Origin of the sequence: Hungatella sp. SB206 (assembly GCF_051132295.1) — a bacterium.
Taxonomy (GTDB): Bacteria; Bacillota; Clostridia; order Lachnospirales; family Lachnospiraceae; genus Hungatella; species Hungatella effluvii.
This window is the reverse complement of sequence record NZ_CP096603.1, coordinates 1,927,006-1,984,676: the sequence shown is the minus strand read 5'-3', so window position 1 is coordinate 1,984,676 and position 57,671 is coordinate 1,927,006. Positions and strand designations below refer to the sequence as shown.

The 57,671-nt window shown below is 49.8% G+C and carries 40 protein-coding genes (2 of these 40 only partly in view); 7 read left to right on the top strand and 33 right to left on the bottom strand.

The window, feature by feature from the left end:
• The 3 genes in view from dapA to M1L66_RS08590 are tightly spaced (at most 34 nt apart) and all read right to left on the bottom strand, a layout consistent with a single transcriptional unit that may run on beyond the window.
• Positions 1–753, bottom strand: partial view of a 4-hydroxy-tetrahydrodipicolinate synthase gene (dapA, locus tag M1L66_RS08600; protein ID WP_434692244.1) — the 5' portion only. 141 nt of this gene lie to the left of the window's left edge; the window shows 753 of its 894 coding nt (coding positions 1–753); it begins with the start codon at positions 751–753; its stop codon lies off the left edge, out of view.
• Between the two features lie 34 nt (positions 754–787).
• Positions 788–1,948, bottom strand: a complete 1,161-nt coding sequence (locus tag M1L66_RS08595) for an iron-containing alcohol dehydrogenase (protein WP_434692241.1) — start codon at positions 1,946–1,948, stop codon at positions 788–790.
• Entirely contained in the window at positions 1,884–3,218 is a 1,335-nt protein-coding gene (locus M1L66_RS08590; protein ID WP_434692238.1) for a four-carbon acid sugar kinase family protein, read from the bottom strand. Before M1L66_RS08590 ends, M1L66_RS08595 begins: the two co-directional genes overlap by 65 nt.
• Positions 3,219–3,477: 259 nt before the next feature.
• Between M1L66_RS08590 and M1L66_RS08585 the strand changes: the two genes are divergently transcribed.
• A complete protein-coding gene (locus M1L66_RS08585; protein WP_434692235.1) occupies positions 3,478–5,256 on the top strand; it encodes a PrpR N-terminal domain-containing protein in 1,779 nt (592 codons plus the stop codon).
• A gap of 341 nt (positions 5,257–5,597) precedes the next feature.
• On the top strand, positions 5,598–10,181 hold the full coding sequence (locus M1L66_RS08580) for a polysaccharide lyase family 8 super-sandwich domain-containing protein (protein ID WP_434692232.1): 4,584 nt from the start codon (positions 5,598–5,600) through the stop codon (positions 10,179–10,181).
• A gap of 56 nt (positions 10,182–10,237) precedes the next feature.
• Here the strand turns inward: M1L66_RS08580 and M1L66_RS08575 are convergent, their stop codons facing one another.
• The 5 genes from M1L66_RS08575 to M1L66_RS08555 all read right to left on the bottom strand — a co-directional run bounded on the left by M1L66_RS08575 (position 10,238) and on the right by M1L66_RS08555 (position 19,446).
• Complete coding sequence (locus tag M1L66_RS08575) at positions 10,238–12,007, bottom strand: glycoside hydrolase family 2 protein (RefSeq protein WP_187022813.1); 1,770 nt, start codon at positions 12,005–12,007, stop codon at positions 10,238–10,240.
• Positions 12,008–12,317: 310 nt separating this feature from the next.
• Positions 12,318–16,163, bottom strand: a complete 3,846-nt coding sequence (locus M1L66_RS08570) for a glycoside hydrolase family 2 TIM barrel-domain containing protein (RefSeq protein WP_434692229.1) — start codon at positions 16,161–16,163, stop codon at positions 12,318–12,320.
• A 34-nt stretch (positions 16,164–16,197) separates the two neighbouring features.
• A complete protein-coding gene (locus M1L66_RS08565; RefSeq protein ID WP_434692228.1) occupies positions 16,198–17,649 on the bottom strand; it encodes an ABC transporter substrate-binding protein in 1,452 nt (483 codons plus the stop codon).
• Between the two features lie 51 nt (positions 17,650–17,700).
• Complete coding sequence (locus M1L66_RS08560; protein WP_187022816.1) at positions 17,701–18,534, bottom strand: carbohydrate ABC transporter permease; 834 nt, start codon at positions 18,532–18,534, stop codon at positions 17,701–17,703.
• Between the two features lie 12 nt (positions 18,535–18,546).
• A complete protein-coding gene (locus tag M1L66_RS08555) occupies positions 18,547–19,446 on the bottom strand; it encodes a carbohydrate ABC transporter permease (RefSeq protein WP_181988589.1) in 900 nt (299 codons plus the stop codon).
• Positions 19,447–19,678: 232 nt separating this feature from the next.
• Here M1L66_RS08555 and M1L66_RS08550 point away from each other — a divergent pair, with 232 nt between their 5' ends.
• Positions 19,679–20,761: a GntR family transcriptional regulator gene (locus M1L66_RS08550; RefSeq protein WP_187022817.1), complete on the top strand. Its 1,083-nt coding sequence runs from the start codon at positions 19,679–19,681 to the stop codon at positions 20,759–20,761.
• Positions 20,762–21,917: 1,156 nt separating this feature from the next.
• Positions 21,918–22,328, top strand: coding sequence for an ester cyclase (locus M1L66_RS08545; protein ID WP_434692224.1), 411 nt, complete (start codon positions 21,918–21,920; stop codon positions 22,326–22,328).
• A gap of 54 nt (positions 22,329–22,382) precedes the next feature.
• Here the strand turns inward: M1L66_RS08545 and M1L66_RS08540 are convergent, their stop codons facing one another.
• Together M1L66_RS08540 and gnpA are read right to left on the bottom strand one after the other, a co-directional pair.
• Complete coding sequence (locus M1L66_RS08540; protein WP_434692221.1) at positions 22,383–23,717, bottom strand: MATE family efflux transporter; 1,335 nt, start codon at positions 23,715–23,717, stop codon at positions 22,383–22,385.
• Between the two features lie 94 nt (positions 23,718–23,811).
• Complete coding sequence (gene gnpA, locus M1L66_RS08535) at positions 23,812–25,989, bottom strand: 1,3-beta-galactosyl-N-acetylhexosamine phosphorylase (RefSeq protein WP_434692219.1); 2,178 nt, start codon at positions 25,987–25,989, stop codon at positions 23,812–23,814.
• Positions 25,990–26,125: 136 nt separating this feature from the next.
• On the opposite strand from gnpA, the gene M1L66_RS08530 reads away from it, so the two are divergent.
• On the top strand, positions 26,126–27,097 hold the full coding sequence (locus tag M1L66_RS08530) for a helix-turn-helix domain-containing protein (protein WP_434692217.1): 972 nt from the start codon (positions 26,126–26,128) through the stop codon (positions 27,095–27,097).
• Positions 27,098–27,264: 167 nt separating this feature from the next.
• Here the strand turns inward: M1L66_RS08530 and ftsH are convergent, their stop codons facing one another.
• The 13 genes from ftsH to M1L66_RS08465 all read right to left on the bottom strand — a co-directional run bounded on the left by ftsH (position 27,265) and on the right by M1L66_RS08465 (position 43,602).
• Positions 27,265–29,142, bottom strand: coding sequence for an ATP-dependent zinc metalloprotease FtsH (gene ftsH, locus M1L66_RS08525; RefSeq protein WP_187022822.1), 1,878 nt, complete (start codon positions 29,140–29,142; stop codon positions 27,265–27,267).
• A gap of 23 nt (positions 29,143–29,165) precedes the next feature.
• Entirely contained in the window at positions 29,166–29,669 is a 504-nt protein-coding gene (bilS, locus tag M1L66_RS08520) for a flavodoxin family protein BilS (RefSeq protein WP_187022823.1), read from the bottom strand.
• Between the two features lie 309 nt (positions 29,670–29,978).
• Entirely contained in the window at positions 29,979–31,499 is a 1,521-nt protein-coding gene (cobA, locus tag M1L66_RS08515) for a uroporphyrinogen-III C-methyltransferase (RefSeq protein WP_434692213.1), read from the bottom strand.
• A 2-nt stretch (positions 31,500–31,501) separates the two neighbouring features.
• On the bottom strand, positions 31,502–32,437 hold the full coding sequence (hemC, locus tag M1L66_RS08510; RefSeq protein ID WP_187022825.1) for a hydroxymethylbilane synthase: 936 nt from the start codon (positions 32,435–32,437) through the stop codon (positions 31,502–31,504).
• Positions 32,430–33,080: a precorrin-2 dehydrogenase/sirohydrochlorin ferrochelatase family protein gene (locus M1L66_RS08505; protein ID WP_434692210.1), complete on the bottom strand. Its 651-nt coding sequence runs from the start codon at positions 33,078–33,080 to the stop codon at positions 32,430–32,432. The genes hemC and M1L66_RS08505 overlap by 8 nt, the downstream gene beginning before the upstream one ends.
• A 704-nt stretch (positions 33,081–33,784) precedes the next feature.
• Positions 33,785–34,849, bottom strand: coding sequence for a sulfite reductase subunit C (asrC, locus tag M1L66_RS08500; protein ID WP_055656294.1), 1,065 nt, complete (start codon positions 34,847–34,849; stop codon positions 33,785–33,787).
• A gap of 19 nt (positions 34,850–34,868) precedes the next feature.
• Positions 34,869–35,660 (bottom strand): anaerobic sulfite reductase subunit AsrB, encoded by a 792-nt coding sequence (gene asrB, locus M1L66_RS08495; protein ID WP_002600905.1) that lies wholly within the window; start codon positions 35,658–35,660, stop codon positions 34,869–34,871.
• Positions 35,661–35,678: 18 nt separating this feature from the next.
• Positions 35,679–36,713: an anaerobic sulfite reductase subunit AsrA gene (gene asrA / locus M1L66_RS08490; RefSeq protein ID WP_434692205.1), complete on the bottom strand. Its 1,035-nt coding sequence runs from the start codon at positions 36,711–36,713 to the stop codon at positions 35,679–35,681.
• 58 nt (positions 36,714–36,771) lie between these two features.
• Complete coding sequence (locus tag M1L66_RS08485) at positions 36,772–38,649, bottom strand: aryl-sulfate sulfotransferase (protein ID WP_434692203.1); 1,878 nt, start codon at positions 38,647–38,649, stop codon at positions 36,772–36,774.
• 106 nt (positions 38,650–38,755) lie between these two features.
• Positions 38,756–40,618 carry an aryl-sulfate sulfotransferase gene (locus M1L66_RS08480; RefSeq protein WP_187022829.1) on the bottom strand — a complete coding sequence of 621 codons (1,863 nt, stop codon included), beginning with the start codon at positions 40,616–40,618 and terminating at the stop codon, positions 38,756–38,758.
• Between the two features lie 51 nt (positions 40,619–40,669).
• Positions 40,670–40,981: a thioredoxin family protein gene (locus M1L66_RS08475; RefSeq protein WP_187022830.1), complete on the bottom strand. Its 312-nt coding sequence runs from the start codon at positions 40,979–40,981 to the stop codon at positions 40,670–40,672.
• A gap of 196 nt (positions 40,982–41,177) precedes the next feature.
• Positions 41,178–42,104, bottom strand: a complete 927-nt coding sequence (locus M1L66_RS08470) for an FAD-dependent oxidoreductase (RefSeq protein ID WP_187022831.1) — start codon at positions 42,102–42,104, stop codon at positions 41,178–41,180.
• 22 nt (positions 42,105–42,126) lie between these two features.
• Positions 42,127–43,602 (bottom strand): SLC13 family permease, encoded by a 1,476-nt coding sequence (locus M1L66_RS08465; protein ID WP_243270310.1) that lies wholly within the window; start codon positions 43,600–43,602, stop codon positions 42,127–42,129.
• 235 nt (positions 43,603–43,837) lie between these two features.
• On the opposite strand from M1L66_RS08465, the gene M1L66_RS08460 reads away from it, so the two are divergent.
• Complete coding sequence (locus tag M1L66_RS08460; protein ID WP_187022833.1) at positions 43,838–44,506, top strand: Crp/Fnr family transcriptional regulator; 669 nt, start codon at positions 43,838–43,840, stop codon at positions 44,504–44,506.
• A gap of 88 nt (positions 44,507–44,594) precedes the next feature.
• On the opposite strand, the gene M1L66_RS08455 is transcribed toward M1L66_RS08460, so the two are convergent.
• From M1L66_RS08455 to M1L66_RS08410, 10 genes are all read right to left on the bottom strand, one after another.
• Positions 44,595–45,278, bottom strand: coding sequence for an amino acid ABC transporter ATP-binding protein (locus tag M1L66_RS08455; protein ID WP_278245164.1), 684 nt, complete (start codon positions 45,276–45,278; stop codon positions 44,595–44,597).
• Between the two features lie 61 nt (positions 45,279–45,339).
• On the bottom strand, positions 45,340–46,032 hold the full coding sequence (locus tag M1L66_RS08450; RefSeq protein ID WP_002600914.1) for an amino acid ABC transporter permease: 693 nt from the start codon (positions 46,030–46,032) through the stop codon (positions 45,340–45,342).
• A 17-nt stretch (positions 46,033–46,049) separates the two neighbouring features.
• Positions 46,050–46,901 carry a basic amino acid ABC transporter substrate-binding protein gene (locus M1L66_RS08445; RefSeq protein WP_187022834.1) on the bottom strand — a complete coding sequence of 284 codons (852 nt, stop codon included), beginning with the start codon at positions 46,899–46,901 and terminating at the stop codon, positions 46,050–46,052.
• Between the two features lie 342 nt (positions 46,902–47,243).
• The gene (locus M1L66_RS08440) at positions 47,244–49,547 is read right to left on the bottom strand and encodes a hypothetical protein (protein ID WP_434692197.1); all 2,304 of its coding nucleotides are present in this window, start codon (positions 49,545–49,547) and stop codon (positions 47,244–47,246) included.
• 50 nt (positions 49,548–49,597) lie between these two features.
• On the bottom strand, positions 49,598–50,443 hold the full coding sequence (locus M1L66_RS08435; RefSeq protein ID WP_187022836.1) for a carbohydrate ABC transporter permease: 846 nt from the start codon (positions 50,441–50,443) through the stop codon (positions 49,598–49,600).
• The gene (locus tag M1L66_RS08430) at positions 50,440–51,345 is read right to left on the bottom strand and encodes a carbohydrate ABC transporter permease (RefSeq protein ID WP_187022837.1); all 906 of its coding nucleotides are present in this window, start codon (positions 51,343–51,345) and stop codon (positions 50,440–50,442) included. Before M1L66_RS08430 ends, M1L66_RS08435 begins: the two co-directional genes overlap by 4 nt.
• 127 nt (positions 51,346–51,472) lie before the next feature.
• Positions 51,473–52,903 carry an ABC transporter substrate-binding protein gene (locus tag M1L66_RS08425; RefSeq protein WP_434692192.1) on the bottom strand — a complete coding sequence of 477 codons (1,431 nt, stop codon included), beginning with the start codon at positions 52,901–52,903 and terminating at the stop codon, positions 51,473–51,475.
• Positions 52,904–53,047: 144 nt separating this feature from the next.
• The gene (locus M1L66_RS08420) at positions 53,048–54,871 is read right to left on the bottom strand and encodes a cache domain-containing sensor histidine kinase (protein WP_434692190.1); all 1,824 of its coding nucleotides are present in this window, start codon (positions 54,869–54,871) and stop codon (positions 53,048–53,050) included.
• Between the two features lie 6 nt (positions 54,872–54,877).
• Positions 54,878–56,446: a response regulator transcription factor gene (locus M1L66_RS08415; RefSeq protein WP_434692187.1), complete on the bottom strand. Its 1,569-nt coding sequence runs from the start codon at positions 56,444–56,446 to the stop codon at positions 54,878–54,880.
• Positions 56,447–56,463: 17 nt separating this feature from the next.
• Complete coding sequence (locus tag M1L66_RS08410; RefSeq protein WP_187022841.1) at positions 56,464–56,874, bottom strand: VOC family protein; 411 nt, start codon at positions 56,872–56,874, stop codon at positions 56,464–56,466.
• Between the two features lie 172 nt (positions 56,875–57,046).
• Between M1L66_RS08410 and M1L66_RS08405 the strand changes: the two genes are divergently transcribed.
• On the top strand, positions 57,047–57,671 hold the 5' portion of the coding sequence (locus M1L66_RS08405; RefSeq protein WP_434692185.1) for a TMEM164 family acyltransferase. 146 nt of this gene lie beyond the right edge of the window; the window shows 625 of its 771 coding nt (coding positions 1–625); the start codon lies at positions 57,047–57,049; the stop codon falls past the right edge of the window.

The following is a 57,671-nucleotide window of genomic DNA, read 5'->3' as shown; positions in this document are numbered from 1 at the left end:
TGGATTCCCGTATTTGAAACAATCCCGGAAGGAACGAATAGAGTCCTGAGCCTCTCTCGCTCCCTCTAAATCTCCCTGCATGAACCGCTCATAGATCGCCGTCATCGTCCCCGGATAGACATTGGCACAGCCTGCGATGCCTCCGCCGCCGCCTGCAAGCAGGTTCCAGTATATCAGGGAATCGTTGCCGGAAAGCACCGTGAAGTCCTTCCCCCTCGTTCGCTCCAGATACTGGAGCATATTGTCAAAGCTGCCGCTGGAATCCTTGGCTCCTGCAATGTTGTCGACCTCGGACAGCCGCTCTACCAGCGCCGGAGAAAGGCTGTTGCCCGTTCTTGCCGGAATGTTATAGAGGACCACCGGGATTTTTACAGCCTTTGCCACCGCGCAGTAATGTTCATACAGTTCTTCATCGGACGCTTTGGCAAACCACGGCGTGATCACAGACAGGACATCCGCCCCCAGCGACTCCGCCATCCGGCACATCCGGATCGTATCCTTCGTTCCGATGCATCCGCTTCCCGCATAGACAGGAACCCGTCCGTCCGTTTCCTCTATTACAATGGACAGAACCCGCTCTTTTTCCTTTTCAGTCAATATGTAGCCTTCTCCGTTTGTTCCGAACGGAAACAGTCCGTGTACCCCGGCCTCGATCAGGAGGTTCACCTGCCGTCTCAGTTCCGGTTCATTGATGGATTCATCCTCATTCATCGGAGTGATGATGGGAGGAATAATACCTTTCAGGACAGTCATAAAATTTCCCCTCTCTCGTATCCAGTGCCCCATTCTATCCATACATTACTTCTAAATACAGTCTGCGGGCATCCTCGTGTGTTATCTCTCTCTTATTATTATTCAGCAGCCGTTTTACATCCATTCCGGCATTCACCAGCTCTTCCAAGGCGTCTGTCCCAATCCCAAATGCCGACAGAGAGGACGGTATTTCCAGCCGCCGGATAATCTCCTCCATGCGTTCCAGGAGCCTGTCCGCTTTTTCCTCGTCTGTTATTTGCAGCTCTTTTCCAACAACCGTATCATACAGTTCTGCCAATTCCTTCAGACAAGCCGTTTTGTTAAACCGCATAACCGGGAGCAGCAGCATGGCATTGGAAACGCCGTGGGGGATATGATACTTTCCTCCCAGCGGATAGGACAGGGCATGTACCGCGGTGGTCCCCGAGGAAGAAATCGCAGCGCCCGCGTAAAATGCGGCAATTAACATATTTGTCTTCGCTTCTTCCGCCTCCGGATCTTCACACGCCGCCTCGATATTGTCAAAAATCAGTTTTGCGGCCTCCTTCGCAAACAGGTTGCTGAAAGTGTTCGCTTTATTCGAAGTAAAGCATTCCACCGCATGCGCCATTGCGTCGACTCCCGTAGCTGCCGCGATCTTCCTGGGAAGATTCTTTAAAAGGCTGCCATCCAGAATCACGTAATCCGGGATCATCTCCGGGTTCACGATACCGACCTTCAACTGCTTTTCCGGCACTGCCACAATGCTGTTCATCGTAGCCTCAGAACCGGTTCCTGCTGTCGTTGGAATCATGAGCGTTGGAACACACTTTCTTCCAAGCCCCGGATCTTCCAGCAGCTGTCTGACTGTCAGAGAACCGCCAGCCGTAATGGAAGCCAGTTTTGCCACATCCATGACGCTTCCTCCGCCTGCGGCCACGATTAAATCGGCGCCTGTCCGGCGAAAGCGTTCCATTACCTGCTCTGCCTCGTCACAATTCGGTTCGGCGGGCAGATCTGTGATCACCACCGTCTCTACCCCGGCCTCATTTAAAATTTCCAGCGGAATCTTTAACAGACCGGCCTGTTCCACTCCCTGATCTGTAAACAGGGCGGCTTTCTTAAATCTTCCTTCCGTAATTTCTCTGATCTTACGGAGCGCTCCCCGGCCGCTGTAGACAACTCCCGGCATTGTAATTGAATATTGATCCGGCATTTTTTCTTCCTCCCCCTAAAAAACTGTTTTTCACCAGCTGTTCCACTTCCATTAAAAGCTCCCGATCACCAAAACCGCCCGACTTCGAGATGATCCACTGCTCTTTTCCTTCCGTCCGTATCGAGGACAGGACCGTTCCCTGCTCCAGTTCCTGGTAAATAGTGATCTCGCCGCAGCGCATCTCAGTGATAAATCCCGCCAGCGTGTCTCCGCCAATAATCATGAAGGTGGCGTCCAGCCCCATTTCCAGAAGCTGCTTCAATATCTCTCCCAGCGTCTTTGAGATGGTCACACGCGCTTTCTCCAGCGGAATGTGGTTCTCCCTCCGGTATTCCGTCACCTTTTTCGTATCGGAAATCCCCGTTTCGATCACACAGGTGATTCCTGCTTCACAATCCTGCTTCAGACCGTACAGCCATCTCTTTCCTTCCTCAGAGCTTAAGTATCCTGGAGTAAACTGCTGGACCGGAGTCATGGTAATGCGCTTCATTCCATTCTGTTCCGCATATTCAATCTGTCTCTTTGTAATTTCATTTATGCTGCCGCAGATAATGATCATCCTGTCTGTTATAGCAGGAATTTCCATCTCGTGTACTTCCAATTTCAGGAAATCACCCAGCACCGATGCAAAACCAGCGCAGCCAGCCATGACCCCCAGACACTTCTGCTTCATCAAATCCTCTGCGATCTTTTTTATCTGCGCTTCACTCGACGCGTCAAAGATTCCAATTTCTTTACCTCTGCCTCTCTCGTAGTGTTCGCTTTCCTGATACAATGCAGTTTTTACTGATACACCGCAAAACAATGCTTCCACGCTGGGCGATACCACAGGTTCAAAAGGATCGCGTCCGAAGACGCTCTCATGAATAGGGACCCCTTCCACATAATGGACTCCGCCGACTGTGATCCGGTCCATGGCCGGCAGCGCCGGGATAAACGTAAGATACTGTTCTCCGCTGGCCAGGAGTGCTGCCTCCAGCTCTTTTCCGATGTTTCCTCTGAGCCCGGAATCCGTTTTCTTATAAATATAAGGAACTCCCGCTTCTCCCGCCCTCTTCACCACATCGAAAACCTTCCGGTACGCCTCCTGGCCCTCCAGATGTCTTGTCTGTGCATCGATCACCAGCACTTCCGCCTGTAGCCGTTTCAGTGTCTCCTCGTCCTCAGGAAAATAATTCAGGACTTTCGTCGTCATTCCTTTCCCGGCAAACTGCACTCCGGTATCAAGGGCTCCTGTAAAATCGTCTGCAATTACAAGAAGTTTTATCATTTTGTCTACCCACCTATTATTGTTTCATTTTTAAACACTATATTTTCCATGGTTTCTTTCTTTTCCCTCTGTTTGTTTAATAATACCAATTAAAGCCGGAATATTCAAGAATTATACCGCTATTTTTTCAATAAATATCGTTTTATTTTGAAACACTATAGTTATATATTGTTTTTTATCATTCACTATGTTATATTTGTTTTAAATAGAAACACTTCAAACAGAAACACTTCATTTTGGGGAAAGGCAGGAGTTCTTAATGGATAAAAAAACAAAGATACTGGGAATCGCACCGTATGAAGGTATGAAAGCGCTGATGATGCGTCTGGCCGGTCAGCGGGATGATATAGATCTGACTGTGTACGTCGGCGATCTGGAGGCCGGGGCCGAGATTGCCTCCAGGCACACCTTTCAGGATTACGATGTCATCTTATCCCGAGGCGGCACCGCCGAAATGATTTCTTCCATTTCTCCGATTCCCGTAGTGGAGATTCAGCTTTCAGTATACGATATTCTCCGCGCCATCAAACTGGCGGAAAACAACAACGACCGCTATGCAATCGTCGGCTTCCCCGGAATCACCAAAAATGCCCGTTTTCTATGTGATTTATTGCAGTATACCATTGACATCTACACCATCCATAATCCGGAAGAAGTAAAGGACACACTCACCCGCCTGACCACAGCCGGATACCGCATGGTTTTATGTGATGTTGTAACGAACTCCCATGCCCAGAGACTGGGGATGCGCTCGATCCTCTTTACTTCCGGTTCGGAAAGTATCGAGGCGGCATTCGATCAGGCCGTCAAGACAGCCGGTACGTACCAGGCACTGATCTCCAAGGCTGAATTTTTCCGGACGCTTCTGGAGGATTATCCGTATTACGTGTTTGTCTACAGTGAAAAGGAGGAGCTGATTTATACCTCAAAAGAACATAATTTTTCACCAGCCGTGATGACTGCCATGAAAAACTATGTGTCGGAGATTCTTACCGAAAACAGCAAGAAATTTTACAGAGATGAAGGCGATCTGCTGGTTGCCATCAAGGGGGTCAGAAAACTGATTTACAAGCAGACTTACGTTGTCTATTACGTCAACACACGGAAAGTCCCTCTGTCTCTCATCAAAAATGGAGTTCGCTATATCGACAGGAGCCAGGCTCTGGAACAGTTTTATTCCAGCTTCTACGGCCTCACCAACCCGTCCGGAACCTATACGCCTTCTCTGGATCAGATGAATCAGACCGGTGCTCCCGTCATGATTCTCGGGGAAGACGGTACGGGGAAAGAGGAGATGGCTGCTTTTATCTATTCCCAAAGCAAATTTCAAAATAAGCCAATGGCGATTATCGACTGTTCCCGTATTACGGAAAAGAGCTGGCAGTTTCTTACCGGGCACACCAACTCTCCGTTCAGCGATACGGATACCACCATCTATATCCGCGAGCTGGAGTTTCTGTCTGACCAGCAGTTTAAAGAGCTGTTTTCCATTATTCGGGATTTGAATCTGCACCGTCAGAACCACATGATCTTTTCCTGTACCACCCGGGAAGGCGAGGAGCTGAATCAGAATTCCCAGCTTCTCATGAATCATTTTAACTGCCTGTCCTTCACCCTCCGGCCGCTCCGGGCTAACAAGGATGAGATCCCGGACCTTGCCAACTTATATATCAGTAATTTAAATATGCAGCTGGCCCGGGAAATCGTCGGTCTGGAACCGGAAGCCGTCTCCCTTTTGAAAGAATACGGCTGGCCCGGCAATTATAATCAGTTCAAACGAATCATGACGGAGCTGTTTGCCATAACAGATACGTCCTACATCAGAGCTGCCTCCGTTTCCAGACTTCTGCTCAGAGAACAGCCCGCCATCCTCTCCGGCGACGGCATTCCTCTCGATTTAAACCGGACCCTGGAAGAAATAAATCTGGATATCGTGCGCCACGTTCTCTCCGAAGAAAAAGGCAACCAGAGCCAGGCCGCCAAACGGCTGGGAATCAGCAGAACCACGTTGTGGCGGATGCTGCAGAATATTGTGTGAAATTATTAAACAAAGGGTAAAATCATTGCTTTTTACTCTTTGTTTTTTATTTGGCTAAAGCAGTAAGTGTAAACCGGAATGTATTTCTTGTCAAATTGCCTCTGAATCTGTGGTTTCAAAACCGTCAAAACCATTCACCAGCCATCATCTTTTGTAATACCTCACAAATTTACGGTACAAATCAAACACAAAGGATAAATATTGACTATAAAAGCAAAATTCCAAATATATCCCCCTGGTACATTTTCCCTTATACTGATTAAACAAAGATATCACTCCTCCAATTCCGCCAAATACCGGACCAGAGGAAATCAAATTACACGATCAAAGGGAGGCTATTTATGAGAAAGAACACAAAAGTCAACCGGCATACGGCCAGAGCCGCCGCGGTAGTTTTGGCGGCAGTCATGGCTGTACAGCCCACTGCACCGGCTATGGCGTCGCTGCAGTACGGGAAAATGGTATCCGCCGCATCCACCAGATATTCCGGCAGAACTGCAAGTCCGTCGGACGCAGACACGGGGCGCGGCTCGGGAAAATCAACGCCGTCAAACGCAACACCTTCGAATCCGCACAAGCCGGAGGCATCGGAGAAGGCCACGCTCAGCAATGCGCCGCGCAGGGAAGCCACAAACATTCATCCCAACGGCAGCTTTGAGACCACATCAAAAACAACAAATGCAGAGTATCAAAAAATATGGGTAAATGAAATAATGCCAACCGGCTGGGGCATGTGGCCAAAGCCAACCGGGTCAGAAAAAATGTCATTTGAAATTGCAGAAGCCCCAGCTGAGGCCCCGGAAGGCAGCAACTATTTACGTATTCGCTCCGAAACGAAATCTTCCCGGCTCGGTATCAGCTATCCCATAAAAGGCATCGCTGACACTAAATCAACCTATCTCTGTACCTTTTATGTGAAAACCGAGAATGTGCTGGGCACCGGTTTTTATGCCAGATTAACATGGCTGCTGCCAGGCGGATCCGGAGAATACATTGAGACTGCAAGAATCACAGGCACCACCGACGGCTGGATCCAGTACGGTTTTCTATCTCAAAATCCTCCTGCCAGCGCGACAGGCATTCAAATCGAATTTTATGCGGATCAAATGGCTGGAGAAGTATGTCTGGATGACGTTCAGATTTTACCAACCTACTCTCTGCGTTTAAACAAAACAGAAGCCAGTATGTTCACCGGAGATACGCTTGAATTAAAAGCAGCCTGCAGCGACGGATACGAGAGTCAAATCGAATGGTATTCCAAAAATCCAGAGATTGCAGATGTCGATGAAAACGGTATCGTTACCGCCTATTCCATGGGCGCTGCAGAGATCACCGCTAAAACCGATGATTATCATGAGGCCGTATGCAGAATATCCGTAGAAGATGGCAATCTGCGCCCATACTATCAGACAATCCGTGAAAACTGGAAAAACCGTCTGACCGGCAACAACATCGAAGATCCTTCCGATGAAGTCTACGCGGCCATGATGGAAGACCTGACAGAGACTGCGGCCACATACTGGGAAACCATGAAAAAAGGCGGCAGCGACAGACGCATATTATGGGATGATATTGATTTTACGTATCAAAAACAGGACACCACTGCCAATGTAACAGAAGGTCTCGGAACCGGTTTTTCCAGGATAGAGCAGATGGCCACAGCCTACAGTGCCAAAGGAAGCAGTTTATACCAAAAGGAGGAACTGAAGGAAGACATCATCGGTGCTCTTGAGTGGGTATACGCGACCATGTACAACGATACAATGAATGTAAAAAAAGATCTGTACGGGAACTGGTGGCACTGGTTTATCGGAATGCCGCAGAGCTTATGCAATACCGTGATCCTGATGTACGACGATCTGCCCCCGGAATTAATAGAACAGGAAGCCCGGACACTGGAGAACTTTAACGAAGATCCCAATAAACGGTATCATACCACCAGCGGCAGCGAGATCAAAAATACTGCGGCCAATTTAATCGACGCATCACTCGTATCTGCACTCCGTTCCTCGATCGGCGAGACCTCCAGGCCGCTCAACATGGCAAAAGAGGCTCTGGATAAATCCATCGGTTTTGTATCCGACGGCAACGGCTATTATGAAGACGGTTCCTATATCGATCACGGCAATCTGGCTTACACCGGAGGCTACGGCTCCACGCTGTTAGGCGGAATTGAGAAACTTCTTTTTATCGTCGACGGCAGCCCATGGGAAGTGGCAGACGATAAGCTGACCAGCATCTTCCAGTGGATCTGGACAGGAATCCGCCCTCTCTATGCAGACGGCGCCATGATGGATATGACCACCGGGCGAGGCATTGCAAGGCCATCGACCAATGACCAGACCGTCGGCCGCGGACTGCTAAAGCCTGTCTCCCATCTGGCAGATATGGCTCCGGCGGATGAAAGGGAAGCCTTCCGCGCTTTTGCAAAAACGGAAATCCAGGCAGGGCTCGAATATAATGAAGACTTCTTTTTAGGTATGACCGTGGCCGATATGACTGCGATGAAAAACCTGCTGGCAGACAGTTCTTTAGATGAAGACCATGAAATCTACCACAAAAATTTTGGTGTTATGGATAAAGCCGTCTACCACGGAGAAAATTTCGATCTGGGAATCAGTATGTACTCCAGGCGAACCGGCAATTTCGAATACGGCAACAACGAGAACCGGAAAGGCTGGCATATGAGCGACGGCGCCCTCTATTTATACAACGGGGATCAGTCCCAATATGCAGATGTTTACTGGCCTACGGTAGACCCCCACCGGCTGGCCGGCATCACCACCGACCATACCGAGGGCTTTATACCGACTGACGGCACCTGGAATCCCCACGTCAGCTCCAAAGACTGGGTAGGCGGTTCTTCCGTCTTAAGCCAGTACGGAACCGTAGGCATGGATTTTGAAGGGGAAACAAAGAGCGGCGCCATCTCTTCCCTGAAAGCAAAGAAATCCTGGTTCACCTTCCCTGACGCAGTCGCCGCACTGGGCACCGGAATCAGCTCCAGTGAAGGGAAGTCCACAGAAACGATCGTGGACAACCGCAAAGCCATGGAAAATGCAGAAAATACCGTATGGATAGACGGCCTGGAAGCGGATCTGACGACAGGCGAGCCTGCATCTGCCTCCATGAACTGGGCGCTTCTGGAAGGAAACAACGGCGAATCGCAGAATATCGGATACTATTTCCCGGAAGAAACTGAAGTAACCGTTTTAAAAGAAACCAGAACCGGGAACTGGAGGGATATCAACACAGCCGTAGCCGCAGGTAGTGCAAATGATAAAGAAATCATCAGAAGCTACATCAGTTTTGCCGTGGACCACGGAACCGATCCGCAGAACGATACGTACAGCTACGTCCTTCTGCCCGGCAGAACTCCGGACGATATGGCGGAGTTTTCCGAAAATCCGGAAGTAATAATTCTCGCCAACACCCCGGAGGTACAGGCTGTAGGGAATACGAAATACGGAGTCAGCGGCTATAATTTCTGGACCGCCTGTGACCCGGAAGACCTTCCGGTTTCCGCGAAGACGCCCGCCTCTGTTACTCTCGCAGAAGAAAATGGCCTCATCACCGCCGGAATCTCCAATCCGACCCAGAACGGCAAAGATACCATCATCGTCCTGAACAGCCTCTATGAAGCGGTTGAGGCAGAAGAAGGCGTGACCGCAGCCCTGCAAAACGGTAAAACCATTATCACCGTAGAAGGCACAAAAGATTTTGGAAAAACGTATACCATCGTTCTGGAAAGCCTGGACGAAAAACTGGCCCGCTGGCAAAATGAGATTGAAAATGCCACTAGGGCAGAAAAGTCAAATGTAGAAATGATATTAAAGGAAGTACAGGCTCTCGACACCACACACTTTAACGAGGAACAGACTCTGCTCATCACCGCAGTCATCGAAGCTGCAAAAGAAAAGCTGGCGCTGATGGATTCTGCCGATGAAATTATGGCTCCAATCACTGGTATTGACGAGGTGACTTATGAAAATGCCGACGCGGTCGAAGAACTTCTGAAGAAATACGAGAATCTGACCGAAGAAGAAAAATCCGTCTTAAGCGAATCTGATCAGGCAAAAATCAAGGAACTCCTGGCAGGCTTCCAAAAGGATGAGATTCACACAACGGCTGACGGTATAACGGTAAAGGCCGCAAACGGCACAATGGATGTGCGTACCGCCTTCCTCCTGACCGACGAATCCGATTCCATCGGAATTTTCCAGGAATCACTGTCCGGGACCGCGGCGCTCCTGACCTTATTCAGACCGGAACTCCTTTTAAAAGGCAAAAACTTAAGCCTGAATGACCATCCGGTGCGCGTCACCGCAAAAGCCCCCGCCATAGAATCCGGTCAGAAAGGGACCCTGAAACTGTACCGCTTCGTTCCAGCCGCAAAAGCACGGGCTGCGGCCGCTCCGGAGGAGGTTACCTATACCGCAAACCATGACGGCACGATTACTTTTGAAATAAACCGTGATGCCATCTATGGATTTGCGCTGTACAAAGAGACGGCTCCTGAACCGGAACCAGATCCAGATCCACAACCGGATCCTGCTCCTGATTCCAAACCATCAAATGACCGGAATACTTCTACTTCTGATGTATCCGACGGTACATGGGTTCTGGATATAAACGGCTGGTGGTTCAAACAATACAACGGCACCTGGCCGTCGTCTCAGTGGAAATGGATCAAGGGCTGCTGGTACCGTTTCAACGAATCCGGCTACATGCAGACCGGCTGGATTCTGGATCAGAACCTCTGGTACTATCTGAAGCCCGACGGCAGCATGGCCGCCGATGAATGGATTTTTTACAGGGACCGGTGGTACTATTTAAACCGCAACGGCGAAATGGCGGCAAACACCTCCGTGACATGGAAAAACGTCGTTTACCATCTGGGAGCAGATGGTGCAATGGCAGAATAAAAACAATCTAAAAATCCCCTGGAGCAAAATAACCCGCTCCAGGGGATTCTTCTCAGCTATCTTCCTCCGCCGTCTTCCCCAGTTATACAAGCCGCAATCCTGTCCACTTCCATCTTCGGCGTCCTGTCCGCATACAGCAGTCCGTTCGTCTCCTGTTCCACGTCGGTCAGCTGGGTATAGCAGAAACCGGCCAGACCTCCGATCCGGTTCACCGCGCCGGCCAGTTTCGACAAGCGCTCCGCAAACGCTTCCGGCCCTGCCGCCTTCTCGTTATATCCCCAGGATTCCGTCTTCCCATCTTCCATGGCGATCCCGCCGAACTCCGATAAAAATACCGGCTCACCGCCATAGCTACGGCCTTCACTCAACACCATTTTTCCAACCGCAGTCCATCCCATCAGTGCTTCCATGTCGCGGAACTTCTCTGCCAGGACTTCTCCGTCGCTCTCATAATCATGGATCCCCACAAAATCAGCCTTCACAGCTTCCCACCCATCATTGGTGCTGACGAGCCGGTATGGATCCAGGGCCTTCGTATAGTGGTAGAAGGTCTCCGCAAAATGCTGCTGTTCCTGATCGAACAGGACGTTTCTGATTCCCCAGCTCTCATTGAACGGAACCCACGTAATGATGCAGGGATGATTGCAGTCTCGCGCAATCACCTCTCCATACTCATGCAGCAGCGCGTCCATGCCTTCCTGGCAGAACTCATAATTGGACGGCATCTCCTCCCACACGAGAATTCCCATATGGTCCGCCAGATACAGGAAAACCGGATCCTCGATTTTCTGGTGCTTCCGTACGCCGTTAAAGCCCATGGCGCGGACCATCTCCAGATCCTTAAGAAACGCCTCGCCATCCGGCGGCGTCATGAGGCTGTCCGGCCAGTATCCCTGGTCGAGAACCAGGCGCTGGTACAGAGGAAAGTGATTAAGTAAAACGTGATTCTCCTTTACCTCGATGGTACGCATCCCAAAATACGTCTCCACCCGGTCACAGGCAGATGCCCCTTCCAGATATTCAAGCTCCAGATCATAAAGCACCGGCTTTTCCGGACTCCAGAGATGAACGGTATTGTCGATGGGATCTTCCTGACGCACGGCTATAATAAATTCAGGGCGCTTTCCCTTTACCGCTACGGCGCCCGTTCCAATTTCCCCGCCTTCAAACTTTAATTTCCATCGCACCTCTCCGCAGACATCAGGTTCCGCAAAGCTGATTTTCACTCTCACCTCACCCTGATCCGGCAGCGGAATCAGCCGGACATGTTCCATACGGCGCGGTCCCGTAATCTCCATCCAGACATTCTGCCATATTCCGCTGGTCGCCGTATACCAGCAGCGGTCTGTCTCGATATTCCAGTGCTGTTTTCCCCGGGGCTGGGCTGTATCATAGCTGTCACGGCACATAACTGTAACTCTCGCCGTTTTGTCCGCCCGGCTTACAAACGGTGTCATTTCCACAGAAAACGGCGTGTGTCCGCCCCTATGGCTTCCTGCCCACCGGCCATTGATCCATACAACCGCTTCATAATCCACGGCCCCGAAATTCAGCCACAGCCTGGCATCCTCCGCCTGCTCATCCCATGTAAATTCCCGCTCATACCACAGGCATGGGTGGCCTTCCGTTTCCCCGATACCGCTTTTCCGGCTCTGGTAGCAGAAAGGCACCGTAATTTCCCGCTCATAGGCATGGCCGTTCTGCCATCCTTCCCGTATACCGATGTTTTCATCGTCAAATGCAAATTTCCAGGCTCCATTCAGGCTCTTCCAGCCCCTCCGGTAAAAGTCCGGCCTTGGGCTGGCCATTTTTTCTCTGTCAATCATTGTGATTCTCCTCTATCTCATTTTCGTAACAGTTCAGCCTCCGCTTCCGGCTGCTGCCGTCTGGCCCGGCGCTCTTGTTTCCCGGATCTTTCCTGTGACTTTGCAGGGTATTAGCAGTTCTTAACGCGCAGAATTTTTCGTTCAGGGGAAATCCCCACCTGTCTGAGCGCAGCGAGTTTGGGGATTTTCACTGGCTTTTAGAAAAATCCTGCACGATTAGAAATGCTTATGCCCGAAACCGGAACTGGAAAGATCCGGGAAACAGGAGCGCCGGGTCAGACGGCAGCAGCCGGAAGCGGAGGCTGAACTGTTACTCATTTTCCCCGTCCAAAAACATGGGATCACACCCATACCGGCCCATCCGGTTTCCATAGATGATGCATCCGCCGTCATCCGTCTCTATCGACACTACCGTGTTTTCTTCCACTTCCACCGGTATATCATACCGGAAGCCATAACCATACGTCCCCGTACGGCGGTACGAGGCAATCCCGTCTTCCGCCGCCCCCGCATTGGAAAACAGAGCCCTCTTATCCCAGGGCTGATCCGGAATTACCAGTTCTCCGCACAGCTCTCCCTGTACGTAAATCCGAACTTTCGACGGATACTTCCTCTCATCCGTCAGCCTCGTTCCTTCCAGACATTCGCAGGAGGAAAGCTCAAGCCGCAGTATCTTATTTCCACAGTATCCCTTCGGCACAGGAATATGCCAGGAAGCACGGCCGCTGCCAGCCGCCCACCATACGCGGCGTTTCTCCATGCTTCCCCTGCCGGTAAAGCCAGAAAATACTTCTCTGTCCGTGTTCTCCGGATTCCAGTAAAACGCCTCCGGTCCCGCCTCTTCTTCCGTCACAACTTCAAACTGTACATCGTGCTCACACAGAGTGGCGCCGCGGTCTGTGATCCAGGCAAACAGCCAGGCGCCCTTGATTCCCCCCGGTATCCTCACTTCAATTTCACCCGGTTTTCCTGTTTCCAGCCACGGAATGCCCATATTAACCTCACCGCCGTCCATCTCCCGGTTCCACTGTCCCAGAAAATCAACACCAGCCAGGCTCCAGCGCACCCGAATATCACTGTCTTCCGGTTCCCTTCCTCTGATCCCGGCGTAAACCGGCGCCTTTACCACATCTCCCGTTTTCACCCCGGTCAGCCAGGGTCTCGCCAGAAAGATAAAGTCCGCCTGATTGGCCTGCTCGTATCCGGCCGGCGTCATATCCTGATGCATCAGGCCGAAATCTCTTCTGACACGCAGAGAGGTAAACGGGCTGGTGTCCTCATTCTCCTGAGAGGCCAGATTCATCCGCACGTATCCAGCAAACCGGCAGATGCGGACAAGGCGTTCAATCTCATTGGTGTGTACAAACTCACTGATGATGACCGGCTGCCCTTTCTGACAGTCCTTTCCTGTAAATACCGTCTCCTTCAACGGGTTCCTGCAATTTCTCTGAAGAAGATCAGCCACCGCTTCATCCTTCATCAATTGCCGGTTTTCCTCGTTATAGCAGTTAAACGCCGATCCCGGGTAATTCTGCTTATCCAGCCTCTCAAAAAAGTCCATTGCATCCGCAAATTCGGTCGGATAGCTGTGATAGTCCAGAATATCCGTCTCCCCCGTCTTTCCATACCCCGAATTATCCACCACCAGAATTCCTGGCGCCAGCCGTCTATATGTCTGTGCCGAAGTACGAATCCAGTTCTGAGCCTCATCGTTATCCCACGGGCTTCGCTCGTGATCCCCGAGAATTCCCCATGATTCATTAAATACAGAACACATAACCACACTGGAATGATAGTTCTGCTTCCTGGCCATAGCCTTCAGCCGCCGCAGATGCAGCCCGCGCCACAACGGATCCTTCCACGTCCCATAGAAGCAGGAAGGAACCTCGTCCCATACCAGAACCCCCTCCCGGTCACAGGCGGCGTACCATTCCGGCTCATTGTCCTTGATGTGCATCCGGATCATATTGTATCCGCATTCACCGGCCGCCTTTACATCAAAGGAAACGCTTCCCGGTCCCTCTCCTGTCAAAGAAGGATACGTATAGATCCCCCAGGGATTATACCCCTGGTCCAGAACGCCGCGGAGATAGACCGGACTTCCGTTCACTGTCACATACGCAGTCCCGTCCTTGACCGTCTTCTGCCCCACACTGCGAAAGGAAACCCAGCGTTCATACGTTCCCTCAAAGCCGCTCTCCCCACCAACCGACGCGGAGAGTATATACCGGTTCGGTGCTCCGGGTTCCCACTGCATAAGCCCTTTTCCAAAGATTTGAAATGCAGCCTCCGGTATGCCGCGGCTATTAATCGTTAAAGGCTCCAGCGCTTCGATCCTTACGTCTTCTCCCGGTATTTCAAGATTCACTTCTAAACGGCAATTAAAATCAACTGGTCCGGCCAGAACACGAAGAATCTCCAGATATCCTGCTTCCGTTTTAAACTGAGCCTCTTCTTTCCGGCCACAGTCCCTTACATAGACAGTCATGCAGTCATACGCCTTGCCGTATGTCGCATCGAAATCCACAGGAAGCCGTGTCTCTCCAAACTCGAGCACTGCCTCCGCGTGCCCCTCCGGTGCGCGGTAAAGGAAATCCAGGCGGTATACAGTATCTTTCTCTGTGTCCCACTTAAGAGTCCCGGAATCCACGCTCACCTCCGACATGGTCTCCGGATTCCCCTCGGCTTCTATTCTTCCGCCAAAACGGATTCCGCCATCCTCTTTTCGGTAATCATCCACCAGAATTTCGCTGATCCGGACTCCCTTCTCTTCCTCCAGCCAGACATTCTGCCAGATTCCGGGGCTGTCTGTAAACCAGAATCCCTGCTTTCCAAAGCAGCATTGATCCCCTTCAAACGGATACAGAACCTCCATGGTCAGCGTATACCTTCTGCCTGCCTTAAGCCGCCCCAGGCGGATACGGCAGGGCGCATAAAAGTCCACCGTACAGCCAATTTCCTTCTCATCCAGCCATATCTTCGCAATTCCCGATACAGCTCCCAATACCAGCTGAACCCTCGTTTCCTTTTCCACGGAAATCTCCGTCTGCATCCAGGCTGTCCGTCCCTGTTCTCTCCAGTTACATCGAAACGAAGAGGCCTGATGCAGAGAATTGTCATCGGCCAGAAATTCTTCCCCAAAAGCCCGCAGAGACTGCCAGGAACCGGGGATCCGGATTCTCTGGTCAAAGGTATGCCTGCCGGGAAGATACCATTTCTCCTCTTCCCCTGTTTCCAGCGGATCCATGGTGAATTTCCACACGCCGTTTAAGGAAGCTAAGAAACAGTCATTTTTTAATTCTCCCTGCGGAATCATTTCGCGGCTGTCCTGCTGCCAGTACGGCTCCAGGCACCATCGGTATTCGCTGCCGCCATGTTCCACCGGAAAATGGCAGAATCCCCGTCCTTCTGCCCCGCCAATCACCTGATAAGCCCCAGGAGGCAGATATCCCAGATCGAAACGGCCCCCTTCATCGGTAAGCCCGCTGTGTCCTGAAATCCCGGCCACGTGGAGCCATACCTGAGGCAGCGGCCGGCCCTCTCCGTCTACGCAGACTCCGGCCATCCGCTCCCCATTTTCCCTGCCACTCATCCGGTATTTTCCCAGCACGGCCCCTGACTTCGGAGATGCATCGCTGTCATTCACGGCCATCACCGCCAGCCTTGCATACGGCTTTCTCCATGGAACGGCAATCGCCGTGCTGTCGATCAGCACTTCACCGTCGCAGACCACGGAAAAACCTTTCTCCGCGGCCTGAAATCCCAGCCGGAACGGGGGCTCTCTCGTAAACGGTACGGACGCTGCCGAATACCACCGCCTGGGTCCGTCATAGCGAAACGTATCTCCCAGCGGCACGCCGTTGGGGATCCGCACCTCCAGCCGTCCATTTCCCACGACGGCCAGAATATAACGGTCAAAACAGCCGTCCCCAAAGTAAAGGCCGATTCCCGCTCCATCCTGGATATCCAGGATCTCTGCCTCAAACCCGCAGGAAGCCGCGTCCACAAAAAACGAGGATAGAAGCAGGTGGCCGTTTCTGCATCTGTCATATTCCTCCAGATAAATTGTGCCGTCCTCCCGATAATGGCAGAATAAGTCCGCCGGGCTGTTCATATTAATAAAATTCCACTCGACATGATTGAAGTATTCTTCCATGCTTCTATCCCCGTTCATTTAATTATTATTTGTCTTAATTCTCCACTTTCGCCATCTCATCGATGAATTCCTGTTCCATATTGGCGAGCGCCTCCTCCGGAGTCACCTTCCCGGCCATGGCTTCCTGAATATGGAATTCCATCACATCGTTTAATTTAGAAGAAATGTATGGCACGTCCACGTCGGCCAGCGTCTTTGCATACTGGAAGGATTCCATCAGCGCACCATACAGCAGACTGGACTGTGCGACTCCCGGCACCTCGTATGTGGAGGTACGGCACGGGTCCATGGTATTTTCAATTTTTAACAGCTCTCCATCCTTTGAGGTCATAAATTCAATCAGTTTCCAGGCCAGTTCCTTGTTCTGGCTTCCGGCCGATATTCCAACTCCCCATCCTCCGAGAACAGGAGTTTTACCAGGAGCGACTGCTACGCCGATCTTATCCTTAACTGCCGAGGTATCCGACTGGCATGTCAGCCACAGGCCAGGCCACTGCTCCATCATCGCGGCATTGCCGTTTGCAAAGAACTGATTGGCCTCGTCCCATCCCATCTGCATCCATTCCTTCGGAGCATACTCCTGAAGCTTCAACACGCGGTTTAAAGCATTAATACCTGCTTCATTGTTCATGTTAGGCTTTAAATTCTCATCCACATCGTCGCCGCCGCGGTTAATCCACAGCAGTCTGGTACAGCCCTTCAGCATGTTCGTGGAATAACCATAGTCCACAGGAGATTCCGGATTGACGCTCTTGGTGAAAAATTCCGCAACCTGCATCATTTCCTCATTCGTTTCCGGAACCTTCAGCTCAGTCTCATACTTTTCCTGATACGCCTTCTTCAAAGACTCATCCTCAAACAAATCCTTCCGGTAGAACAAAAGCTCCACATCCGGCTTATAAGGAATCGCACAGAGCTTGCCGTCATAGTTTCCATATGTATCGAACAGACCCGGCAGGAAATCCGAAGTATCGTAGGATTCGCCTGCATACTGGCTGATCATGGTATCAAGCGGCTCTATCTTGTCCGCCTTTGCGAAGCTGTGCAGGAAAGCGATGGGCGCCAGCACCACGTCATACCGCTTCGTATTGTTTAAATCCAGCTGCAGCTTATCGGTAAACTGCTCGCCGGGAATTGATTCCACCACTACCTTGGCCCCTGACAGCTCTTCAAACAGCGGAACCACATCGCTGACCGCCTTTTCAAAATCTCCGGACATCACCGGAACGGTAAGCGTCTGACCTGCATACTGGCCGTGAAGCGTCCCATCCAGGTTCAGATTGTCCAGCGTTTTGCCAAACTTTTCAATCGTTTTCTTTTCAGAGGCTTCCGTCCCCCCAGCCGCTTCTGTAACAGCCGCCGTCTCCGCGGTCGTCTGCATTTCCTCCGACACAGCCACCTTACAGCCGGTCAGACCTGCTGCTGCAACCGCCATACAGGCCGCTGCCGTTGCCACTCGTTTCCATAATCCGTTCCTTCTCATCATTACTTTCCTCCTCGATTTATACTTCTATTTAAAATTTCATGTATTGCTCTTTTATCCTTTTACGGCGCCTGCCATCGTGCCCTTCACAATATATTTCTGTGTCGTCATGGATAATATCACAGCCGGTATCATAGCGATCACACCCGCAGCAGCCAGTGAGCCGGAAGGGGTATCCTTATGAGTCTGTACCATGCTGGCAATTCCTATGGGCAGCGTCTTCTTTGCATCGGAAGACTGGAGCACCAGTGCCAGACCGAATTCATTCCATGCGCCGATAAACACCAGAATCGCAATTACCACCAGCCCCGCCTTTACTAACGGCAACGCGATTTTCGTATACATTCCGTATTCCGTACATCCATCGATCTCGGCCGCTTCATACAGCTCGTCCGGTATTTCATAGAAGAAGCTGATGGACAGCCAGATCGCCAGAGGCAACGCAAATGATATGTAAGCCATAATGAGTCCTGTCATCGTATCCAGCAGATGGATCTTGCTGTAAATGATGTAATACGGGATCGTGTAAACCAGAGCCGGAATCATCCGGACTGCAATTACACTGTTCTTGATGACTTTATTTCCCTTGAAATGGTACCTGGACAGCCCGAAGCCTGCCATCGTAGCCAGGGCCAGGGAAATAACCGTCGTGCTCACCGCCACCAGCATACTGTTGGAAAAGAAGGTGGCGACGTAGGATTTCCGGAATATCTCTATGTAATTATCGAGATAGAGTGTATCGATCCACAGGATCGGCCGTTCCACGAACACCTGCGCCTTTGTCTTAAACGACGTGATGATCGTCCAGTAAACCGGAAAGAAAAACAGCACGCCCAGCAAAAGCAGAATGATGAGAAGTCCTGCAGACTTTAATATTTTCTTCTTCATGCTCATTCCCTCCTATTCTTCTTTGCCGGTAAGCTTCATAATCAGCAGGGAAAACAGCACAATCAGCACGAAGAAGATAAACGCGCCTGCCGATCCCTCGCCCACGTTATAATACCGGAATGCCATTTTGTAAATGGTGGACGCCAGCGTTTCTGTCGAAGTCCCGGGTCCGCCGTTCGTCAAGTTGTAGACAATATCGAACATTCGAATCGCGTCCATAAAGCGCATGGTCAGCACCAGGACGGTAAAGTTACGAATCAGCGGCATGGTCACCTGGAAGAATTTCTGTCTCCAGTTTGCTCCGTCGATGGTCGCGGCCTCTAAAAGCTCCTCCGGGACGGTTTTAAGCGCCGCCATAAAGATAAGCATACACAGCGGTGTGGTGGCCCAGACCTCTACGATGACAAGCGCGATTCTGGCCGGAACCACTGCGGACAGCCATTCCACCCGGTCAAGCCCCATGGAAACCAGCAGTCCGTTAAGTACACCGTAAATGGGTGAAAACATCAGCTTCCAAATGGTAGCAATCACGATAGGAGCGATCATCATGGGGATCGTAAACACGGTCTTCATCACTTTGGATATTCTGGGGAGAAAATTCGTCGTGAGGACCACTGCCAGCGTCATGCCAAACAGGAGATTCAGCGCCACAGCGGATACGGTAAATATAAAAGTCCAGCAGGCGGAATCCAGAAACTGCTTATTCGTCAGTACACTCACGTAGTTTTTCAGTCCGATAAACCGTATGGTATCCGCATTCATGGATGTGTTATAGTGAAAAAAACTGATCCCAAACGAATACAGCATTGGTATAACGGAAAATACAACTAAAAATAATACCGCCGGAGAGATAAATACAAAAGCCGCTACCCGTTTCGGCTTATTCAGTCTCCTGCCCTTTCCTTCATGCATTTGCAACACCTTCCCTTCATCTGGACTCATTATACTATTTGAGCAGGTTAATTAATATACTAACCTTAGTATAAAATAGATTGCCTTCTAATTTTTCTCGATATTTCCGCTCCTATTTGGATATTTTTTACAATAGACTTGCTTTATTTTCTCAATGTAACTATAATAATGGTATGCATTGCCCTTCAACCCCTTATCCATAATTAGTATACTAAGTAAGGAGTAACCTCTTATGAACAGCATTCCACTCTACAAACAGATCATAGAAGACATTCTGTCCAGAATCCACGATGGAAGCCTGCAGCCCGGAGACCGTATCCCTTCAGAGCGGGAACTGGCGGAGCAGTATTTAGTGAGCCATATCACCTCCAAGAACGCGCTGGCCGAGCTCGCGGATAAGGGATATATCACCCGGCAGAAGGGCAAGGGCTCCTTTGTAAGCCCCATGGAACAGCTCCAGATGATCGCAGAGTTTAACAGTACCGTCAACCACCGGACAATCTTAAAGTCAAAAACCATCGGTCTGATCATGCCTTCCATGAAGACAAGCATCGACCAGCAGCTTCTCAATTGTATCGAGGAGGAGTTAAACGCCACCGATTACATTCTGGCCGTCACCATCACCCGGGAGAATCAGGAGCTGGAGTCGGCCGCCATCCATAAGCTTAAGGAGCGGGGGGCCAGCGGTCTCATCATCTTCCCGACCGAGCATGAGATGTACAATGAGGATATCTTAAAGCTGAATCTCACCGATTTCCCCTTTGTGCTCATCGACCGGTATTTAAAGGGAATACGGTGCAGCTGCGTGTATACGGATAATGAAGAAATCACCTGGACAGCCGTCCGCCATCTCCTCTCTCAGGGAATCGCACATCCGGCCTTCCTGTCTCCCGACAGCCATAACACGGTAACCAGCGACCGGCTGTCAGGTTTTAAGGCGGCGCTGGAGGAGGGCGGCTGTCTTCTTCCTCCGGAGCATCAGTGCCTGATTCCGCTGTCCGTCACGGACCCTGCTGAAAAAGAAGCGCTTCTGGCAAGGTTCCTCGACAGCCATCCGGAGATTGACGGCCTGTTCTGTGTCAACCGCGAGTTTACAAAATACATTTCCCATATCCTGGACCGCCGCGGCTGGTGGGACCGTTACCGAATTACAGCCTTCGATTATCCAGACGATCACCGCATCTCCTATATCAGGCAGGACATTCCCCAGATCGCCAGCTCGTGTGTAACCAGGCTGATCGAGTTAATTCAGGGAAAGAGGGAATATAGCCATGTAGTCGTGCCGGCATCGTTTGTTCCTCAGAATCCCGTATAAACATAAAGAGTCCGGCCCGCCGGACTCTCGCGCCGGAGCGCGGTCGCTTCTGCGGCCATACTTCCTTAGCGCGAAGTGTGCATCCTGCTTCCTTAGCTCGAAGTGCGCATCCTGCCCGGAGGGCTTTTTATGTAATAGGAGCACTTTCATATTACATAAAAAAGATCCTTATTCCGACTGCCGGCTTTCTCACCGGCCATCGGAAAAAGGATCTTTATTCATTTTCTTTTACACAAAAAGACAGATAGAAACGGGTACCGATTGATTTGACATTCATTCGATACCCGTTTCTACACTATCTCATCCATTGGACTTGATACCTCTTTTCTCTCATGTTTTTTTTGTACCTGGTACTTTCTCTAACATGATCTATATGAAATTTTCCCTCTCTCCGTTGCTCTTCTTCCTCATCTATGTTTTTCGTTTATTCTCTTACTTTTCATTCTTACTATCTGTTCATCTTTTCGTATTTCAAAATTTTCTTTCATTCCTCATTATACTTTCTCGTCATATAACAAAGATGATTATTCTTTTGTTCTACTTCTTGAAACAATCATAGTTCTTTAAACATTCCATAGATTTTATCTTATTTTTTTGATATCAGCTCTTTGATGTTCCTCTTTTGCTTTTATCTTATAAGATTGGTTTTTTAGCATCGGCAGATCGGTTTTTCCTTTTGCCTAATTTATAATTTTTATTATAAATTAAGCTAAATTACTGCTTCTGGTGGACTGTACCTCCTTCTTCTATATTTTTGATACTTAAGAGTTTGTTTCTTCTCCTTTTTCTTTAGGAGTTTTTGTTTTCTTATCTCTTATCTTGGCTTTATTATAGCGGATGCGTTTTGATTTGTCAATACTTTTTCTTTATTTTTTATATGTTATTTGTTAATTTTCAAATTGTATACAATTATTACAATTGTTTCTATTTTTATACACATTCTCCGCCATTTATTCCAGACATCTTTCTTAATTTTCTGATTTTTTGCTTCTTCTTCCTTTTTCAATGCTGAAAAATACCATGATCGCGCTGTTCCTTCCCTAAAATTTCACCAAATTTAATTACAGACAGTTATAGACGGATTGTCTGCCGCCTGTTATAATGCTTCTAAAATAATTGCAGCAGATCCAACCAGAATCATCATGGAGGTGTCAGAATGGAGAATAAAGATATTGTAACCTATTTCTACGAGACCGTAGTCTCAGAAAACCTGCTGGATCGGGTTTCGCAGTACGTATCTGAAAGCTGTGTTGTAAAAGCCGGAGAAACCATCATTCACGTGGGTGTCGACGGCATGAAGCAGCATCTTATTGATGTAAAAAAGACCTATCCCGACTACACGATGAAAATCATCAAGCAATACGCGGATGGGGACTATGTGATTTCAGAATTCATCATGGAAGGGACCCACGAGGGCGAATGGATTGGAATAAAGCCTACACACAAGAGGCTCTCCTTCACCGGTGTTGATATCGACAAGGTCATAGACGGGAAGATCGTCGAGCATGGAGGCGCAGTAAATACCTTTGATACGTTGTATGAGCATCATCTTATTAAACCGGTATAGCAGAATCCAGTCAATGCAAAGCCGAGTCCTGCTCTCCTGCAGAGATTCGGCTGATCATAAATCCCTGCTGAATTTCCATTTCCCCCTCAAATAAAAGCTGAGTGACAGCGCCGTAGCGATCGTCCAGCCAATGGGCCACGACATCCAGATCCCGTCCGCACCAAACGGTCCGGCAAGCACGAAGGAGATCAGCACGCGGAGAATCAGATCGGCAAATGTAGCGATCATGAAACAGCCCATGGCGCCGGATCCCCGCAGCACACCGTCCGCCATCAGTTTCGTGGCAACCACCACATAAAACGGAGAGACGATCTTTAAAAATGTAACGCCAGTATTCATGGCCTCTCCGCCTGTCTGCTCCATAAAGATGGTCACCGCCGGACCGCCGAAGAAAAAGAACAGGATTGTAAATGGCACAGCGACGCAGAATGCCATGAACCATCCGGCCTTGAATCCGCTCTTTACCCGTTCCTCCTGCCCTGCGCCGATGTTCTGTGCCGTAAAGCTGGAGAGTCCGTTTGCCAGCGTCGTAAATGAGGTAATCGTGAAGGTATTGAGCTTCACCGCCGCGCTGTAGCCGGCAATCACCGAGGAACCAAAGCTGTTGACCAGTCCCTGAATAAACATGTTGCCTACCGAGATGAAGCTTTGCTGGAGAATACTGGGGACCGCAACCACACTGATCTTTTTCAGCATATTCCAGGAGAACAGCGGAAAGCTGCCCTCCGTCTTTACCTCCGCAATTCTTTTATGTACAGTCAGAAGCGCCAGCACACAGGCCGCTCCCTGGGCGATAAAGGTCGCCCACGCCACGCCCGCCACCCCCCATTGAAAGACGATGACGAAGATCATATCCAGCAGAATATTTCCCAGAGAGGAACCAATCAGGAAATAGAGCGGCGTCCTGGAATCTCCCAGAGATGTAAAGATGCCTGTACACACATTATAGAGATACAGAAACAGAAATCCGCCGATATAAATTCGTAAATACAGCGCTCCGTCCGAGAAGATATCGGCCGGCGTCTGAATCAGGTTCATCACCGGGCGGCAGAAGAGAAAGCCCAGAGCCATCAGACCGAGACTCAGCGCGATACAGGCTATCAGCGTCGTGTAGATAGCCGTCTTCATCTCCTTCCACCGTTTTGCCCCGAAGAGCTGGGAAATGACGACCGCACAGCCGATGTTGCTGCCTACCGCCACCGCCATAAAGATCATGGTGATGGGATAAGATGCCCCAACGGCTGCCAGAGCCGCCTCACCTGCAAATTTACCAGCCACCACACTGTCCGCGATATTATACATCTGTTGAAAAATTACGCTGACAAACATGGGGATGGAGAAACGCCAGAGCACTGACGATGGTTTCCCTACCGTTAAATCCTTTACCATTGTTCTACCTCTTTCCTCACTTTTCCATACAAGGATAGATTATACTACTACTCTCAGGCGATTTTCAATGGAAAATTCATTTTTATACCAGCCTTTATTCCGGTCGGTTACCGTTCACGGCCCCATCCAGCACTGCCATGCCGTACGGTTCCAGTCTCACCGTCTGCCGGCCGGCTTCCATCCGAATCACGGTTTCCCGTTCCACGCCGCTGTTATTAATCACCACCAGCTTACCGGAGGCCGGATACCAGGCGCATTCCGTATCGGGGCTGTCCGTCAGATATTTCTGGTTTAAATCTATACCCATTCCGCTTACCATCAGGTTTAAGAGCATCCTGGTATTTTCCGGCGTCATCTGGAAGCTGCTGAGATAGAACGCGGTGCCGCCTCCAAAACGGTGAGACGTGATGGCGGGCAGGCCATCCTTTTCCCCAATCACCTCCGTGTCGGGGCCTGTGAGACAGATGCCTTTTCTGCCGCGAATGGAAGCTCCCGCCGGTATCAGACCGGGTTTCTCCGCCAGTTCATACTCCCAGCGTCCATGACACACCTTTGCCCCCGTATCCTCGTCCACTCCCAACACAGAAGCCAGACGGAAATACGCGGATGCCCCGGGTGCTGCCGACGGTTCGCCTACTCCGATAAGCACGCCGCCCTCATAGACCCAGCGTGAGACCGCTTCCGTGACACCACTGTCATTCCAGGCCATCCCGCCGCTCCAGGCACTTCCCGCAGCCCCGGCATTGATCAGGACATCGACGCCTTTCAGGCATCCTGCCTTTACATCTTCAAAATTTATGAATTCCACTGAAACCGGAAGCCCTGAGAGAGCCTCGTTGATATGGATCAGGTCATGCATATACGTTTCGTGAAAATGACCGGACAGTGTCCAGGAACGAAGCTTTCCCCAGGAATGGAGCACCGCAGCCCGAATCGGCAGTGTATACACAGCGCCCTCTTCATGGAAGGACTTAATCCGCCGGAAATCATCCGCGATCGTCTCCATATAGCTGCAAAAGTCGGGGAAGTCTTCCACCAGATGCAGATATCCGCCAAGACCGATCCGGTCAATCTTTTCCCTGAGCAGTGCGCGGCGCACGTGGATCCAGTACTCTTTCGCATCGCGGACCGGGTCTCCTCCCTCGCAGAACGTGGGGGCTCCTCCCAGCCCAACCGGGAATAAGTAAGGATGAAGCCTCAGTTCATGCGTCTCCACCTCTGCCCCGGCGCAGAGCCGGACCTCATAGCCGGAAAAGACGCATTTGATCAGGCCGTCAAAGCCGAATTCCTTAAAATGGTCGTTATACGGCTCCACTCCCACCCAGCTGTCGTCGTAGAACACATACGCCTTCTTTCCGTAGCTGTGCACCAGTTCCACCAGGCGTTTCCCGAAGTCCACAACAAAACGGTTTACAAAGGCCATATAATCCAGCTGGCGCCTGGAAGGAGGCATATGGGTGACATGAAATTTTCCATGGTTGATGAAATCCTCCGCCGTCAGGCCGTAGCCGTATTCCTCCTCAAACGCCTTCAGCATCGCGGGGCTGACCGTAAAATCATAGGAGCCCCAGTCTGTAAATAAATTTCTCTTCTTTTCACTGCTGCCCCACATCCACACAAAATTATAAAACAGGGAAGTAAACCGGACTACCGTCGTCACCGGATGGGTATCGCACCAATTCTTCATCCAGCCATAGAGATATTCTCTGGTCTCCTCGTGGATTGGATCTACCGGCATCAGATGCTCTTTCTCCCAGTTATTTGTCACATGGTTGTACATCGAGATTTCTTCCCAGATCCTGTATGCCAGGAAATTCACCGTATAGTCATGAAATGGATGTGCACCCTCAAGTACCACCGATCCGCTGTTTCTGTCATAATGCCAGCTGGCACGGGATACCTCCGTCTCCTCCGTGCGGTCAAAGACCTGCCAGTAAGCGAGCGCTTCCGGACTGTCGTTTATAGTAAACTGTTCGGTAAAAAAATCCTCCATCAAGTCAAACGTCAGTTCCCCGCCAAACGCCGTCTTCGGCTCTGTCACGAGAAACGTCTGCTGAAGCTGGTCCGGATGGGCCTTCGCCCACACATTGTGATCACGTATGAGGCAGATGGTGGAATAGATTCCATATCCCGCGCCTGTGATCTCCTCCGACAGCTCCGTGCCGTCACTGTCTCTGATCACATCGGCGCCCCAGCGTTCCGCCAGCTTGAGCGTCAGCTCCTCATAGCCGGCTTCCCCCGGCAGTGTAAAACTTCCCTTTGTCTTCTCCATAATAAATCTTCTCCTTCCTTTTCTTTCTTAATTATATAAAAACAGCCGCACTCATTCCAGTCAGAGTGCGGCAAAAACTTTGCATTTTCAATCATTTACGGATATAATGGGATCATAGAAAAAAGGAGGACCCACCATGCCCAGACGCAAAAGACCATACATTGAATTCCGTGACTACAACTTATCCTCCCGTTTCCCGGTTCTCCTCTTATCCGGGGAGGAATGGCGGATCTCCGACGTGGCCTCTCCCCGGCTTCATATCCACAACTGCCTGGAGATCGGGCTTTGTGAATCGGACAGCGGCACCATGATCTTCGAAGATACGAAACGGCCGTTTGGGACCGGTGATCTGACCGTGATCTCCTGCGATGTTCCCCACACCACTTACAGTTCCCCTGGTACGGCAAGCAAATGGTCGTACCTGTTTGTCGATCTCACGGGGCTCTTAACGCCATTGTTTTCGGGATCGGATCTTCGCATTTTCAACCTTTTAACGATTCTGGAGCACCGGACCAGCCTGATTTTAAACGAACGGGATTACCCGGAGATCCACGCTCTGGCGGCGAAGATTATGAGAGAGCTTGAACGAAAAGAAGACTATTATGAGATCTCGGTACGCGGTCTCTTCCTTACGCTTCTGACCGATCTTGCCAGGGCATACCGGCAGATTGCTGAATCGGCAGAAAAAAAAGATGACCAGCCGCCTGAAAATGCGCTGGTCATCGCTCCTGCACTGGAATATATCCGCAGTCACTACATGGACGATTTTTCTATGGAGTACCTGGCTGAACTCTGCAGCTTAAGTCCGGCTCATTTCAGAAGAATCTTCTCATCCGTCATGGAGACCAGTCCGCTTAAGTATCTGACAGACACCCGGATCCGCCAGGCCGCCTCTCTGCTTCGAACGACGGAGGCCTCTGTCCTCTCTATCTCAGAGGAGGTGGGCTATCATTCCGTGTCCAGCTTCAACCGGCAGTTTCACGACACCATGGGGCAGACACCACGGGAGTGGCGCCGCCGCATGTCGATCCTGAAAGACCAGTCCGTCATGAAATACCGAGGTTTCCTGGTTCCCGAAACTTTAGTACAGCATTGCATAAATTCCTGAGTAACAGTACCCGCTATCTACGCCAGGAGCACGCCTGTGAAGCTAGCCGTAGGGTCCGCTACGCCGTCGCTTCGCAGACGCACACCTGACGCAGATATCAGGCACTGTTACTCAGTTATTTATGCAATGCTGTACTAGGGATGTCAGTCCACCGTATGAATCAGGGATTAGATTTCAACAGAATTTTCGCTTGTTTTATGGAAGATATCCATAAATTCTTCACCGGTTATCGTTTCCTTATCCAGTAAATACTCTGCTATCTCGTGCAGCTTTCCTTCGTTCTCTTTTAAGATCTGAAGGGCCTTCTGGTGCTGCTCTCTGACAATCTTTATCACTTCCTCGTCGATCAGCTTCGCCGTGTCCGGTGCACAGGCCAGCGAAGTATCGCCGCCCAGATACTGGTTCGTCACCGTCTCTAAGGCCACCATATCAAACGTCTCGCTCATGCCGTACCGGGTCACCATGGCCCGTGCAATTCTTGTCGCCTGCTCGATATCATTGGAAGCTCCGCTGGTCACGGAATGGAAGATCAGCTCTTCCGCCGCACGGCCGCCGGTGAAGGTGGCGATCTTATTGAGCGCCTCATCCTTTGTGAGCAGATACCGCTGCTCCTCATCCACCTGCATGGTGTAGCCCAGTGCCCCCGATGTTCTCGGGATAATTGTAATCTTGTGTACCGGTGCGGAATTGCTCTGGCATGCTGCAACCAGTGCGTGTCCTACCTCGTGGTAGGCAATGATCTTCCGCTCGTTGACGCTGACACCGGAATCCTTCTTCTGGTATCCGGCGATGACCACCTCCACGCTCTCCTCTAAATCTTCCTGAGACACGAGCTTTCTGCCCATGCGGACCGCCCGTAAGGCCGCCTCGTTGACGATATTGGCAAGTTCTGCGCCGCTGGCGCCCGCTGTTGCCAGCGCTACGTCATGGAAATTCACATCATCGGACAGCTTCACATTCTTTCCGTGTACCTTCAGGATCGCCTCGCGTCCGCCCAGGTCAGGAAGTTCCACCGGAATTCTCCGGTCAAAACGGCCCGGACGAAGCAGCGCCTTATCCAGTGAATCGGGACGGTTGGTGGCCGCTAAGATAACGACTCCCTTCTTTCCGTCGAATCCGTCCATTTCGGCCAGAAGCTGATTCAATGTCTGCTCCCGCTCATCGTTGCCGCTGAAGCCGCCGCCGTCACGTTTCTTACCGATGGTGTCGATCTCATCGATGAAGACGATACAGGGGGCCTTCTCGTTAGCCTGCTTAAACAGATCCCTTACCTTGGAAGCGCCCATGCCGACAAACATCTCTACGAATTCCGAACCGGAGATAGAGAAGAACGGCACGTGTGCCTCACCCGCCACGGCTCTGGCGAGAAGCGTCTTGCCGGTACCAGGAGGTCCAACCAGCAGCGCGCCCTTCGGAAGGCTGGCGCCGATATCCGCATACTTCTGCGGGTTATGGAGGAAATCCACGATTTCCTTTAAGGCATCCTTCGCCTCTTCCTGGCCCGCCACATCGGCAAAGGTCTTGCCGGTCTCCGACTCCGCGTAAATCTTGGCATTGGATTTTCCAAAGGTCATGGCATTGCCGCCGCCCATGCGCTTCTGCATCTGCTTCGCCATCATATTCCCAAGGAATACGAAAATCAGAATCGGAAGAATCCAGGTTAAGAAAAATGACAGCAGCGGATTTACCGGCTCCACAATTGTCTTCTGGAAATTGATTTCTTTATGAGCCAGAAGCCGTTCGGTCAGCTGTTCATCCGGCCACGGGCCTGTCTTATACGTCGCGTATATCTCTTTTCCATTCCTGTCCTTCTCGCCCGTATTCGCAATAAACTGGATCTCCGAGTCCGTTCTGGCGACATCCGTTACCTGCCCGGCGTCCACCTTCTCAAGGAACGTACTGTACGGCACCTCGATCACGGTTCTGGACTGTATCCACGGCACCATCAGCGCGTTGAACAGAATCATGACGATCATGACGATTAAATAGTAGTATATAAATGGTTTTTTGGGGCTTTTATTGTCGTCCTCATTTTTGATACCCATGCTTTTTCTCCTTTATCGGCCAGTTACTTATTAAGAGCCTCTTCCACAAATGCTTCCGCATCCCGGAAATCCTGTTCATCGGGATGAAGCATTCCCTCCTCGTACGCGGCTATCATTGTCCGGATCTGGGGGGAATCGTTGATGGCCTGCATCTGTTTGTAACGGTCCAGTACCTGCGGCATCATCTTGCCGCCGCAGAGGAAACAGCCCAGATACTCATTATCCTCCGGCACAAAGACGGACACCCGGTTCTCTACCTGTTTAAAATACTCACTGCTTCCGCCCATCCCGCAGGTTCCGAAGAGAGCCACCTTCTTCCCGTGCAGACCGGATAGGAATTCCATCACACGGCTCCCGCAGGTGCCTCTGTCATTCCAGAAGCCCACGAAGTAGGTATCCGCCTCCTCGTCATGCAGCTCCTCCAGCCTCTGGATATCCTTCGAACGGCCCGGTAATGAATCGAATATTTTCATCGCTACTTTTTCTGTATTGCCTGTATTACTTGTATAAACAACCAAATAATCCATGATCCTGCCTCCTTGCTATGAGCACCTGGCGGGCGCCCTTTGACCGCTTACGTGCGATGCATGTCATCTCCACCTGATGAGGTCCCTCACGAATCTGGTGAAGTGGCTCGCCACGAACACTCACATTCCTCTAGTAATAAAATATACCTAAAATTCACATATATCAAGATCAAATCGGAAATGTTTATCTACTTTATGTTTTTTTAAGATTTTATTGTTTTTATTTTATATCTTTTCAGAATTTTTCAGTGAATTTAAGCACTATAGACAGGTTCCTTGTTTCCATCAATACTCCAGAAGGCGTGAGAATCAGTTTTCGCTTCCCCGGTTCCAGTCCCGGGAGATGGCCTCCGTCATGCCTTCCACCGTAAATCTGGCAGCTGTCACATCTGCCTTTCTTCCGTGCTCCTCCAGCTTTCTGGCCGTAATATCGCCGATACACACCACACGTATCCCGTCCAGAAGCGCGGTCACGTCCTCACCCGCATTTTCAAAGAAGGCGTCCACTCCGGAACCACTGGCAAACGTTAAGTAATCCGCTTTTTTGAGGGATTCCGCCATTTCCTTCGCTTCCTTTCTCCGCTCTGCCACATCGTAAAGGACGATATCGTCGTACACGATTCCGGCGCTGTCCAGAATCTCAACCAATTCCGGCGAGCCTTTTCCCGACCTCGGGATCAGGAGGCGTTCCCCCTCCTTCACAACGCTCTTAAGACCCTCGGCCAGGGCGGCCGCGCAGTACTCCTCCGGCATGTAATCCGTTGTAAATCCGTACTGAAGCAGTTCCTTTGCCGTTCCCTTACCTACGGCAGCAAACTTCACATGGCCGAGCCTGCGGTTATCCCTTCCACTCTCCAGAAGGCCGAGAAAGAACTCGCGCACCGCATTGGCGCTGGTAAATACGATCCATCCGTAATCCGCCAGTCTCTCATAGGCGGTCTTCATCGCCTCACCGGACCGGTGGGATTCCAGTTCCATGCTGAGGACACACTCCGTATAGGCTCCTGCCTCCTCCAGACTCTTTCTCAGCTTGGCTGCCAGCAAATCCGTTCCGGTCACCGCCACTCTGGCCCCTTCCAGAGGCTCGTGATACGTGGAAGCGAAATCCAGCGCAGTCACTTCCCCCACAACGATGATGGCCGGAGTTCCGATCCCTTCCTCCGCCACCCGCTGTTCCACGGTGTCAAGCGTTCCGCGCACGACGCGCTGTCCTGGCAGCGTGCCCTTTTCGATAACCGCCGCTGGCGTGCTTCCCGGTTTTCCGTTCTCCAGAAGCCCTTTTACGATCAGCGGAAGATGAGTCAGCCCCATGAGAAAGATCAGAGTTCCTGAAAGCTTTGCAAACTCCGAGAAATCTAGAGGCAGCTTCCCCGCCTCCGTCATGGTATGGCCGGTCATGATATGAAAGCTCCTGCTGACGGCCCGGTGCGTCACCGGAATCCCCGCCGATGCCAGCGCGGCGACCGCCGATGTGACTCCGGATACCACCTCAAAAGGAATGCCTTCCCGGGAAACAGCCATCACCTCTTCCCCGCCGCGTCCAAAGACAAAGGGATCACCGCCCTTTAACCGGACCACGTTCTTTCCCTCCCTGGCCAGGTCCACCAGGAGCTGGTTGATCTCCTCCTGCTTCATGTAGTGGCAGCCCGCTTTTTTCCCCACATATATCCGTTGGCTCTCCTCCGGAACCTCGTCTAAAAAGCGCTCAGATGCCAGATGGTCGTAGACCACCACATCACATTCCCGCAGCCTCTTTAACCCTTTTTCCGTAATCAGTCCCGGATCTCCAGGGCCTGCTCCGACCAGAAATACTTTACCCGTTTCCTTCATCTCTATCTCAGTCCTTTCGCCGCGCGTTCCGCAAGAAGTTCCAGCTCCCCGGTTCCGCCTGTCAGATACACACGCTTCGTTTCTCCGTCCCGTCTGTTGATTCCAAATACTTCGATCTGTTCGTCCCTGATTCTGGAGTACACGCCGATCGGCTCGTGACAGCCCGCCTCCAGCAGCTTTAATATCTTCCGTTCCAGTATGAGGCACGTCTTCGCCTCCTCGTCCTGGATGCGCACCGCCAACTCGCAGGTCCTGTCCTCGATCCGCCCCTCCACGGCCAGAATTCCCTGTCCTCCGGCCGGAATAAACGTCTCGCAGTCAAAGTAATGAAAATCATACGTCCCATTTGTCTCAAAATACTCCTCCAGACCGTCAGCCGGAGGATTTACCATCTTCATGCGTTTCAGGCCCGCAGCGGCCAGAATAATCGCGTCATAGAGGCCTTCATCCATCTTTCTGATCCTCGTCTGGATATTTCCCCGGATATCCTCACACCGCACAGCTGAACCGGGCCACAGCTTCTTTCCCAGCGCCTCGATCTGGAGCCTACGCCGTAAGCTAGAGGTACCGATAACAATCTCCTTTTTCGCGCTTAAGTCGGTTCCTGCAGGCGTCATCAGCACGTCTCTCGGGTCCTCTCTCGGGGGCACGGCCACGATCCCCAGTCCGTCCTCCAAATCCATGGGAAGATCCTTGGCGCTGTGTACCGCAAAGTCAATCTCGCCCTTTAACAGCGCCTGTTCGAATTCCGTCACGAAGACGCCCTTTCCGCCAAACTCCAGCAGGGGCTTATTTAAGATGCGGTCCCCTTCCGTCACTTTCGTCACTGTCTCGACCAAAAGTCCCGGCTGAACGCGTTTCAGCGCTTCCGCCACCAGTTCTGTCTGTACCATCGCCAGAGCGCTCTTTCTCGTCCCGATACGAATCATCTTATTCATGGTCTTTCTCCAATTCCTCTAACTTTCTGTCAATCAACTGCTCCGCCTGTTCCCTGTTAAATGTTCCGCCCTGACGGATTCCTTCCTCAACCATCTCTTTAAAGACCGCGGTTCTGACAGAAAGGATGGGCACCCGCTCCTTCACCAGCTCCCGGTACGTCCCCAGCTCAGCAGCCAGTCTCCCGAAGCCCTCCGGAATCGCAGCACGGAACTTTGCCTTTAAATACTGTGCGATGGTGGGGCTGCTTCCTCCGGTGGAGATTCCCACGGTAATATCCTCGTCCTTGATCAGGGCCGGGAAAATGAAGCTGCATTCCTCCCTGACATCCACCACATTCACCGGAATCCGCCGTTCTCTGCAGACCAGGGAAATCCGCCGGTTCAGTTCTTCATCCGCCGTGGCCGCGACCACAAAATCCACGCCGTCTAAGTCTTCCTCCTGATACTCCCGGCAAAGAAGCGTTACCTTACCGCCCGCAGTTTCGCCGTACCGTACCATACGGTCCGTCATCTCAGGGGACACGACGACGATCTCCGGTCCGTAGTCCAAAAGAACCTCTACCTTCCGGCAGGCAACGATTCCGCCTCCGACGATTAAGCATCGCTGCCCTTCTATATCCATAAAAAATGGGAAATATGCCATTGTTTTCCTCTTCTTTCTGTGTTTTAAGACCTGTCTATTTTATCATAAAATTCTTATTTAGAACAGATGTATAAAACAGGGGTTTTGTAACAGATGTATTGAAAGTTACAGTTCACTCCCCACCAGGGGCACCGCAGTCCGGTTCGGCCGGGCAGGCTTCCTCAGCCTTTCCAGTTCCGGTTTCGGGCATAAGAAGTTCTAAACGTGCAGATTTTTTCTAAAAACCAGGTGAAATTCCCAAACTCGCTGCGCTCAGACAAATGGGAATTTCACCTGAACGAAAAATTTTGCGCGTTAAGAACTTCTAATACCCTGCAAAGTCACAGGAAAGGCTGAGGAAGCCTGCCCGGCCGAACCGGACTGCGGTGCCCCTGGTGGGGAGTGAACTGTAACTATTGAAACGGGAAAATATAACCATAAAAAAAGCGGGAATGATTGAGGGAAAATTGGACTCACTTTTTGGATAAGGGGTGTGAGGGGGAATTTTATACCAATTTTCGGGGTGCGTGCCTGGGAGAAGTCCATGGGGATGTCTCTGAGGAGGCACAGTACGCTCAATTTTCCTGCTTTTTTATCGTAACAAATCGCGCCGGGTATCTTTGCAGCGTGCATCATGTGCAGCAGCTCTGCGTACCCCGGTGTTTCAATGAAACAGGGAGGGCGCGGTGGTCTGATGTAGATGGCGCGCCCTCCCTTTCCATTATTTATTTCTGTGTAAATGTATAGTTTGCTGTTTCAGCCGGGCCGGCATGCTTGTGCTGGGAGATCGGCATAACGTGCATATTGCCTCTCTGCTCGTTCTCAGCCCAGTAAATATCGTCTGCCATCTTTGCTTCCGGATTGAATTCAACACCCTCGAAGATATGTTTTACGAACTCTTTGTATCCGACACGGTCGATTAAGTGACCGCCATGTAAGTACTCCGGCTTGTAGTCTAACGCCCATGCGGAGAACTTCTGCCAGTTTCCGAACATGCCTAAAACAACATCCTCGGTTACCCAGTTTAAGAACAGCTTGCCTGCACGCGGATTCTGCTTGCCGGTACGGCCGCCTAAGGTTACGCGGTAAAGCTTCTTGGTGCCTCTGGTCCATGCGCCTGTCGGGCAGATCAGGGAACATTCGCCGCAGCCTACGCAGCAGCATGCGTCCTTGTCAATCTTTCCGTTGGCATTCAGGCTTAATACGCCTGTTGCATGGTGCTCACACGCCTCCACACAGGAGCCGCATCCGATACAGCGGTCAATATCATAAACCTGCTTGTTGACACCCATAACACCGAAATCGTTAAAGTTTGCCTTTACACAGTCGTTTGGACATCCTGCGACAGCTACTTTGATGTGGTAGTGGGACGGGAAGATCAGTTTCTCGATCTTGCGGGCCAGCTCATAGGTGTTGATGTTGCCTTTGATACAGTGTGCGTTGCCGATACAGGACATGATGTTACGGGCGCCGATTGTCGGGTAGCCGTAGTCATCGGATTCCATATCCACGTTACACATCTCGATATCAACATCGGAGATGTATTTCTTGATGTATTTGTTTACTTCTTCGATATTCTCAAATTTGATTCCAGGAATGTTTAAGGTCTGTCTTGTACCCATGTGGAAGGTGCCGTTGCCCCATTTCTCACAGATTTCCTGAACCATGGTTAAGTGTTTCGCTTCGATTAAAGCGCCCGGAACACGGAGCTGAAGCATGAACTCTCCCGCTACCTTTGACTGTCTGAAACAGTTGATACGTACTTTTTTAATATCAATATCGTGATTCATTCTCTATTCGCTCCTTTCCTTAGTCAACCAGATATTTGGCCTGTGTATAGTTGAATACCGGGCCGTCTAAGCAAACATAAACCTCGTCGATACGACAGTGGCCGCATTTGCCGACAGCACAGGACATCTTACGCTCGAAGGATACCCAGATCTTCTCTTCCGGAACGCCGCATTTAACAGCTTCCAGGCCTGTGAACTTCATCATTGGCGGCGGTCCAACGATTACTACTTCGTAATCGCCGTCAAACTCGGAAAATGGAACCTTGGAAACAAACTCGGTTACAAAACCTGTGTTCCAGCCTTCCTTCTGATCTCTGTCCAGTGTATAGAATGTGGTAAATCTGTCATGCCACTTATCAAGGTCGTTCTTGAAGATGATGCCTTCCTCGTTCTTGAATCCGCTGATTAAGGTTACGCTCTTTACGTAATCAGGATTGTCATAGAACATGTTTAACATGCTCTTTACAGGAGCCAGACCAGTACCGCCTGTGATAACTACCACATGCTTGCCCTGGAATTTCTCTACCGGCCAGCCTTTTCCGTAAGCGCCGCGAAGGAATAAGGTATCGCCGGCCTGCTTCTCGAAAATCTCATCGGTTACTTTACCAACGGAACGGATCGTGAAATCCATCCAGCCGTCGCCGAAAGAGCTGACGGAGATAGGAGCCTCTCCTACCTTCGGAATGGAGAGCTGTAAGAACTGTCCGTGCTCCGGTTTAATATCGGTTGCAACTTTAAATGTATATTCATGTAAGCTTTCTCTCTTAACTTCAAGAATCTTGCATGCAACAGGTTTTACTATGTTATTCATCTCTTCGTCCACCTCTCCCTATTTATTCTCTTCTGCAACGATTTCATCGATCGCATTCGCCATCTTCTTTACAGTAGCAGCGATGGAAATGTATTCTGGACAACGGTCGATACATCTGCCGCAGCCTACGCACATATGGTAATCCTGGAAACGTTCCTTGTAATCATGGAATTTGTGAAGCACTTTAAAGCGCATTCTGTCTCCGGCTGTGTTGCGGAAGCTCATGCCGCCGGCCATATCGGAGAAGCCCTTAACCTGACAGGAAGCGGTTGTTCTCTTTCTCTCGCCAACGTTGGCATTTTCATTGTAGATGATGTCTGTGGTAGTGAAGCAGGTACAGGTGCTGCAGGCTACGGTACAGGCACCACAGGAGATACAGCGCTTATTGTATTCATTCCACATCGGGTGGTTCTTTAACTTGGTTAATACTTCCTTGTTCGGAATCTCCGGAACTTCAACGGTCAGCTGATTTTTCTCAACATATTCCGGCTTAAATCCGGACTTGTTCTTGCCTTCAAAGTAAGGAGCGAACGCGTCATCCTTCACATCCAGGCTTAACTCGCCTTCGCCGAAGCGGACTGCCATGGAATAATCCTCGGACTTGTTGGTACCCATGCTTACGCAGAAGCAGGTATCCCAGCCTGTGGTACATTCCATCATGACGATTTTCACTTTCTCGTTCATGCGCTTATAGTACATGTCCTCGAAGCCGCCGTTGCTTAAGTAGATCTTCTCCTGATGATGCTGTGCATGGATATCACACGGTCTCATGAAGATTAAAAGCTTCTTGCCTGTAGCCTTGCTCTCAATGTACTCGTCCTCTGTGAAATAGAACAGGGATTCTGTGATCGGGCTTAACACTTCTTTTGCAGGGAAATCGGACTTATCCATATACTCGATCTCTTCTACAGTGTTAATCTTGTCATACTTGATCATATCGGTGTCGGAATATCTTCCTTTTCCTACAAATCTTTTCGGTGCCCAGATTTCGTATTCATCCTGGAGCGCTGCAAAGATCTTGTTCGCTTCTTCAAAGCTTACTTTGTAACCCATTGAGTGTATCCTCCTTTTATTGACTCCTTCAGTCTCATTGGTATGATAAAGAAATTGTTTAGAAGTTTACTGTAACTCCTGTATCATATTTCTTTTCATCGATGGTAACGGTAACTTTATATGTTCCTTCTATTCCCTCACCGCTGACAGGGAATTCCACGGCTCTCTCATCGTGCTCCAGGAATGTGCCTACGCACATGGCCAGGAACGGGCGCTTTGTGGTTGGAACAAAGTAGTGACGTGTCGGGCTTCCGTTTTCGCCCTCTAAATTCAGCATGACCAGCGTGCCCTTTTCAAAGCTTGCCTTAAATACAAGGCGGTCTGCTTCCTTTGCAATCTTCGTCTTATAGGAATCCGGGACCATGCCGCCGTCTTCTGCAGGTACTTCCGTCAGGAATTCCTCGGTCATACCGATACTTCCAAGAACCTCCCCGCGTCCGAAGGTCACTGCATCGCCCTCGTCGTATAAATGGAGCTTCTCCGCACGGTAATAGTTGGCCGGCAGATGCATCTCATACAGAACGACATCGTCCTTCACCTCTACGGTGATGGAACTGAGTTCAGCCGATCCATCGTCGATGGCCGCCGTCATACCTGCGCCAGGCATGTTCATCCATTCTCCGTTCAGCTTGCCGATACCGCCGGAATGAACGAGATAATGGCCTCTCTCATAGTACTCACAGTTGCATATGTAGCAGGAGAAGAACTCGGCGCCTCTCTCTTTTCCGTACTGCCATACCTGCTCGATCGTCATGTTGTCCGTGTCGATGTGATAGATCACACCGCGGGAGAAGTTATCCTTCGCGTCCACGTAGTGTTCCTTCTCCTTGGAACGCCAGTGGCCGTTGTCGAAGCACATGATATCGCCGTTTGGAAGCACCATGCAGGCGTGCTGCTCATACTGCCAGTCGAAGTCCCCGCCCACCGGTTTGAAGAAATACTTCTGCATGTCTTCCGGCCAGCCGGTCGGATCACCGATAATCCAGTTCAGCTTCCCTGTCTCAAAATCACGGTTGATGATGATATCCTGATGGCGTCCGGAGAAGGTGAGAGAATTCGTCTTCTTGTCGTACCATACCGCATTGTTATGGAACCAGTCGTGTGCATCCTGGCTTCCGGAGCCGCCGACCGGGTAAACAGGAAGCACGTCCTGATGATCCCATTCCTTTAAGATCTCTCCGGTATTTCTGTCTACCATAACACATGCATCTTCTACAGTACCACGGGCCAGATACTGGGTCAAGATCAAAATATCTCCATTTTCCATCTCCCACTCATCATGGTGATATCCGCCCGGAATGCGGAATTCCTTATAGATCTTTCCAATCATTCCCATCTCGTAGATGCCGGTGGTATGGTAAGGCGGAGCCACCAGACGGTCGGTTCCCACGAAAAGACGTCCATTGCGGACACGCTTTAAATCAAAAGCCAGATTCAGCGTGTTATACCAGCGCGCGTCCCCCGCATAGTCGTAAGCCGCCGTATAAGCCGGTGAAGTCGGACTTACCATCATGACGTTGTCTTCCATGTACTCCGGCGTAGTTTCGATGGAGGTTGGCTTCTTTAACCGTTCGGAAGCCTTCTCTGTCACGATCTTAAGAGCCGCGGTCTCCCCTGTGCTCAGTTCGATGACTACGGTATTCTCATAGTCCTCGTACAGGCCGTATATTGGAAGAACCATCTTTCTTGCGTCTGATTTCGGGCGGTACATATAGTCTCCCGCCGCCTCTTTTCCTTTCACCGTAACCTTGGCGAAAGCCGGTTTTTCATTCTCAAACATGACAAGCGCGGTAAGAGGCGCAATCAGATATGGATTAAGCACAACGAAAGGATTGGTGATGGTATGGCTTTCCTTTCTGTACTCCTCCAGAAATTTTGATTCCGCCTCATACTGCTGGTCAATGATATGTTTTACTTCTTTGTATAAAACTCCCATAAACCCTCCTGAAAGCCTGCGAAGGGGGGACGTATTTCGATCGCGGCCCCCTCCTGCAGTCTATATGTGTCTTCTTGCATCCTGTAACAGTGTCAGATACTGATGATTAACAGCTGATCGTAACGCCTGTCTCATACTTCTTGTCATCGATGATAACACGAAGATCATAGGTACCTTTTAATCCTGTCTTATTGATGTTGGTTCTCGTATTTCTGTCGTCGGAATCGAGGAATGTACCGCAGCACATCGCCAGGAACGGAACCGCCGTTGTAGAGATGAAATAGCGGTGAACCTCTTCGCCCTGCTCTAACAGAAGCATAACCAGCTGTCCTTTCTCGAAACGGGAGAAGAATGTGAAACGGTCGATCTCGTCTTCGATTCTCGCGTTGCAGCTCTCCGGAAGCATCTCGCCTGACGGATCTAACGGGATCTCGGTATCGAATTCCTTCGTAACGCCCATCTCGCCTAAAATCTGGCCCTTGCCAAGCTCTAAGTTGATGCCGTCGCTGTATAATTTCAGCTTCTCGCCGCGGTAATAGTTGCCCGGTACGTGTAAATCAAGCATCTTCTTGTTGTCACAGATCTCAACCGTGATACTCTCCAGACGGCCGCCCTGATCCTTTGCAAATGCGCCCAGCGCCTCGGAAGGATTGCCTTCTGTGTCGTATGCGATACCGCCGGAATGAACCATGTAGTGTCCTTCGTTGTAGTACTCTACGTTACAGATGTATGGGGAGAAGAATTCTGCTCCTCTGTCCTTGCCGTACTGCCAAACCTGCTCGATGGTCATGTCATCGGTGTTGATTTTGTAACGGACGCCTCTGGAATAGTTATCCTTGGCCGCCAGATATTTCTCCGGGTTCTTGGAACCGTAGTGATGGTTGTCGAAGCACATAACATCACCGTCAGGTGTGATGACGCAGGCGTGCTGCTCATACTGCCATCCGAAGTTATTGCCGACTGGCTTGAAGAAGTACTTCTGCATCTCTTCCGGCCATCCTTCCGGATCGCCGATGATCCAGTTCAGTTCTCCGGTCTCATAATCGATGTTTACCATGGAATCGATGTGACGTCCGGAGAAGGTTAAGGAATTGGTATTCTTGTCGTACCATACGGCGTTGTTGTGGAACCAGTCATGGTCAGACCAGCTGCCGGACTTGCTTACTTTCTTCGGATCGAGGAACTTCTTGTAGTCCCAGGTCTTTAATATCTCGCCTGTATTGCGGTCGATCAGAACGCACATATCTTCTACTGTCTCGCTGGTTAAATCGTCTGTCAGACTTAAGAGATTGCCGTCCTCCATCTCGAACTCATCGTGATGGTAGCCGCCCGGGAGACGGAATTCCTTGTAGATCTTTCCGCATGGGCTGATCTCGTATAAACCGGACATATAGTAAGGCATCTGGATTACCCGGTGGGAACCCATGATTAAGTTGCCGTTTTTCAGTCTCTTCACATCGAATACACACGGAATCGTCATATGCCATCTTGCATCGCCTGCGTAGTCGAATCCAACTGCCAGATCTTCGCCTGCCGGAGATACTAAAATGATGTTGTCCTGTAAATACTCAGGAGTCGTATCCATGGAATAGATTACTTCCTTGCCGTCAAACACATCCGGTACATCGATGGTGATAATATTGGACTCGCCGCGGTAAGCTCTAATCTCCACTCTGTTCTGATAATCAGAATACAGACCTACGATCGGAAGCACGTGCTTCTTTGCCTTCGGGAATGTGTGGCTGATATTGCCCTGGGGTGTCTTGCCAAGCACGGTAATAGTGATGGCTGTTTCCTTTTCTGTATGGAAACATACAACTGCGGATAACGGATTGACAAGATAAGCGTTATATTTTACGAGCGGATTGGCAATTGTGTAATTGCCCGCTTCGAATTCCTTTAACATCTCCTGCTCTGCTTCGTACTGTCTGTTTACAATATGATCTTCAAATGAATATTTTACTGACATGATGATACCTCCCCGTATCTGTTCTTTATAGTTAGGTTCTAATTTAAGATCTTACTTATGTTCTTCCACCAGCTTGATAATAACCGGTTTCTGCTGTAATCCCTGAAGACGTCCTACTTCCACGCCATCCTTTAAAAGAACCAGGGTCGGGTAACCCGTCACGCCATATTCCGCTGTTAAGTCCTTGTTCTGATCGAAGTCAATCTTTAAGATAGTCAGATCATCGCCAAATTCCTTCTCCACATCTTTTAATACAAAGCCTAACATCTTACATGGTCCACAGGTGGTAGAGAAAAAGTCCGCCAATACCAGGCCCTTTCCGGCCAGTTCTTTGAATTCTTCGCTGTTTACTTCTTTTAACATAATCTTACTTCCTTTCTATCTTTTTGTATTAGTTCCACACTGTTTTCCCATTCTAAGCATACTGTTTTTATTTTATTGCAAAATAACAATAAAGTAAAATTCTATTTTTTTATCTAACGATAAAATTGCGTTATGGTTTATCATGGGAGAACAGGTGGTTATGTATCGCTGTCTCTGCAATCGTTTTTCGTGCTTCTTAATCCACTAAATTCTGAACGTAGTGGGAAGCTTCCTGAGCTGCGATCGCGCCATCCGCACAGGCGGTGATTACCTGGCGCAGGTTCTTGGTCACACAGTCTCCGGCTCCGTAGATACCGGCTGTCTTTGTGTGCATCTTCTCATCTACTTCCACATAGCCGAACTGGTTTAACACGCCTAAATCCTTTAAGAATTCTGTTGTCGGAGTGAGTCCGATATATTCGAATACGCCGTCACAGGAAACCGTGTTCTCCTCGCCGGTCTTCGTGGACTTGAAATGAACGCCCGTCAGCTTCGTATCTCCGGTAAATTCCAGGATATCCTGGTATGGATAAACAGTTACGTGATCCATGGCGCGAAGCTTGTCGCAGGCCATCGGATCAGCCGTCAAATCAAACATGGTTACAATCGTCAGTGATTTTACAATACCGGCAAGGAATATGGATTCTTCCACCGCGGAATTGCCTCCGCCGATTACCACAACGTCACGGTCGCGGTACTGGGCTCCGTCACAGATGGCACACCAGCTGATTCCGTTGCCGCGGAACTTATCTTCGCCCGGGATATCGAGACATCTCGGTCTCGTTCCGGTAGCAAGTATAATGGCTTTCGCCGTGAATTCCTTGTCATCCTCCTCGCAGAGGACTCTCTTTACTTTTCCTTCGTCTGTGATGCTCTTTACCGTGCCGTAGTCGAACGCGATATTGTCAAACTGCTGTGTATGCTCAAACATCTGATACGCAAGCTCTGCTCCGTTGATCGTTCCGACCCCCGGATAGTTCTGAATTTCATTCGTATTGATAATCTGTCCGCCCGGGGCCAGCTTGTCGAGAAGCAGAACATTCATATCCGCTCTCGCCGCGTAGATTGCCGCCGTCATACCGGCAGGACCCGCGCCAACAATAATTACATCATACTGTGCCATGATACATAACTCCTTTCTAAACTTACATTAACAGATTTGCTAACGGGACACCGATCACAAGAACGATAATCAGTTCCAGAATTACGAATGGAATCGTATACTGGTAAACGTACTTGGTCGGAACCCATTCCTTGTTGCTGTGCAGGATCGCCGCAAACGGGGAAGCTGCCGGTGTAATAGCCGCCGATAACAGTACAAAGATAATTAACAGCGTAACGATCGGTGCCGGGTTGGCTCCGGTCTGTGTACAATATGTAACGATAACCGGCTGCAGAATCATACCGATTACCAGGCTGTTGCAGAGGTTGGTTAAGAGAACCGCCATCGCCATTAAAAGAACAGTGAAGACCATCGGTGACATTCCCTGGAAAATCGGGGAAAGTACGACGCTTAAGAAAGCGGAAACACCGGTATTGTCACTGGTCAGCACGCTTCCCAGCAGGATCGCGGCAACGATGATAAAGTATGCGCCCCAGTTAAAATTGGTGGCCATAACCTGCGGAATCTCTAAAACGCTCTTTCCCTTGATACGGATCGCTCCCAGAGCGGCTACCATAAAAAGAGCCAGACCGAGGCTGTTGGAGGAAAGAAATGCCATTCCCGGTAAAGTTGGGAAAAGGCTGGGGAGAAGCATACCCAGAATCAGAATCACAAAGCTTATGCCTATAATCTTCTGTCTAGGTTCCATAGGCGGAAGCGGATTCTTATTCAGCATCTCAACATCGTAATTCTTTAATTTCGTCACATCAGGACGAATGACAAACTTTGCAAACAGGATGTTCGCCACGATCATAATAAGACCGAGAATAATAGCCACAGCCATGTAAGCCGCATTGTTGACAACAATCGGACCTCCCGGAAGGTTTGCCGTAATGTTGGCAAAGTTTGTGAGCAGCGCCAGACCATTCTGAGCGAACGGCGCCATCGGAAAACCGATCAGGGACGCGACAACCACCAGGGTCAGCATAACACGAGGCAGCGCATCGCCCTTCTTATAACCGACTTCCTCAAATACATCGTAGAGGACAGGCCAGAATAAAAAGATTGCAGTAAACGGACTGATAAAGCCACCAAGGAAATAACAGCCTATACAGATTACGAACATCAGCAGCCATGGCTTCCCGTTCGTAAATTTTCTCGTCAAAAAGAAACGTCCTATGTAAAGTGTGATCTTATAATATACAAGACCGCCTGCCATAATCAGCAGGAAAAATACCTGAGCCACAACCGGTGCTCCGAATGCTTCCTTAAGCAGGCCCGCCATAGGCATATAGTTGGATAAACCAACCATAGCAATGGACATCAGGCTCCCCCAAAGCGGATCTACGAATGTCCAAAGATAAAGTGTTCCGATAAAGATTCCCAATACTTCCATACCAACCGAAGTAACTTCCGGGAGATTCAGCGGGAGGAAACGGAAAAATACCATAATTCCTACACCGATCAGAGAATGAATTAAAAACATTTTTTCTCTCTTACGCTCATTTTGATTCGCCATGTCTTGAAACCCCTTTTCTACCATATTGTGAAAAATATAACAATGAGGGCACAATAAGACCCGAAAGTATCTCTTTTTTACTTTTCCGGCTCATTTACTCCCCTGCATTATTGATCTAATTTTATCATATATCTGCTTATAGAAAAATAACACAGGTTATAAATCTGGTTATTTTGACAAAATTATGATATACTGAATCCGATCTTTTATTACTATCGCAAGGAACGGAGAAAACATGAAGGAGTCGCTCTTAAAAATCATTACAGACAGCGGAACGCGCGTCACAATGCCGAAGGACATTGTTCTTAATAAAAAGTATGACAAGTATATATCAAACTATGTATACCTGTTGGAGGAAGGAATCTGTGCACTCAACAGCATTACGAAGCAGGGAGAGGAAAAAGTTTATTTATACTTCCGCCCGTACCGGCTCATTGGTTTTAACCAGTTTGTAGTAAGCCCTGATAAAATCAATTCCACTACGCCGGAATTTTCAGTTATCACCAAGACCACCTGCACCCTGTGTCAGATCCCTTATTCCACCTTTCAGGATCTGATTTTAAAGAATAGGGAATTTAACGCATTTCTTATGGAGACGCTTGCGGACAATTATAACGACGCACTGATCCATTTTCACCTGATGCAGGAAGAATCCGTCGTGGTACGGCTGTGCCACCTGCTCTTTGAAGTATCGCAGCTCAGGAACGGAATACGGATCGTCCCCCGCTTTTTTACATACGCCGAGATGGCCAAGTATCTGGGCTGCCATTCCGTAACCGTATCGCGGATCATGGCAAAACTGAAACAGCAGGGATTTGTAACGAAGACGCCGTCGGGAATCGCGATTGAGCAGGAAGATGCGCTGCAGGAGCTGATTAATTCAGAGTCCCGCTTTCAGTATTAAAAAAGACGTTGTTTCCAGACCGGTGAAGCCGATCGGAAACAACGTCTTTTCTATTTTATATTTTAACAGATTCCTGCATTCCTGTACGCTACAAAACCTTTCCCAAAAACCCTTTAAGCCTCTCATTCTCCGGATGCTCAAAGAATTCCTTCGGTTCATTCTCCTCCAGAAAATATCCGCCGTCCATGAACATGACGCGGGTGGCAACTTCTCTGGCGAAGCCCATCTCATGGGTAACCACCACCATGGTCATCTTCTCGTTCGCCAAATCCCTCATAACGTTTAACACCTCGCCTACCATCTCAGGGTCGAGCGCAGACGTCGGTTCGTCAAAGAGCATGACGTCCGGGTTCATACACAGGGCGCGGACAATGGCGATTCGCTGCTTCTGTCCGCCGGATAACTGGTTCGGATATGCATTGCACCGGTCCGCTAAGCCGACCTTGTCGAGGAGCGCCATGGCCTGGTTCTTTGCCTCCTCCTCGCTCCGTCCCTGAAGCTTAACCGGCGCCAGGGTCAGATTCTTTAAGATCGTCATGTGCGGAAACAGATTGAACTGCTGGAACACCATCCCCATCTTCTGGCGGTGGCGGTCGATATCCGTCTTCTTATCGGTAATATCGGTTCCCTCAAACAGGATATGGCCCGATGTCGGCTCCTCCAGTCTGTTTAAACAGCGGAGAAAGGTACTCTTTCCAGATCCGGAGGGTCCGATTACACACACGACGTCACCTTTGTAGATGTCAACCGTGATATCCTTTAGGACCTCCATGCTTCCGAATTTCTTGCCTAAGTTCTGTACCTGAATCAGAGGCTTTTCTATACGATTTTTTCTAGTGCTCACTTCTGCGCAGCCTCCTCTCCAGTAATTTTACAAGGTAAGAAAAGATCATAACCATGCAAAGATAAATCAGAGCCACCGCAATCAGCGGCATGAAAGCGGAATACGTACGGCTCTTAATGATGTCGCCGCCCTTCGTCAGATCCTGCAGACCGATGTAACCGGCTACGGAAGTCTCCTTCAGCAGCACGATAAACTCGTTGGCCAGCGTCGGAACCACGTTTTTAAACGCCTGCGGCATAATGATATACCACATGGTCTGCGCGTAGTTGAAGCCTAAGCTTCGCCCGGCCTCAAACTGGCCTCTCTCGATGGAGCTGATGCCGCTTCGGAAGATTTCGGCCACGTAGGCGCCGGAGTTGATACCGAAGGCCAGAATCGCCGTCGGAACCATACCCGGATTAACCGTGACAAAGACAACGAAGTATACGATCATCAGCTGAACAACCACCGGCGTTCCGCGGATTACCGTCAGATATACGCTGCAGACTGCATTCAGTATCTTCAGCCTGTGAGTGTTCTCGTAAGTAGAACGGATAATTGCAACCAGAAATCCCAGCACGATTCCGATGAGAACTGCAAAAAATGTAATTTTCAAGGTATTCTGCAGCCCATCCGTGATGTATTTCCAGCGGTTGTCCTCTATAAAATTCTGATAAAAGTCAGCGACTAATTTTTCCCACATGGCACTCTTCCTTTATATTATTCTGCGGTAATATACTTATCTACGATCTTCTGTAACTCGCCGGATTCCTTTAACTCCTTGATCGCGGCATTCATCTTATCAAGCAGTTCAGTGTTGCCCTTCTTTACAGCGATTGCATACTCTTCCTCTGTAAATGCTTCGTCTAAGATCTTTAAGCCTTCGTTCTCTTTCACGAACACCTTCGCAGGCTCACGGTCGATGATAACTGCGTCGATCTTGCCCTGATTTAAAGCCATAACGGCTTCCATGCCCTTGTTAAATCTCTGTACTTCCGCGTTCTCGATGTCGTCAGCGTAGATATCGCCGGTTGTACCGGTCTGAACACCGATCTTCTTGCCTGTTAAATCATCGGGAGAAGCGATCGGGCTGTCTGTTTTAACAATGATTACCTGAGCAGCCTGTGCGTAGGTATCGGTAAAGTCCACATTCTTTAAACGGTCTTCGTTTACAGTCATACCAGCTGCCGCAAAATCAGCCTTTCCGGACTGGATCGCCGGAATCAGAGAATCGAATGCCATATCCTGGATCTCCAGTTCCATTCCCATCTGCTCAGCGACTGCCCTTGCAATGTCGGCATCAATACCAACAATGGTGTTGTTCTCGTGGTACTCATATGGCGGGAACTCGGCGTTCGTTACCATAACGATCTTGCCGCCGGTGCCATCTGTCTTCTCAGCCTCTGCCGCTGTTGTTTCGGCCGCCGCATCTGCTGCAGTGGTTTCTGCTGTTGCTGTTGTGGTTTCTGCTGCCGCTGTTGTTGTCTCTGTAGCGGATTTTGAGCTTCCGCAGGCGGTAAGTGCCGCTGCCATGCATACGGCCGCCGCAAGTACTATTACATTCTTTTTCATAATGAATCCTCCTCATTATATGCACTTTTTTGCATAAATATAGAAATAAGTATCAGTTATACATTATATAGCATTTTTGAAATTATTCAAGTCTTATTTTATCTTGATTCTCAGTGACTTATCCCTTTATGACCAGGGAAAGTGAAAAAACAGGGTCGGAGTATTTATAATATTACAAAAATTCAGAAGAATACCGTCTATTCATGCAAAAAGCGCCTGGAAAACCTTTTAATTAAAGGATTCCAGGCGTTTGATCGTGTGGTATTATGTTTTTGGTAAATGGTTCTGTTGTTTCATATTATAAATAACTATGATTTTATAAAACTGCTATAAGGCTGCGATTTATAAGGCTGCGATTTCGATTTTCTGGTCCGGCTTTAAGACTTTCTTAATGCATACTGCGCGTTTACCCAGGAATTCCGTCTCTTCAAATTCCGCGGTCTTCCCGCTGTCCGTAAATCTCGGTATACCATCGGTGATCAGGTTAAGCACCAGGGTCACCGGATAGTCCACGCGGCTGGTCACCGACGCGGTCACCGCATCTGCCGTTTTCCGGTAAGTAAAATCAAACTTGCCGCTTCCTGTCCTCGCATCGTTCCATTCAAAGCTGCTGCCCGGTGAAAATGGCTTGAAATTCAGAGTCTTCGACGGAGCGTCGTACCGGACTCCGAGAATCTGCGTCATAAAGAGGCTGGCAAATACTCCGGCCGCCCAGCCGCATTTCCCGCAGCAGTTCAGCCTGACTACGTCGCCTGTCTTTGTATTGCATTTGTATGGCCACCACCACCAGGAACCGTCCAGATCACAGAGGCGTTTCAGCTCTGTCATATAGCCCCTCTCTCCATTCATAGTCTCCTCATCCACAACTCCGGAGAATGCGGTGGTGTAACCGGGGAAAGTTGCACCGGACTCATGGCCCCATTTGATTCCGCGGCACTCGGTTCCATAGGTCGGATTCTCTTCACTGGCAGAAAATCTGGCATAATTTCTCACAACCGGATCATCATACGTCTTATATCCGTAAAATGGAATCAACGTCGTATCAGACTCCTCCCCGTCATGCATCATCAGGTTGATCTCATCTCCATTAATAATATCGGGATAAAATGTGAGAGCCTGATCCACATACTTCTTCTCGTACTCTGAAATCGGGCAGTGCTTCTGCGTCTCAGGGGTCAGTCCGCCGATCCCCTCCAGATACTGGAGGCCAAACCTGCCGTCAGTCACCATATAAGCCTCGATGGCCTTTTTGATCTCACCGGCAATTTTCCCGTATTTTTTCTGTTTCTCCTGGTCTTCAAACACCTCGCCCATCAGCCGCGCCATGCCGTCAAAAGCCTTCCACGCACAGATATTCGATCCGGTATGGTATTTTCCCAAAGCGAGCGCATCGGATATCCACACGGTCGGAAACAGCCACACCTCTCCTTCCTTCAGCGTCAGCACCTCTTCTAAAATCTCTTCAAAGGTTTCCACCGTCTCCCGGTGGGTCCAGAAAAAGTCTCTGTCCGCCGTCGCTTCGTAATACAGGACTCCCATTAAGACAGAGGTCAGGGAATTACTCAGAGAATGGGCCGCTCCCCCCTGGTATTTCGATCCCTCCGGACGGATTCCATGCTCTGTAAACCAAAGGCAGGACTGACGGAAGAAGTCGGGATTCAGCACGCTGAGAGGAAGACTGGAATAGTACATGTCTTTCATCCAGATCTGCCTCGTAGCCGGAAATGTGCCCCAGTTGGAACCGCAGATCTCGCCGTTTCTGTCCATACCGAAGGCCGATATCCCCTGGTATACGGCACGTTCGAAGATGGCGGCGGTCAGCGGATCACCATCCATCTTTAAGCAGCCCAGCATTCCCCGAAAGCAGGCCAGCGTCTCATTCAGCCAGTAAAGTGTCCCAGCCTCTTCGATCTCTTTTACTGCACCGTTCTCACCGGGTGCGTAGATTACCATGGGGAACCACGCGCCGCCCCCTTTCTTTAAATGGAATGGAACTGCCGGTGTAGTCTGGCCGGATTCGCTCATCTGCCCCGCTTCTGTCACCGTCCCGCATTCCACCATCTTCCCACTGGCGTCGGGAATGGTAAAATAATCCTTATCCGGGGAAAAGTCTGGCGGAATCACGGTTCCCTTTACATCACCATCTGTTGTATTTTCCAGATACAGCCCGTATACGAGGGCACGCGGTCTTCTTTTGCCGTCGGCGGAAATGGGTGCGTACGCCAGGACCGTAGCATTGAGGCGGGGATGGGTAAAGGCTGCTCTAGGGACCAGGTTTTCAGCCAGATCGGACTGACACGGCAGAGAACCGTCCCGAAGGGACACCTCCTGCCCCTCCACTGTCAGTCTGAAATAGAACGGACCTGCCTGACCGAAGTCTTTGGAGACCCACACGCCCGGGATATCGTCGCAGGTATAACAGCCCCGGTAAAAGGTCACGGTCTTCAGCGTTCCGAACTCGTCTGCATTTGCAAGGACCTTGTTGTTGGATATATCATAGGAAAATGTTTCATCCGGCAGCTTCTTCGCATAATAGCTTTCCCGGTTTCCGCATTCATACTGACCGTCCTTTACAGCGACTGAAAAAAAAGGATTGACTGATGTGTGAACCATATCTTTAATACTTGTAATGATATCTGTAATCATGTTTATCTCCTCCAAAATTGTTATCGGACACTCTTATCGCGTTCGCTTTCTCAGCCCTTGACGCCCGACATGGTAATTCCTTCGATTAAATACCTCTGTCCGACGATAAATACCAGAATAACGGGAATCAGCACGAGGCAGGCAGCCGCCATCATCAAGTGCCACTCCGAACGGTAGGAACCGGTAAAGAGCTGAAGTCCCAGTGCCACCGTGTACTTTGCCTCATCATTTAAATAGACCAGGGGGCCTAAAAAATCGTTCCATGTGTTCATAAATGTAAAGAGTCCTACCACAGCCAGAGACGGCTTTGTGATCGGCAATATAATTCTCGTAAAGATCTGAAAATGATTTGCGCCATCCAGATACGCCGCCTCATCGAAATCCTTTGGAATCGTCATATAGAACTGACGCAGCAGGAAAATATAGAATGCTCCGCCGCCGAACCAGGCCGGGGCAATGAGCGGCACAAAGCTGTTGGTAAATCCAATCGCCCGCCACATCAGGAAAGTGGGAATCAGGGTAACTGCAAACGGCAGCATCATACTGGCCATAATACAGGCAAATACCACATTTCTCCCTTTCCACTTGATTCTGGCCAGCCCGTAGGCACAGATGGAGCTGGTAAGCATCGACCCGGCCACGACCAGAGCCGCGATGAAGAGAGAATTTCTGTAATACGTAAAGAACGGCAGAACCTCAAATACCTTCTTATAGTTCGACCACATCATCTTATCCGGTACCCATTTGACCGGTACCATAAAGATTTCTACAGGAGTCATAAGGGAACTTCTCACCATCCAGACCAGAGGCACGATGCAGAAAAGGCTGCCTGTAACAAGCACTGCGTATGTAATCAGCTTTCCGACTGTTTTCTTTGTTTTTGCACTCAACGTCACTCACCTCCGTAGTAGACCCATCGGTTCTGAAACTTGAACAGAATTGCGGTCAGCATCATAATGATCACGAACAGAATCCAGGCGATCGCACAGGAATTGCCCATACGCATAAACTGGAAGGATTCCCGGTATAGATAATACACGTAAAAGAGACTGGCATTGTTGGGACCCCCCTGCGTCATGACGTAGGACTGGGTGAATATCTGGAATCCATTGATAAAGCCCATTACCACGTTGTAAAAAATAGTCGGAGTCATGATGGGAACAATGACATGGAGCAGCTTTGCCATAACACCGCCCCCATCGATCTCCACGGCCTCGATCAGCTGCCTCGGCACATCCTGCATACCGGCCAGAAAGATTACCATGGTGGAACCTGTCGTCCACAGGTTGACGAATACCAGGGTAGGCAAAACTGTGGATTCCGAGGACAGCCATTTATTCGGAGGCAGTCCCACTGCCTTTAACAGGGTGTTGGCAAGGCCCACATCCGGATTGAAGATCCACATCCAGATCGCGCCCATGGCCACGATCGGAATGATAGAGGGCAGATAAAAAAGTGTTCTGAAAAGTCCCTTTCCCTTTACGCTTTTGTTTAAAAGAGATGCGATTAAAAATGCGAAAACAATTGATGTTGGAACGGAAAGGACTACGTAGATGACTGTCACAGTCAGTGATTTATAGAAGTAGGGATCCTGCCCTGCAAACAGCCGCACATAATTATCGACGCCCACAAAATGGCTCTCCTTCACAATGCTGTAGTCCGAAAAGCTCATAATAAAGCTGATAATCATCGGAATTGCGGCAAAAAAAAGAAAGCCCAGGATACAGGGAAGGCAGAACAGAAAGCCGGCCACGTTTTCACGCTTTTCCCTGTGGGTCATCTTAATTTTTTCTTTCATAGTGATACCTCCTCATTTCCGGCCGGACTGCCCCGCCGGTATGGCGGGCCGCCGCAAAAGCGGCGGTCCGCATGCCCGGATTACCGCAGCCACTGCGGTCTGCACGGCAATCCTGCAATTACTTCTGTCAGGAACGGTTTCCGGAGTATGTACCATCAACAAGCGGATCCACGCTCGTCTTAATTTCAGTCATCGCCTCCTCGGCAGTCTTATCCCCCGCCCATACCTGCTGCAGGGCTGCCTTTACCATCGTATCAATCTCATTGAAATTTTTCACATCAATTTCTGTCGCAATCACCTGATGATCGTAGGTGGACTTGACAACGGCATCCTTAAAGCCTTCCGGACGCGCCGGAAATTCCTCGGAAGCCCAGAAATCAAGCTTGTCGCCGTCGGTGTAGTACTCTTTATGGACTGGGAGCCAGATACTTCTGAACATTTCCGTAATCTCGGCAGAACTCTCCGGATTGGTAATCCATTGATACAGCTTCAGCGTCTCCTCCAGATGCTCTGTCGCCTTGAATATAATCAGCGAGCCGCCATCAAAGAATGTTGTATAATTCTTATCAATTGGAAGAACACCTACGCCCCAGTTAATACCAGCCTCGGCCAGATCCAGATGGTTCCAGCTTCCGTCGATGTACATGGCGGCCTGTTTGGACGCCAGAGCGGTCGCGGCCGCCGGCATACTGTTGGACTGAATTGCAGTCGGTGCAACGTGGTATACATTGATCAGATCTGCGAAGTTCTGGATTACTTCCGCCGCTTTTGGATCATTTAAGCCAAATTCTGTCATGTCTTCATTTAAGTAAGCGCCGCCGTTTGAGTAGATAAACGGCATGTATACATTCCAGTTGGGCGCAAACATCACACCGTACTGAGTGATGTTATTGGAATCGAAATTCGGGTCTTTCGCATTGCGTCCGGAGGAATCCAGCGTCAGTTCCTGAGCCTTCTCCACAAATTCCTGCCAGGACCACGCCTCGGCCACCTTCGTCGGCGGTGTATCAATGCCGGCGTCTTTAAACAGGTCCTCGTTATACATCAGTGAAAGGGTGACATTGGCCATAATAGGGCCTGCGGACTCTGTCGGCGACCAGTTCCACCAGCAGGTTTCCAGATAATCATCCACGGAAACCTCCGGGTCGTCTTTGATCAGATCGTAAAAGTTATAGATCAGGCCATCCTCACCAAACTGGCATTTCCACGATGCGGAATAGCTGATATCCGGCGTCTCCCCCGCCGCAATCATCGCGTTTAGCTTTGTCAGGAAGTCATCGCTCGGAATATGCATGGCTTTTACCTTAATATCCGGATTGGCTTCCTCAAATGTCTTTACCGAGGCCTCGATCGCCGTCTTCTCAGCGCCGCTTCCCCAGTAGGTAAAGGTGATCTCCACCGGCTCCCCCTCGGTTTTTCCCTGGGCTGCCTCGGTTTTTCCTGCCGTACTGCTCTCCCCTGCAGTCGTTGTATTTCCGCCGCTTCCTCCACATCCCGTGAGGATCATTGTCCCCGCCATCAATAATGCCGCCAGCTGCTTCAGATGATTACGCTTCATTTTAATTACCTCCCATATTCTTCTGTTTACTGTCTTTGTTTCGATAACTATATTCTAATGGAAGGAGGAGGGGACTTCTATATGGTTTTTATTGGAAAACAGCACTTTTATTGTTTGTTATGAAGGGGAGACAAAAGGGCCGCCCTATTTCGGAATCGTAACGACCACAGCCGTCCCTTCTCCTAACTGGGAATGGAGAGAAACGCCGTAAGCTTCCCCGTACAGGATCTTAATCCGCCGGTCCGTGTTGGCCACCCCGATGGAAGTACCGGTGAACTCCAGCACCTCTTTTACTCTCTGCTGTGTCATGCCAGCCCCGTTGTCCTCCACGGTAAAACAGATATTTTCTTCATCGGTTTCCGCACTGATTTCCAGGATTCCTTTTTCCTCGGAATTCTTAAAACCATGGACAATGGCATTTTCAACCAGAGGTTGTAAAAACAGCTTCGGGACCTCCTTCTCCATCAGTTCCTCCGGAATATCGAAATTCACCTCAAACTGATTCTCATATCGAATCTGCATGATTTCAATATAGCGTTTCAGCCAGTCAATATCGTCTTTTAAATGAACCAGCTGCTTTCTGCTCTGGCTGGTATACTGGAGCATCCGCGACAGATCCACGATCATCCGGCTGGCCTTGGGAGTATCTCCCGCCAGGCACGTCCAGTTGATGATGTTTAAGGTATTATACAGGAAGTGGGGATTTAACTGGATCGTCAGAATCATGATCTCAAAATCCTTCTGCTGCAGCTTCACCTCGTAATTCTCGTGAATCAGCGCCTTGATGTTGCGGCTCATCTCATTGAGTTTCTCATAAAAGAAAGAGAACTCATCTCTGTCGTCATAGGTGATAAGACTGCCGAACTGTCCCGTCCCCACCTGATCGATCATATGTATCGTTCCGTAAATCTTCCGGTTAATATAGCGGGAAATCATATAGGAGGAAACAACGGACAGAAGCAGAAGAATCACCATGATAGCAATAATATAGCTCCGTATGTTTCTTTCCACATCCTGGATCAGCAAATGTACCGGTACCCGCGCTACCACCAGCCAGTCAGTAATTTCACTCCGGGCGTACGTTACCATGTATTTCTCCTGCCCGTCTTTTTCCGTGGTATACCCGGAATTCTCCCCCTTCTTTAAGGTTCCCAGCCAGTCCGCCTGATAGCGGTGGCTGGCATTATAGGCAGGATCGGAACTGCAGATCACATTACCCTCGCGGTCAATCACCAGATAATCCGCATCACTCACGATGTCTTTTGCTCCGTAACGCCGGATTAAGGACATGAGAAACTCTTCGGTATAGTTGATCACCAGAATCGGTTTCTCCACAGACTCACGTAGCCGTTCCACCCGCCCGCTGGACACGTCACAGAAATTCATCTGGCATACCGCAGTAAAGAGGGAGCCGTATTCCACCTGCGTATCTGTCAGATTGTCGATCCCGAACATATCGGTATAGCTGTAAGTCGGAATCCAGCAGACCGATCCTTTTGCCTCCCTGGCTTCCTTCTCCAGTCTGGAATTCATAAAAGCGCCTTTGGGATAGAAGTTTTTGTCCTCCTCCCCGAACCGGAAATAGGATGTAACCAGATGAACGGAATAAATATTGCTGCCCCACGGCTTATATGCATTTAAAATAGCCGTAATCCGGGAGTTGGCGTTCATGAGGGACACCTCATCCGTCTTGTCCAGATTCTTGAAAATCTCGTAGAGACGCGAATCAATATTCAGTTTCTGAGCGAACTCATCGATGTAGTCAAATTCCTTATCCACGATCACACTGCTCTTTTCCACGCTTTGCATGAAATATCCCTGGGCCTGCTCCGTAATGGATTTGACGGAATTCCGGTAAATCAGGATACTGAAAATGATGAGCGGCACGATCGTGAGAACCAGGAACAGAACCAGCAGCTGGGTCCTCAGTTTCCAGTATATTTTTCTCTTATGCTTCCATTTTTCCATAGGACATCACTCCGTTCTGCCGCTCATTTTCCGGTATTCCTCGGGTGTCATGCCATAGCAGCGCTTAAACGCCCGGACAAAGTAGTTGGCGTCCCGGTAACCGGTAAGAACCGCGATATCCCGGACCCTGGATTCTGTCGTGAGCAGCAGTTCCCTGGCCTTCTCCATGCGCAGCCGGATCAGATACTCGGAAAATGTACTCTTATACGTATTTTTAAACAGCGTACTGAAATAGGAGGGGTTAAAATGATATTTCTCCGCAACGCTTTCCAGATTAATCTCATCCATGTAATGATTTTCCAAATACACTCCGCAGTCTGTCATAATATCGCGTCCTTTTCCCTCCTTCTGGCTGTTCAGTTCCTTTCCCAGATCCAGGAAGAAGGCGTAGAGACTGCGTTTCAGCAGTGTCAAGGTCGCCGACCGCTGGAGGCTGCTGATCTGTAAATTCGCCTCTTTTTTAAAGCTTCCGGAGATGAGAACATCGAGATTTCTCATGATCTGAAACAGGGCAAATATTACTCTCTGCTTTAGCAGGACCGGGGGCGAAAAAAGCGTGCTTACTCCTTCATCGATCTCCACAGCCAGGAGTTCATAGGCGTTTCGAAGTTCTCCCCTTTTTAGCCCTTCCACAACAGGCAGAACCGAGTAGGTAACCGCATCGGAATTCTTTCCAATCCGGCCTCCGATAGTCTCCTCCGAGAGGAATGTCCCCGGCTCATAAAATTCGTACTGGATGTAGCGGACCGCCTCCTCATAGGACTGAGACGCCTGTTCGTAGAGATTGTCCGTCATGGAACCGGGAGAACAGATCAGCCTGCAAGAAGGCAGTACAGATCTCATATGGCTCTCGATGGCGGACCACCGCGCCCCAGTCATGGGCTCCTCTGTCAATAAGCAGACCGCCATCATATCCGGCTGATGCTCCAGAAAGAAGGGATAAGAAGAATTCGGGTCGAGGGATTTCTTCATCTGATACTTCAGATCATTCCTCTGCTCCTCGCTCAAATCTCTGCTGTCGCTCACCACTCGGCAGCAAATAACAGTGCCTGGCTGTTCCAGCTGGAACAGGTCCTTCAGCCTCTCTTTTCCGGCAAAATCCGGCTTCTGGACAAACAGGTTCATCAGATGATCCATATAAACGGGCATCGTCTCTGTCAGACGGCTCTCGATGCTTTCCTGCTTGCTCCGGCTTCTCTGACGCTCAGAGAGTCTTTCTGTGACCTTTGTCAAAACCATCTGAATCTCGTCACTGTCCACCGGCTTCATAATATAATCGGCAGCCTGATATTTTAAGGCCTCTCTGGCATAGTCGAACTGCCCATAGCCGCTTAAGATGATTACCTCCACCTCCGGATTTTGTGCCTTCGCCGCCTTTAACAGTTCCAAACCATTCATATTGGTCATTCGTATATCGGTTATAATAATATCGCAGTCCACCAGCTCGATCACTTCCAGAGCTGTCACACCGTCATCCGCTTCCAGAAGCATATCCTCCGGCCTCATGGCGGTCAAAAGATTCATCAGTCCTTTTCTGTGGTCTGCTTCATCGTCTACAATCAGTATTTTATACATGGCTTATCCACATTCCTTCAGATGTCGGTATTGGAGGCAGACTCTCTCTGTACGATTTCGATTTCTACCCCGTTCGGATCTTCTATCAGCATGCCGGTCCATTTCAGTTTATCCACCCGGACAGGCTCCATCAGCACGTTCACCCCATATGTGGTACACCGCTTAAACAGCGCTTCGATACCATCCGTTGTCAGAGCCATATGGCGATAGATTCCTTTCTCATCCGACGGCTCCGGATGCGCCGGCTTATCGTTGTAGTACTCAATCAGTTCCAATCGCGTGCTGTCATTTAAGTAAAAATATGTAAGTCTGTGGTCCCCCATATCCACATCATACATTTTTTCAAGCCCCAGCACCTCCTCGTAAAATGTAAAGCTTGCTTCTCTGTCCGCCATGTTTACGGTAATGTGATCCAGACCTGTAATCATGATCATTTCTCCTCCTTTTAATTTTCTAAAAATTATCTACAGTTTAACATGTGTCTCTTTCAGCTGTCAAACGCAGCAGCCGTAAGATTCCCATTGACTTATCCCACCACTGGAATTACACTTTAGAAAGACACAAAAAAGACTGGATGAGCATTCAACTGAGGTAATCACAATGAAAGAATTTATTATAAAAACAGCATGGCCCATGGTTCCGCCCAGGCCATATTCTGCTTTTCATATCTGTATTATGGCCGCGGGCTTCCTGGCGGCTGTGCTGGCGGCTTACTTTCTTTCCAGAAAAACAGAGAGGAAGTATTTTATACGGCTGCTGTTTTTCTGCGGCCTTATCCTGGCCGCAAGCGAGATTTACAAGCAGCTGTTCCTGTATTACGTGGTAAATCAGGAGAAATACGACTGGTGGTATTTCCCATTTCAGCTGTGCAGCCTTCCCATGTATTTCTGCCTGCTTCTGCCTCTCATAAAAAACAGGAGGCTGCAGCTGATCATCCTGACCTTTATGCAGGACTTTAACCTTTTGGGAGGTATTATGGCTCTGGCGGAGCCTTCCGGCCTGCTGCATCCTTACTGGTTTTTGACGCTGCACGGATTGCTGTGGCATATCCTGCTGATCTTTATCGGTCTTTTGATCGGATTTTCCCATAAATCCGATTCCAGTTTTTCCGGTTACGTCAGCACACTGCCGCTGTTTCTGATCTGCTGTGGGATCGCTACATTGATTAATGTGACAGCCAAACCGCTCGGGCAGGCGGATATGTTCTACATCTCCCCCTACTATC

What these genes read in the sequence shown, in the direction of transcription:
- M1L66_RS08595 (WP_434692241.1), bottom strand. Translation starts at nt 1,948, where the DNA reads ATGCCGGATCAATATTCAATTACAATGCCGGGAGTTGTCTACAGCGGC.
- M1L66_RS08590 (WP_434692238.1), bottom strand. Translation starts at nt 3,218, where the DNA reads ATGATAAAACTTCTTGTAATTGCAGACGATTTTACAGGAGCCCTTGAT.
- M1L66_RS08585 (WP_434692235.1), top strand. Translation starts at nt 3,478, where the DNA reads ATGGATAAAAAAACAAAGATACTGGGAATCGCACCGTATGAAGGTATG.
- M1L66_RS08580 (WP_434692232.1), top strand. Translation starts at nt 5,598, where the DNA reads ATGAGAAAGAACACAAAAGTCAACCGGCATACGGCCAGAGCCGCCGCG.
- M1L66_RS08575 (WP_187022813.1), bottom strand. Translation starts at nt 12,007, where the DNA reads ATGATTGACAGAGAAAAAATGGCCAGCCCAAGGCCGGACTTTTACCGG.
- M1L66_RS08570 (WP_434692229.1), bottom strand. Translation starts at nt 16,163, where the DNA reads ATGGAAGAATACTTCAATCATGTCGAGTGGAATTTTATTAATATGAAC.
- M1L66_RS08565 (WP_434692228.1), bottom strand. Translation starts at nt 17,649, where the DNA reads ATGATGAGAAGGAACGGATTATGGAAACGAGTGGCAACGGCAGCGGCC.
- M1L66_RS08560 (WP_187022816.1), bottom strand. Translation starts at nt 18,534, where the DNA reads ATGAAGAAGAAAATATTAAAGTCTGCAGGACTTCTCATCATTCTGCTT.
- M1L66_RS08555 (WP_181988589.1), bottom strand. Translation starts at nt 19,446, where the DNA reads ATGCATGAAGGAAAGGGCAGGAGACTGAATAAGCCGAAACGGGTAGCG.
- M1L66_RS08550 (WP_187022817.1), top strand. Translation starts at nt 19,679, where the DNA reads ATGAACAGCATTCCACTCTACAAACAGATCATAGAAGACATTCTGTCC.
- M1L66_RS08545 (WP_434692224.1), top strand. Translation starts at nt 21,918, where the DNA reads ATGGAGAATAAAGATATTGTAACCTATTTCTACGAGACCGTAGTCTCA.
- M1L66_RS08540 (WP_434692221.1), bottom strand. Translation starts at nt 23,717, where the DNA reads ATGGTAAAGGATTTAACGGTAGGGAAACCATCGTCAGTGCTCTGGCGT.
- gnpA (WP_434692219.1), bottom strand. Translation starts at nt 25,989, where the DNA reads ATGGAGAAGACAAAGGGAAGTTTTACACTGCCGGGGGAAGCCGGCTAT.
- M1L66_RS08530 (WP_434692217.1), top strand. Translation starts at nt 26,126, where the DNA reads ATGCCCAGACGCAAAAGACCATACATTGAATTCCGTGACTACAACTTA.
- ftsH (WP_187022822.1), bottom strand. Translation starts at nt 29,142, where the DNA reads ATGGGTATCAAAAATGAGGACGACAATAAAAGCCCCAAAAAACCATTT.
- bilS (WP_187022823.1), bottom strand. Translation starts at nt 29,669, where the DNA reads ATGGATTATTTGGTTGTTTATACAAGTAATACAGGCAATACAGAAAAA.
- cobA (WP_434692213.1), bottom strand. Translation starts at nt 31,499, where the DNA reads ATGAAGGAAACGGGTAAAGTATTTCTGGTCGGAGCAGGCCCTGGAGAT.
- hemC (WP_187022825.1), bottom strand. Translation starts at nt 32,437, where the DNA reads ATGAATAAGATGATTCGTATCGGGACGAGAAAGAGCGCTCTGGCGATG.
- M1L66_RS08505 (WP_434692210.1), bottom strand. Translation starts at nt 33,080, where the DNA reads ATGGCATATTTCCCATTTTTTATGGATATAGAAGGGCAGCGATGCTTA.
- asrC (WP_055656294.1), bottom strand. Translation starts at nt 34,849, where the DNA reads ATGAATCACGATATTGATATTAAAAAAGTACGTATCAACTGTTTCAGA.
- asrB (WP_002600905.1), bottom strand. Translation starts at nt 35,660, where the DNA reads ATGAATAACATAGTAAAACCTGTTGCATGCAAGATTCTTGAAGTTAAG.
- asrA (WP_434692205.1), bottom strand. Translation starts at nt 36,713, where the DNA reads ATGGGTTACAAAGTAAGCTTTGAAGAAGCGAACAAGATCTTTGCAGCG.
- M1L66_RS08485 (WP_434692203.1), bottom strand. Translation starts at nt 38,649, where the DNA reads ATGGGAGTTTTATACAAAGAAGTAAAACATATCATTGACCAGCAGTAT.
- M1L66_RS08480 (WP_187022829.1), bottom strand. Translation starts at nt 40,618, where the DNA reads ATGTCAGTAAAATATTCATTTGAAGATCATATTGTAAACAGACAGTAC.
- M1L66_RS08475 (WP_187022830.1), bottom strand. Translation starts at nt 40,981, where the DNA reads ATGTTAAAAGAAGTAAACAGCGAAGAATTCAAAGAACTGGCCGGAAAG.
- M1L66_RS08470 (WP_187022831.1), bottom strand. Translation starts at nt 42,104, where the DNA reads ATGGCACAGTATGATGTAATTATTGTTGGCGCGGGTCCTGCCGGTATG.
- M1L66_RS08465 (WP_243270310.1), bottom strand. Translation starts at nt 43,602, where the DNA reads ATGGCGAATCAAAATGAGCGTAAGAGAGAAAAAATGTTTTTAATTCAT.
- M1L66_RS08460 (WP_187022833.1), top strand. Translation starts at nt 43,838, where the DNA reads ATGAAGGAGTCGCTCTTAAAAATCATTACAGACAGCGGAACGCGCGTC.
- M1L66_RS08455 (WP_278245164.1), bottom strand. Translation starts at nt 45,278, where the DNA reads ATGGAGGTCCTAAAGGATATCACGGTTGACATCTACAAAGGTGACGTC.
- M1L66_RS08450 (WP_002600914.1), bottom strand. Translation starts at nt 46,032, where the DNA reads ATGTGGGAAAAATTAGTCGCTGACTTTTATCAGAATTTTATAGAGGAC.
- M1L66_RS08445 (WP_187022834.1), bottom strand. Translation starts at nt 46,901, where the DNA reads ATGAAAAAGAATGTAATAGTACTTGCGGCGGCCGTATGCATGGCAGCG.
- M1L66_RS08440 (WP_434692197.1), bottom strand. Translation starts at nt 49,547, where the DNA reads ATGATTACAGATATCATTACAAGTATTAAAGATATGGTTCACACATCA.
- M1L66_RS08430 (WP_187022837.1), bottom strand. Translation starts at nt 51,345, where the DNA reads ATGAAAGAAAAAATTAAGATGACCCACAGGGAAAAGCGTGAAAACGTG.
- M1L66_RS08425 (WP_434692192.1), bottom strand. Translation starts at nt 52,903, where the DNA reads ATGAAGCGTAATCATCTGAAGCAGCTGGCGGCATTATTGATGGCGGGG.
- M1L66_RS08420 (WP_434692190.1), bottom strand. Translation starts at nt 54,871, where the DNA reads ATGGAAAAATGGAAGCATAAGAGAAAAATATACTGGAAACTGAGGACC.
- M1L66_RS08415 (WP_434692187.1), bottom strand. Translation starts at nt 56,446, where the DNA reads ATGTATAAAATACTGATTGTAGACGATGAAGCAGACCACAGAAAAGGA.
- M1L66_RS08410 (WP_187022841.1), bottom strand. Translation starts at nt 56,874, where the DNA reads ATGATTACAGGTCTGGATCACATTACCGTAAACATGGCGGACAGAGAA.